The sequence below is a fragment of the Butyricimonas muris genome, assembly GCF_046365375.1.
Classification (GTDB): Bacteria; Bacteroidota; Bacteroidia; order Bacteroidales; family Marinifilaceae; genus Butyricimonas; species Butyricimonas muris.
The window spans coordinates 173,015-230,685 of the sequence record NZ_JBKEIT010000009.1; the positions used below are offsets into that span (position 1 = coordinate 173,015).

The 57,671-nt window shown below is 42.8% G+C and carries 43 protein-coding genes (2 of these 43 running past the window's edge); 11 read left to right on the top strand and 32 right to left on the bottom strand.

The window, feature by feature from the left end; genetic code table 11:
* The 19 genes from ACK8P8_RS15390 to ACK8P8_RS15480 form a co-directional block, all read right to left on the bottom strand.
* Positions 1 to 230: the beginning of a TlpA family protein disulfide reductase gene (locus ACK8P8_RS15390; RefSeq protein WP_099290114.1), read on the bottom strand. It extends 1,792 nt beyond the left edge of the window; the window shows 230 of its 2,022 coding nt (coding positions 1-230); it begins with the start codon at positions 228 to 230; the stop codon falls past the left edge of the window.
* 62 nt (positions 231 to 292) lie between these two features.
* A complete protein-coding gene (locus ACK8P8_RS15395; RefSeq protein WP_099290113.1) occupies positions 293 to 1,210 on the bottom strand; it encodes a hypothetical protein in 918 nt (305 codons plus the stop codon).
* A gap of 19 nt (positions 1,211 to 1,229) precedes the next feature.
* Positions 1,230 to 2,681 (bottom strand): RagB/SusD family nutrient uptake outer membrane protein, encoded by a 1,452-nt coding sequence (locus ACK8P8_RS15400; protein ID WP_099290112.1) that lies wholly within the window; start codon positions 2,679 to 2,681, stop codon positions 1,230 to 1,232.
* A 21-nt stretch (positions 2,682 to 2,702) separates the two neighbouring features.
* Complete coding sequence (locus ACK8P8_RS15405) at positions 2,703 to 6,257, bottom strand: SusC/RagA family TonB-linked outer membrane protein (RefSeq protein WP_369860807.1); 3,555 nt, start codon at positions 6,255 to 6,257, stop codon at positions 2,703 to 2,705.
* A gap of 183 nt (positions 6,258 to 6,440) precedes the next feature.
* Positions 6,441 to 7,571: a FecR family protein gene (locus tag ACK8P8_RS15410; RefSeq protein WP_099290110.1), complete on the bottom strand. Its 1,131-nt coding sequence runs from the start codon at positions 7,569 to 7,571 to the stop codon at positions 6,441 to 6,443.
* A 42-nt stretch (positions 7,572 to 7,613) separates the two neighbouring features.
* A complete protein-coding gene (locus ACK8P8_RS15415; protein WP_227215418.1) occupies positions 7,614 to 8,201 on the bottom strand; it encodes a sigma-70 family RNA polymerase sigma factor in 588 nt (195 codons plus the stop codon).
* 145 nt (positions 8,202 to 8,346) lie between these two features.
* Complete coding sequence (locus ACK8P8_RS15420; RefSeq protein ID WP_369860808.1) at positions 8,347 to 10,911, bottom strand: zinc-dependent metalloprotease; 2,565 nt, start codon at positions 10,909 to 10,911, stop codon at positions 8,347 to 8,349.
* 32 nt (positions 10,912 to 10,943) lie between these two features.
* On the bottom strand, positions 10,944 to 13,571 hold the full coding sequence (locus tag ACK8P8_RS15425) for a zinc-dependent metalloprotease (RefSeq protein ID WP_410026026.1): 2,628 nt from the start codon (positions 13,569 to 13,571) through the stop codon (positions 10,944 to 10,946).
* A gap of 202 nt (positions 13,572 to 13,773) precedes the next feature.
* Positions 13,774 to 15,405, bottom strand: coding sequence for a PKD-like family lipoprotein (locus ACK8P8_RS15430; RefSeq protein WP_369860810.1), 1,632 nt, complete (start codon positions 15,403 to 15,405; stop codon positions 13,774 to 13,776).
* A 12-nt stretch (positions 15,406 to 15,417) separates the two neighbouring features.
* Positions 15,418 to 16,104: a DUF4843 domain-containing protein gene (locus ACK8P8_RS15435; RefSeq protein ID WP_186977880.1), complete on the bottom strand. Its 687-nt coding sequence runs from the start codon at positions 16,102 to 16,104 to the stop codon at positions 15,418 to 15,420.
* Between the two features lie 10 nt (positions 16,105 to 16,114).
* On the bottom strand, positions 16,115 to 17,587 hold the full coding sequence (locus tag ACK8P8_RS15440) for a RagB/SusD family nutrient uptake outer membrane protein (RefSeq protein WP_369860811.1): 1,473 nt from the start codon (positions 17,585 to 17,587) through the stop codon (positions 16,115 to 16,117).
* A 12-nt stretch (positions 17,588 to 17,599) separates the two neighbouring features.
* On the bottom strand, positions 17,600 to 21,037 hold the full coding sequence (locus ACK8P8_RS15445) for a SusC/RagA family TonB-linked outer membrane protein (RefSeq protein ID WP_369860812.1): 3,438 nt from the start codon (positions 21,035 to 21,037) through the stop codon (positions 17,600 to 17,602).
* Between the two features lie 72 nt (positions 21,038 to 21,109).
* Positions 21,110 to 22,249 (bottom strand): FecR family protein, encoded by a 1,140-nt coding sequence (locus ACK8P8_RS15450; RefSeq protein ID WP_186977886.1) that lies wholly within the window; start codon positions 22,247 to 22,249, stop codon positions 21,110 to 21,112.
* 315 nt (positions 22,250 to 22,564) lie between these two features.
* A complete protein-coding gene (locus tag ACK8P8_RS15455) occupies positions 22,565 to 22,996 on the bottom strand; it encodes an immunoglobulin domain-containing protein (RefSeq protein ID WP_369860813.1) in 432 nt (143 codons plus the stop codon).
* 99 nt (positions 22,997 to 23,095) lie between these two features.
* Positions 23,096 to 26,413, bottom strand: a complete 3,318-nt coding sequence (locus ACK8P8_RS15460) for a hypothetical protein (protein ID WP_369860814.1) — start codon at positions 26,411 to 26,413, stop codon at positions 23,096 to 23,098.
* A 278-nt stretch (positions 26,414 to 26,691) separates the two neighbouring features.
* The gene (locus tag ACK8P8_RS15465) at positions 26,692 to 27,117 is read right to left on the bottom strand and encodes an immunoglobulin domain-containing protein (RefSeq protein ID WP_186977892.1); all 426 of its coding nucleotides are present in this window, start codon (positions 27,115 to 27,117) and stop codon (positions 26,692 to 26,694) included.
* A gap of 94 nt (positions 27,118 to 27,211) precedes the next feature.
* Positions 27,212 to 27,778 carry an RNA polymerase sigma-70 factor gene (locus tag ACK8P8_RS15470; RefSeq protein ID WP_186977894.1) on the bottom strand — a complete coding sequence of 189 codons (567 nt, stop codon included), beginning with the start codon at positions 27,776 to 27,778 and terminating at the stop codon, positions 27,212 to 27,214.
* Positions 27,779 to 27,839: 61 nt separating this feature from the next.
* Positions 27,840 to 28,988: a serine hydrolase domain-containing protein gene (locus tag ACK8P8_RS15475; protein ID WP_369860816.1), complete on the bottom strand. Its 1,149-nt coding sequence runs from the start codon at positions 28,986 to 28,988 to the stop codon at positions 27,840 to 27,842.
* 65 nt (positions 28,989 to 29,053) lie between these two features.
* Positions 29,054 to 29,503: a NanQ anomerase/TabA/YiaL family protein gene (locus ACK8P8_RS15480; RefSeq protein ID WP_099290108.1), complete on the bottom strand. Its 450-nt coding sequence runs from the start codon at positions 29,501 to 29,503 to the stop codon at positions 29,054 to 29,056.
* A 290-nt stretch (positions 29,504 to 29,793) separates the two neighbouring features.
* On the opposite strand from ACK8P8_RS15480, the gene ACK8P8_RS15485 reads away from it, so the two are divergent.
* The 10 genes from ACK8P8_RS15485 to rsxA all read left to right on the top strand — a co-directional run bounded on the left by ACK8P8_RS15485 (position 29,794) and on the right by rsxA (position 39,940).
* Positions 29,794 to 31,533 carry a hypothetical protein gene (locus tag ACK8P8_RS15485; protein WP_369860817.1) on the top strand — a complete coding sequence of 580 codons (1,740 nt, stop codon included), beginning with the start codon at positions 29,794 to 29,796 and terminating at the stop codon, positions 31,531 to 31,533.
* 271 nt (positions 31,534 to 31,804) lie between these two features.
* Positions 31,805 to 32,689 carry a GTPase Era gene (gene era / locus ACK8P8_RS15490; RefSeq protein ID WP_099290106.1) on the top strand — a complete coding sequence of 295 codons (885 nt, stop codon included), beginning with the start codon at positions 31,805 to 31,807 and terminating at the stop codon, positions 32,687 to 32,689.
* A gap of 70 nt (positions 32,690 to 32,759) precedes the next feature.
* The gene (gene der, locus ACK8P8_RS15495; protein WP_099290105.1) at positions 32,760 to 34,067 is read left to right on the top strand and encodes a ribosome biogenesis GTPase Der; all 1,308 of its coding nucleotides are present in this window, start codon (positions 32,760 to 32,762) and stop codon (positions 34,065 to 34,067) included.
* Between the two features lie 137 nt (positions 34,068 to 34,204).
* On the top strand, positions 34,205 to 34,624 hold the full coding sequence (locus ACK8P8_RS15500; protein WP_186977904.1) for a SoxR reducing system RseC family protein: 420 nt from the start codon (positions 34,205 to 34,207) through the stop codon (positions 34,622 to 34,624).
* A 66-nt stretch (positions 34,625 to 34,690) separates the two neighbouring features.
* A complete protein-coding gene (locus ACK8P8_RS15505) occupies positions 34,691 to 35,566 on the top strand; it encodes a Fe-S cluster domain-containing protein (protein WP_186977906.1) in 876 nt (291 codons plus the stop codon).
* Positions 35,567 to 35,616: 50 nt separating this feature from the next.
* Positions 35,617 to 36,948 carry an electron transport complex subunit RsxC gene (rsxC, locus tag ACK8P8_RS15510; protein ID WP_186977908.1) on the top strand — a complete coding sequence of 444 codons (1,332 nt, stop codon included), beginning with the start codon at positions 35,617 to 35,619 and terminating at the stop codon, positions 36,946 to 36,948.
* Between the two features lie 84 nt (positions 36,949 to 37,032).
* Positions 37,033 to 38,007, top strand: a complete 975-nt coding sequence (locus tag ACK8P8_RS15515) for an RnfABCDGE type electron transport complex subunit D (protein WP_186977910.1) — start codon at positions 37,033 to 37,035, stop codon at positions 38,005 to 38,007.
* 76 nt (positions 38,008 to 38,083) lie between these two features.
* Entirely contained in the window at positions 38,084 to 38,677 is a 594-nt protein-coding gene (locus tag ACK8P8_RS15520; RefSeq protein WP_176554870.1) for an RnfABCDGE type electron transport complex subunit G, read from the top strand.
* Between the two features lie 21 nt (positions 38,678 to 38,698).
* A complete protein-coding gene (locus ACK8P8_RS15525; protein WP_099290100.1) occupies positions 38,699 to 39,286 on the top strand; it encodes an RnfABCDGE type electron transport complex subunit E in 588 nt (195 codons plus the stop codon).
* A gap of 78 nt (positions 39,287 to 39,364) precedes the next feature.
* The gene (gene rsxA / locus ACK8P8_RS15530; protein ID WP_186977912.1) at positions 39,365 to 39,940 is read left to right on the top strand and encodes an electron transport complex subunit RsxA; all 576 of its coding nucleotides are present in this window, start codon (positions 39,365 to 39,367) and stop codon (positions 39,938 to 39,940) included.
* 25 nt (positions 39,941 to 39,965) lie between these two features.
* Here rsxA and ACK8P8_RS15535 read toward each other — a convergent pair whose 3' ends face one another.
* Positions 39,966 to 40,646, bottom strand: coding sequence for an HAD family hydrolase (locus ACK8P8_RS15535; protein ID WP_410026048.1), 681 nt, complete (start codon positions 40,644 to 40,646; stop codon positions 39,966 to 39,968).
* A gap of 138 nt (positions 40,647 to 40,784) precedes the next feature.
* On the opposite strand from ACK8P8_RS15535, the gene ACK8P8_RS15540 reads away from it, so the two are divergent.
* Complete coding sequence (locus ACK8P8_RS15540; RefSeq protein WP_410026028.1) at positions 40,785 to 42,185, top strand: CCA tRNA nucleotidyltransferase; 1,401 nt, start codon at positions 40,785 to 40,787, stop codon at positions 42,183 to 42,185.
* A 95-nt stretch (positions 42,186 to 42,280) separates the two neighbouring features.
* On the opposite strand, the gene ACK8P8_RS15545 is transcribed toward ACK8P8_RS15540, so the two are convergent.
* The 12 genes from ACK8P8_RS15545 to ACK8P8_RS15600 all read right to left on the bottom strand — a co-directional run.
* Positions 42,281 to 42,811 carry a hypothetical protein gene (locus ACK8P8_RS15545; protein ID WP_099290095.1) on the bottom strand — a complete coding sequence of 177 codons (531 nt, stop codon included), beginning with the start codon at positions 42,809 to 42,811 and terminating at the stop codon, positions 42,281 to 42,283.
* Positions 42,812 to 42,916: 105 nt separating this feature from the next.
* A complete protein-coding gene (locus tag ACK8P8_RS15550; RefSeq protein ID WP_099290094.1) occupies positions 42,917 to 43,297 on the bottom strand; it encodes a hypothetical protein in 381 nt (126 codons plus the stop codon).
* A gap of 508 nt (positions 43,298 to 43,805) precedes the next feature.
* On the bottom strand, positions 43,806 to 45,293 hold the full coding sequence (locus ACK8P8_RS15555) for a DUF4998 domain-containing protein (protein ID WP_410026029.1): 1,488 nt from the start codon (positions 45,291 to 45,293) through the stop codon (positions 43,806 to 43,808).
* A gap of 9 nt (positions 45,294 to 45,302) precedes the next feature.
* A complete protein-coding gene (locus tag ACK8P8_RS15560; RefSeq protein ID WP_410026030.1) occupies positions 45,303 to 46,655 on the bottom strand; it encodes a DUF4959 domain-containing protein in 1,353 nt (450 codons plus the stop codon).
* Positions 46,656 to 46,677: 22 nt separating this feature from the next.
* Positions 46,678 to 48,630 (bottom strand): RagB/SusD family nutrient uptake outer membrane protein, encoded by a 1,953-nt coding sequence (locus tag ACK8P8_RS15565; protein WP_410026031.1) that lies wholly within the window; start codon positions 48,628 to 48,630, stop codon positions 46,678 to 46,680.
* 18 nt (positions 48,631 to 48,648) lie between these two features.
* Positions 48,649 to 52,050, bottom strand: a complete 3,402-nt coding sequence (locus tag ACK8P8_RS15570) for a TonB-dependent receptor (RefSeq protein WP_410026032.1) — start codon at positions 52,048 to 52,050, stop codon at positions 48,649 to 48,651.
* 143 nt (positions 52,051 to 52,193) lie between these two features.
* Entirely contained in the window at positions 52,194 to 53,363 is a 1,170-nt protein-coding gene (locus tag ACK8P8_RS15575; protein ID WP_410026033.1) for a FecR domain-containing protein, read from the bottom strand.
* A gap of 93 nt (positions 53,364 to 53,456) precedes the next feature.
* Entirely contained in the window at positions 53,457 to 53,996 is a 540-nt protein-coding gene (locus ACK8P8_RS15580) for an RNA polymerase sigma factor (protein ID WP_099290087.1), read from the bottom strand.
* Between the two features lie 85 nt (positions 53,997 to 54,081).
* On the bottom strand, positions 54,082 to 54,702 hold the full coding sequence (locus tag ACK8P8_RS15585; protein WP_410026034.1) for a S1 family peptidase: 621 nt from the start codon (positions 54,700 to 54,702) through the stop codon (positions 54,082 to 54,084).
* Positions 54,696 to 54,992, bottom strand: coding sequence for a hypothetical protein (locus ACK8P8_RS15590; protein WP_410026035.1), 297 nt, complete (start codon positions 54,990 to 54,992; stop codon positions 54,696 to 54,698). Before ACK8P8_RS15590 ends, ACK8P8_RS15585 begins: the two co-directional genes overlap by 7 nt.
* A 148-nt stretch (positions 54,993 to 55,140) precedes the next feature.
* Entirely contained in the window at positions 55,141 to 56,550 is a 1,410-nt protein-coding gene (locus ACK8P8_RS15595) for a thioredoxin family protein (protein ID WP_186977934.1), read from the bottom strand.
* 45 nt (positions 56,551 to 56,595) lie between these two features.
* Positions 56,596 to 57,671 carry the final stretch of a GH92 family glycosyl hydrolase gene (locus tag ACK8P8_RS15600; RefSeq protein WP_410026049.1) on the bottom strand. 1,810 nt of this gene lie beyond the right edge of the window, so the window shows 1,076 of its 2,886 coding nt (coding positions 1,811-2,886); its start codon lies beyond the right edge, outside the window — the gene reads right to left on this strand; its stop codon occupies positions 56,596 to 56,598.

The window sequence follows — 57,671 nt, forward strand, 5'->3', positions numbered from 1 at the left end:
CGATAGAAATTATACATATACACTATCCCGACCAAGTCTGTCTTCCCCTCTAGCGGACCGCCTGCCGGGTCATAAACCAATTCTAAAGGCTGACCGGTAATCGGAACCTCCGGATTTAATGTTAATCGAGAGTTCTCTTGCGGGTCTTGAGCGACGTTTTCCTCTTGCCCGAATACTCTGCCAGCAAGGCTACATAACAGCATTACAATAATTACGAACTTACTTTTCATAGTGATTATCTATATTTTATCTATTCTGTGATTGATTAATCGATAATCAATCACAGAATTATTTAATTAGCTTGATTTCCTATCGCGTGAAGATTTATATTAAACTGAGTTTTAAAATATTGCAACACAATCTCATACTTGTTTTTAATCGCATGGGTACGCTTGTACGTGCCGGACGCCTGATCCCAATCTTGACTCGAGTCTACCTCATCCGATAACGCCCATGCCTTAAAAGCCTCCTCGCTCATCGTGGTCAAGTATTTCACGTAAAGTCCGAAGTCATAGGCGGCATCCATATCCTTGTAGTATTCAAGGAAACCACAACCGTACTCACCTCCATCCCAAACATTGTTTCTGTATTTATCGTACCATTCTACAAACTCTGCCGGTATTTCAATTTTATTCCGGGAAGCAGCATAACCGATCAAAGACTTGTTCAACTCTCCCACCGTGTTCAATTGTTCCTCGGGAGTCAACTCATCCAACTTCTCGCTCGTGTAACCAAACGCAATATGATTCAGACCGTAAGCGGAAGCATGATTAGTCGTATCATTATAGCTTTTATACTCCCACTGTTGCGTTCCTTCATCCCAAACAGAACCATATTTTTGCTCCACGCTATAAATCCGCGATGCCAATAATATTCGCATCGGTAAAATATTTTTGTAAAAATTCTCACCCCACGGATTCAGGCACCGATCTTTGATAAAACGGTAAGCTTTCTCCACGTATGCCTCATCCGCGGGAACTGAATAAAAAGGAATGTAACTCGTCACGTTCCAACGGAAGTCACTTTCCTTGTATTTATACAAGAATTGGGTGTTGTATTTCTCGTAGAAAGCCACAAATTCCCTATCATAATCGGAATCTCCTTGTGGAAACTCGTAAAATTCCTGAGGAGCGGACGGAGTCAGCTTATCCTCATCACAAGCCACAATAACGCCCGCCATCAACAATAACAGAAACAATATATTTTTCATCTCTTTTATGTTTTATCAATTAATAACCTTGTCTATCCGGAGCCAATTCATTCTGAACCAAATTCTTGTTCCTATCCAACACGGCTTGAGGTATAGGCACCGTGTAACTCGGATCTTTCTCGCTCAACGTGTACGTGGTCGTTTTCCCCTCGTCGGCAATCCATTTGTGCTGAATCTGCGGCATCCCGTAACGACGTAAATCAAACCAACGGTGTCCCTCGAATATCAATTCCCGACGACGTTCCAATTTGCAAAGTTTCTCCAAATCCTCTGCCGTACTCAATTGATAATCCGAGTAATTCGTAATCCGATTACTCCGCAATTCATTCAAATCGTCCACAGCCAACTGTCCCGCGGACGATTCTCCTGCCTTGTATTTCTGCATATACGCTTCTGCCCGGTTCAAGTACAACTCGGCTGTACGCCATACATAACCCCGCTCCGCAATTCCGTGTTTCAACTCCATGTAAGGATAAATAAGATAACTTTCCGTTTTCTTGAAATATTTTCCATTCCGGCTATCTCCATTATCCGTGTAACTATTGACAACATCATCCGACAGACAAACGGGAGTTCCGGCAAACCTCATACTTCCGGGCATAGCCCCGTAAACGAATATCGTTTCCGGGAAATCGGATGAAACGACCGGATTCTTTGAATTTTCCGGACGGGCAGGAACATTATACACGTAATCCGGTAAATACACCAATTTCGGTGCTCCCGCCATAGCCTTCGTGGCATGGTCAATCACTTGATCCCATTCTTCCATGTAAAGATAAATCCGAGAAGCAATCAAGTGAGCTGCCACATAGTTCACCCGGAAACGTCCGTTATTCACTTTGTCTTTTTCCAACAAAACAATCGCCCGCTCGATATCTCCCGTGATCTGTTTGTACACTTCCGCCACCGTGTTACGGGCGTAGCCTTCATCCAATATCTCGGATTTTATAACCAACGGAACTCCTAATCTCCGGTCGGGAGTTGAGCGTGCATCATTGTACGGGGTAGCGAAAATATTTACCAGATGGAAATAATAATACGCCCGCAAAGTCAAAGCTTCACCCAAAACATTCGCGATTTCGGATTCTGTCCCTAAAGAGTTTTCTACATTATCAATCACCACGTTGCAAGCCATAATTTTGGCATAAAAATTTTCATACGTACTTTGATCTTGAGAATGTGCCTCTTTTAAAGACTGGTCCATATCATATTGCCACGTGAAAACATCTTTATAGGCCATCTGTTCTTTAGTCGGAGTATAAGATGTACACCCGTCTACATCGTCATCCATGTACCAAGTCAAGGCATCCAGCGTACTATAACTGTATCCTTCCCCGTTTAACAACTCCGTGTAAGCAGTTGTTGTCGAGGGTTCAAACTCATCCTGCGAAACTTCTTTCAAAAAATCTCCGCAAGATACACTCGCTAAAACGAGCACGGTCAATAAGATTATATTCAATTTAGAAATCATAGTTACACTCGTTTTGAAAGATTAAAAACTGATGTTTAAAGAAAACGTGTAGGTCTTGATTATCGGCAAAGCCGTGCCTCCCGTTCCTTCCTGTTCCGGATCCTGCCCACGGAATTTGCTACTGCAAATCGTCAACGGGTTTGTCACGTTAAACGTGCAGGACGCCGTGGATAATCCCAAGTTCTGTACAAATTTCGGTGGCACCACGTAAGATACCGACAAATTACGGCATCTCAGGAAATCTCCTTTTACCACCCGAATATCCGAGTAATTGTACATATCATAAGAGTTCAACGTCACGGTTGACGGGATAGGTACATACAAATTATACTCGCTCGTTCCGTCAAGCACGAATCCCGGGATATTGGTCTTTGCCTCGTCACCCGGTTTCTTCCAGCGCTTCAACAAATCGGAATGCAAATTATCTTGCGGCGACGGCATCATAAACTTGCCCTCGTACAAGAAGTTCAAACGCTTCACGTTCCCGAAACTATAAGCGAAATTAGCATTCAAGGTCAAATTCTTGTAACGCAGACTGGTGGTGAAACCTCCACTGATTTTCGGGTCTTTCTGACCGGAATAAACCAAGTATTGTTTCGGGTCATCCATTTTTTCCACGTCACCTTGTACTCGTGAAGTATGCGCGAAGGTCGCGTAACCGTATTGCGGGTCCAATCCCGTGAATTTCCATGAATAAATAGCATTCACCGGTTTACCGCTCTCGAAAGCGTTTCCTACCAAGTAATCCGTGTACGTGTACTCGCTCTTCCCGGTATTCTCCACGTTGTTGCTATTCTTCGAATAAATCGGAGATATCGTCCACGTGAAATCCTTTGTCCGCACGGGCACGAAGGTCAAAGCCAACTCGAAACCGGTATTCTTTATGTCCGCCCCGTTTTTGTAAGTTTTGGCAACACCGAACTCGGCAGGTACATCCAGACTAAAGATAATATCGTTTCCTTTCTTGTAGTAGTAATCCATCGTACCGCTGATACGTCCTTTCAAGAATGAAAAATCCAACCCGAGATTAATCGTGGTCGTCTTTTCCCAACGCAAATTCGGGTAAGGCAAACGACTAATATTCAACACGTACTCTCCCGACCAGCGATTAATTACCGTTTGCGGGTATTTCACCACCAAGTTCGGTCCCACGGATGTAGGAACGTTTCCCTGCCGACCGTAAGAAGCACGCAAACTCAATTCAGCCTGTTCACCCAAACGGCGGAACCAAGGTTCCTCCGACACACTCCAACGTCCTGCCACACTCCACACGGGCAGAGCCTTGTTGTTCGTGTATTGCCCGAAACGATTGGAAGCATCCATACGAATATTAGCATTCAACACGTAACGGTTTTTAAAAGCATATACCAAGGTAGCGTATCCCGAAACCGTGTTGGATATCGTATTGGTTAGTTTCGCGGTATGTTTATCCAACGAGGAATTACCATTCAGGGATGTGCTTCCGGAAGTTCCCGTGTCGTACTCGTAGCTGATACCCAGTCCCCTATCCGGGAAATACCCCCATTCCGTCGTGTTGAAACCGTCGTACTTGATGGAACGAATCTCGTACCCCAGCATGGCATTCACCACGTGATTCTCTGCAAATACCTTATTATAATTCATGGACGCACGAGCCGTGAATGTCGTGTTATTCTTATTCTCGTAAATCAAAATTCCCCCTTTAGGCAAACGGGAAGCTTTCTCCTCCGCGCTATTCGGTGCCACACTCCCGTAATCATATCCCCGGATTTCGGCAATATAAAATGAACGCTCGCCCGCCCACTTCTGGTTCAACGTGTTGGCATAAGTCACCCCGAAAAGCGTATTCAGTGTCAACTCGGGTAAAATCTTGGCATTAACACCCACGCTGGCGTTTGTCTGGCGAACCTTTGCCTCATTGCCTGTATGCTTAAGCTCGTTCAAGATATTATATGTCAACGGATAATTAGATGATAAACCCGCAACCGTCGTCAACCGAGTCGTGTAAAATTCATCCTTCCCGATAGCCCGTGACGCTTTCAACGCGTAATCCAAAGGATTTACCATGTAGAAACCGTCGGATTTCCGGTCTGAAAAACTTAACTTACCCTCGACATCCACGAAACGACCGATTTTCGTGTTCACGTTCATGTTCACGTTATACCGCCGTAAATTATCGCCCTTGGTACTTCCCTTGCTGTCATTAAATCCCACGGAAAGATAATAGCGGGTGTTTTCCGTTCCGCCGGATACGCTCAAAGCGTAGTCCTGATTGAAAGCGTTCCGGAACAGGATTTTAAACCAATCCGTGTTCATCGTTTCCAAAGAGGCCACACGTGCATCAAATTCATTTTTATTTATCTTTCCGTCATAGTAATCAAACAAAGCTCCCTCGTAACCGGTAGAAAATGGCATTATCGAATACAGATAACCGCTCTCTGCCACCTCTCTCGACACCCCAACACGTTCTTTTGAATTCATCAAATGATAATCCTCGTATCTCGGACGAGCCGTGAACCCGAAAGAAGAAGAAAAATTGACAGAAGGTTTACCGACTTGACCTTTCTTAGTCGTAACCACTATCACACCATTAGCCGCACGGGTTCCGTAGATTGCCGTGGCTGACGCATCTTTCAGAAAGGTAATGGTTTCAATATCACTCGGATTTAACCCGGAAATAGCGTTACCCAACAAACTGAAACTGGCGTTATCATTCAATTGTCCCCGCAACGTGGCATCCGTACCGGCAATCACGTTATTAATCTCGTCATTTGATAAGTCCACCGGGTCTTCCTGAATTATCCCGTCCACAACCCATACCGGAGCCGCGTTACCATGAATCGTGGAAGAACCGCGGATTCTCATTCGAGGGGTTGCGTTCGGACTACCGGAACTTGTCATCACCATCAATCCCGGTACCCGTCCCTGCAACATGGCATCCACCGAAGCCACGTTCGGGATGCGGATATCATCCATCTTTATCGACGTGGTCGCACTGGCGGACAATCGCTTATCTACTTTCCCGTAACCCGTGATCACTACTTCCGCAATCTCGGTCACATCAAGTTTTAATTGAATATCCAATTCCTTATTGTTTTTTCCCACATAAACTGTTTCCGTTTGATACCCGATAAATGATACCAGTAAAACAACCGAATCTCTTTGTGGCATATGCAGGGTAAACTTTCCGTTCACGTCTGTCGCTACACCCAGCGTCGTACCTTTAACCAAAATAGTAACCCCCGGCAGAACCTCCCCTTTTTCATCTTTCACTATACCTTTTACCGATAAAATAGAATCTTGTGCCACTTTCGGGGAAGTTTGATGAACAATAAAAATGACATCATTTTCAAAATACCATTTCAAATCACTTTTTGCAAATACATTATCCAAAACTTCTTTTACCGTTTTATTTTTTACAACTACATCAAAACGGTCCACTTTCATAATATGTTCCTCGTTAAACACGAATCGCAAACCCGTTTGTTTACGAATTTCCTTCAACAATGTACCTACATCACATTGATGCATATTCAACGTTACAATTTGTTGTTGAGAAAAACTGCTAGCAGCTGTCCCAAAGACAAATACAAACATAAAAACCGAAAATAATTTCATAATTCTGAACATTCTTGTTTTTTTTCGCCTCAATAAGGCAAAAATCAATTTACATTTCATAGATTTGTAATTAATAATTAAACGATTGAACAAGGACGCTTCCCAATGTACTTGTTCATGATTTTAGTCAGATGATGGAGATGGTTGCACATCTTCATCATTTTATTTATAACTTACTGTTACAGTCCTATTTTTAATTAAAAATTTAACATCCGATATCTTCTCAAAAAAATACAATAGTTCTTGGATATCTTTATATCGCATCATATCACCTGTCAATTTCACATTTTTGACTTCTTCATTCGCGTAAAAAACATCGACATCATACCACGAGGATAATTTATTCATAATACGCTCTAACGATTCATTATTGAAAACAAAATTACCATCTTTCCACGCTACATAAGGAGAAACATCCACCTCTTCAACAACCCACTCATCACCACCATGGTATTCAGCTTTTTGATTAGGTACCATTAAAACTTCTCCCCTTGGGGATTTTAGTTTAACACTTCCTTCAACCAACACGGTTTGCACGACGCCTGCCTCTCGATTATTCACATTGAATTTAGTCCCCAATACATTGACCGACATCTGATCTATTTTCACGACAAAAGGTTTACCCTCCATTTTCGCCACCTCAAAATAAGCCTCTCCTTTTAAATAGACTACCCTGTTTTGAGCATCAAAATTAGTCGGGTAGCGCAACTCGGTTTCCGCATCCAACCAAACTTTCGTTCCATCTTCCAACGTGATCATAAATTCCCCTCCCCTAGGCACAACCAAACGATTGAACAAAGAACGAGCCGCCCCGTCTTTCTCTTCAACATTATAGTGCACTTTCCCCTCAGCACTCACCGAAATGGAAACCCCGTTATCTTCACGTAATTCTCGATTTTCCCGAGAAAGTAAAACACTTTTCCCGTTGGAAAGATAAAGGTACGCTTGATTTTTTCCCGGAGTTATCTGATGCTCTTGAGCAAATTCTTCAACCCTAGAATCGGATAGCATCCAAAGAATACCCACACCTAATAGCAATACAAAGACAGCAGCCACACGCATACCCACCTTTATCAATCGCCGACGTTTAATCAACCGTTTCACTCGATGAACGTCGCCTTTCACTAATTTCCCCCGGGCACCCCATCGCATACCCAAATGTTTTGAACGAACTTGAATAAATATTTTCCGAAATTCCTCATCAATTTCTACTTGATGCAAAATTTCTTTCTCTTCTTCTTTATCAAGTTCGCCAAGAAAAAAATCCATTAACCTTGATTCTATATCTTCCATATTATAGTCATCTTACTTTTCTAACTATAATACAGAAAGAATTTAAAAACGGTTGAATCTTATCGCTGATTTTTTCAAGAAAAAGTGTAAAAGAATAGAATCTACTCCCGTCGAATTCGCCCTCAGTTTCTTCAATGCATTCACTAATAAAGTTTTAACCGTGGCGACAGAAATATTAAATTTATCCGCTACCTCCTTGTATCGCAACCCTTCCATATAAATCGCTTTCACGATATCTCTACTCCGAGGAGGCAATTTCTCGATCTCACTCTCCACCCGACATAACAATTCCTCGGTCAAATCATCGTATTCAATCTGGGGAGTATCAATCAAATTTACATCATATGCTTTTTTTAAAGGATCCACTTTCTCGAGTGCATTCAAAGCTAAATTTTTTACAGAAGTAAAAAGATAATATTTTAAAGTATCCGGACGCAAATCAGCTATCAAATGCCTTTCCCATAATTTGACAAAAAATTCCTGCACGATATCTTCCGACTTCACGATATCATTCAAAAAGGTATCAGCCCAAAGCACTAAGCTTTTGTAATATTTCACAAAAAGCAAGTCGATCCCTTCTTCCTTACCGTTTTGCAATAGTAAACATATCTTGTCATCACTCCCTTGCATCTGTAAAACTCTTTATTATAACCCATTTGTAAAACAAAAATAAGCATTATCCGTTGAATTTACAAATAGGATATATGACAAAGTCGAATCCGATACTTTTAAAGCAGGATTCGACTTTGTTCTGTTTTACACAAACATTTAACAACTATTTCTTCTTCTCCAAAGACTGTTTAATTTTAAACAAGAGATATTCGTAATGTTGTCTTGTGTCACCGGTGCTGGAAGGTAATGCCTCCCGCAACATATCCCGGGTTCTCAACAACAAATCGTAATAACGTGCAGAAGTGGAGTAACTGGAAACACGTATGGGCTGCACCGGGACAAAGAAGCTCACCTGAGCCTCGTCAGAAGATTTCCCAATTTGGATAGCCGGCGTTCTCCAGTAAGACTTATTTCTAAATCTGATAGCATTAGAAGCATCGAATTTAGCGGCAGGCGCAGTCACAGTAGAGGTTGTGATGATACTTCCCAAAAATACTAGCTGTAACTCCCTTTCGGTTTTTGACAAGGAACGCTTTTTCAAAGTTCCTTCCCATACAACACGGTACAGATCGTTCACGTAATCCTCCGGGGAATAGTTCCCGCCTTTCTCCGCGCTCAATTCCACCACGGAAATCCGTTCCAATAATGTCCCCAGAATTCTCATTTGTACTTTCTCTGCCTGCAAGTCCTTGATCTCGAACTCTTGCTGGCGTTTCACATCGTCAACCCACGCGACATCTTTTGCCAATGCCAATAAATAATTCATAGCCTCTTTCTGCTTGCTCTTGGGAATAAACTCGTAACTGGGTACAGCATCACCGGCATACACCTCGTTCACTTGTATTCCCCCTATATAAGAAGCGACATTATCTACCCCACGCGTGAACAAATCCACTAACTCCTCACGCACACGCCTCCTGTAATCCAATGTTTTATCCCGCTCGGTAAACCAATCGAAATAATTCGCCATCCCTATTTTTATATTCTTAAGCGTGTATTCCAACGCTTTAATATGGTCGTTTCCCAAAGTTTTCATTTTCGCTGTCGGGTCACCACCTAAATTAGGTTGCTGATAAGCAAAACGATAAGCCGGATTTCCTTGTTTCTCGCGAATCCATCCGTCCAACACCTCTTTTTCTGACTCCGGGGTCTTTGCTTCCGGTATCGGTTTATAGAGCCAGTGGATAGCATACATGTCATATTCGCCCAATCCGGCAGGAGTCAAACGAGCCCCTTTTTCCACGTCTTCGGGTTGCGCAATATAATTACAATACACGTCATTCAAGACAGAGGCAGCCAATCCATACTTCCGCGTAAATGATGCCGAACGCAACGAATCCACCGGATAAGCATACGCCCCGGCAGGATTGAGCGACAATCCCAAACATCTTCCGGTCAATTGCATCATCTCCACCCGAATCATTTCTCCCATCACATCCTCCGGCAACTCGTAAGCCCGCACCCGGGGATCGGTGGCCATCGTTTGCACGGCACGCGTGAAATACAATCTCGAAATAAAGTTATTGAAAATATACATGGATGAATTCAATATCTCGCCCGTCCGGCTATCAATATGCATAGACATGTCGGGAGTACTCATCCACAAGGGAGCGTAACGAATCGTGGAATACTTGATATTATTGGCATCGAACCGCGGGTCATCTTTGGGAAATTCCATCACCCGTATCACGTTTTTCAAGCCAATTTTCTCAAACGCCGTGTTCCACTCCTCGACTCCTGCCTTGATATAAGGTTTCCATTCTTGAGGGAAAATCGTATCCATGTAAAAAACTATCGGCTTCTTCACATCGACCAATTCCCCGGCGGCATACTTTTTCTCGTCCACCGGTTCCAATCTCCACCGACGGGTATAATTGAGACGTTTCAATTTTCCTTTCCCGTTCCACACGGATTGGTTCACGGGGCGTACCCCGATACGGGCATCGGCAATCCGGGGATGCATCGGTTCTTCCGGCAGCAACATCAAAAATTTATCTACAGACATCGTCACCGGTATTCCCTGATACATCAACATGCCCATACCATAGTGATTCACGGAATACGAATAATTTCCCTTCACCACGATATTATCATCGTAAGCAGCGATACCAGTGAAGCAAGATTTATCCTTCTCCAATTCCGCTCTACGGTCTATCATTCTGAAGAAAGAATTTGCGGCATAAGCAGCAAACGGATTGGTATAAAAAGAGTGCTCCATGAAAATAGGAGTCATATCGACAACTACCGCCGTGCTATCCGGGGTATAAGCTTTAATCTTGAAAGTTTTGAATATTCCCCCGATATTAGCTTGGTCCAAGGCTTTGGACAACCCCTCTTCCCGACCGTCATACAACATCTTTTTCGTGAAAATCACTCGCATTTGCAAAGTGGAATCCCCTTTCGAGAATCGCACGGGAAGTACCCTCCCGGCAAACTGACCGACAATTCCCTCCCCGTTATCACTGGTTTCTGTGATAGATGAAGCCAACGCCATATCTTTACCGAGCAAATTCAACGGGAACTCTACCCATGTTTTCCCATCCACCAAATGAATTTTCATTAACCCATCGGCGGAAATCATTTTTTTCCCGTCAAATAATTTCTGATACGGAGTCTTTTGTTCCTTTTTCTCTTTCTCCTCTCCCTTTTTCTTACGCTTGGCAGACACGGGTTCACAAACACCAGCAAAGAGCAAAAGAACAACTAAAGAATATAATATTTTTTTCATGCACTTCTTTTTTGTTTTATAACCCAAGACCATTATTTCAATACCTGTTCAATCTTGTAAATCAACAGGCGATAGTGTTGTTTCGTTTCCGTCAAGCCGGTATTTGCTTTATTCTTCAACAACTCTAACGAACTTTTCAACGTCTTGAAATACAAATCCTTCAATGGCTCGGACGAAGGTTCCACTCTAACTTCGAAACTAAACCTGTATGTTTCTTGCGGGGCAAAATGATGTTTCCCGTTCAAATGATTACCGCCACACAGGCAAATCCCCTTTTCCGGTTGCATCCCGAAATATTCCATCCTTTTAGCCGTGATGTACTCAGGTACTTCTATCCCTTCATTTTTGAATGCCAATGCACTACCGCTCAATCCCCGTTCCGTGGCTCCGGAACCTTCCATCAAAAATGTCAGGAACTGCATCTGGAAATTTTTCTCCATTCCCGTCAACGCGGCCCCTTTTCTTGTCGGTGCCCACACGCAGTCATAGATATCCTTCATGTACTCTTCTTGCGAATAAGCATCTTTCACGGCTTTTTCCGAACACAAAGCTACCGCACCGAAACGATGCAAGATTCCGTCAATAATAGCACTCTCGAAATCTTTGCCGATATTATTACGAATAGGATACCCTTTCTGCAACTCTTCATCATCCAACCAAGAGAAATCTTTCAATTGCTCGAACAAGAACTCCAATGATTCTCGTTGTTTCTCTCTCGTCACCGTTTCGTAGCTCGGGAACTTATCCCCGTCATATCTTTCGTACAAATAGATTCCCCCGATATTACAAAGAGCCAACTTCAAATAATGTAAATACTGGTAAACCGTTTCGTTATATATCATTTGCCGGAAACTGTAATCTTTATCATCCGCAGCAGGAATCCACTCATTCAAGTGAGCCAATACATATTTCAAATTCTTGATCCCGTAACGTCCGGCTTTTATCGGGTCGTCACTCAAATCCTCCTCGAAAGAACTCGGGTCTAAACGGGAACGAATTTGTTGTTTCCCGTAACGGTAAATCGGGTTACCGGACTTCTCGCCGATCCATTTATCCAACGTGGGAACTTCCTCGTTTGAAGTACGGGCTTCCGGAAGAGGCGTGTACAACCATTTTATGGAAAAATAATCATAAACACCCAACTCGGGAGGAGTCATACGTACACCCCGTTCTTTATCCCCGGGTTGAGCCACGTAATTGTTACGCGCGTAATCCATGATAGAATAAGTTGTTCCGTATTTTTGCGTGAACGACGGCGAACGCAAAGAATCTGTCGGTATCGCGGCAGACGAAGCCATATTATGCATCAACGCCAGACAGTGTCCCACCTCGTGCGACACCACGTAGCGCAAACAATCTCCCAAAATATCCTCCCGCATCACCCGGGTTCTCACCTCATCATCGGCAGGTGCCGTTTGGATAAATCGCCAAGCCTGCACAACGTTCAATATATTATGGTAAACCGACACGTTCGCATTCAATATTTCCCCGGTTCTCGGGTCTACCCAAGAGGGTCCCATGGCATTTTCCACCCAAGACGGACAATAACGCACGCATGAATATTTAAAATTCTCGGGATCAAACTCCGGGTCATCCTTGGGGAAATCTTTCGCAATAATAGCGTTCTTGAACCCGATAGCCTCAAAAGGCTTCTGCCACACTTCCACCGCCTGCCGGATATAAGGTTTCCAACTTTCCGGGAAAGCATCGTCGATATAGAACACTATCGGTTTCACCGGTTCCACCAATTCTCCCCGCTTGTAAGCCTCCATGTCTTTCGGCTCCAAACGCCAGCGATTGGCGTAAAACGTGTTTTGTATCCCTCGTCCATAATTAGCGAAAGTAGCCATCTCCGTGAAAAATATATTGATACGGGGATCAGCCATCCTCGGACGCATCGGTTCTTCCGGCAACAAGATAAAACTACGTGTCATCACCGCGCTGAAAGGCATATTATACACGTAATAGCCTCGTGAATTGCTCACGCTCACCGTGTAGGATAAGGTTGTCTGTACACTCACGTTATCGGAGAAAGCCTTCACCTTCTCGAATTGTGAATTATCTTTCTTGAAATCCCGGCTCAAATTACCGTCATATCCCAAAATAGGTGCATACGGGGAAAAAGGATCTATCGTGCGGTCGTCGCTCAACAGATAATCCGTCATATCGATAACCACGGCGGTACTATCCTCGTTGTACGTCTTGACCTCGAAATTACGCAAAATAGCCGGTACGAAACTCACGTCCAGACGGTCTTGAATGTTCTTGTCTTCCGTAATATAACCGATACTCACGTAACGCAAGCTTACCACCGAATCTTTTTTCGTGAATTGGATATGTAACGGCGTGTGCGGTTTTTCTCCCACGCAACCGAAACTATTATCTGAAATCTCCGCAATCGTCGAGCCTAATAACATATCCCTTCCCATAAGACTCAACGGCAACTCGAAATACACTTTGTTATCCATTTTATGAACGGTAAACAATCCTCTCTCCGTTTCACATTTTTTCCCCTTGAAGAATTTCTCGTAAGCCGATTCTTTCTTCACTTCAACTTTTTCTCCCTTCTTGTTCTTTTTCCGGAAAAGCTCTCCCGCCTCCACAGACAAAGACATAACAAATAATACAAGTACCAGTGATACTACTCTTCTAAAATTCATTACAATACAGTTTAAATTAAAAAATACTTATCCCATTATAGATTAGATTAAAACCTATTTATTCTAGCATATCGAAAATTCATCTTTTCTTATCGTCGTCATTCCAAGTAAAGCAAAGAAACTCCCCGAACTCACCCTGTATTAGGGAGCTTCTTCACAATACTTTATTTGACAATGAAACTTTACTCAGACAATTAATCCATCACTCTATCGCCCAACCATTATTTCCCATTGTTTTATAACGAACATCCACAATTCGTCCCAAATTCTTGTCTTTAGGAGTAGAGTACAACAACTTATTCTTATCTTTTCGGGAGTCATAAGCCTCATCTCCAATATCATTCGTAGTACTCGACAGCACATGAAACTCTCCATTAGCCAATCCTATTCCAAGATAATTTCCATTATACCGTTCAGAATCTATCGCCGTAATATCTGCAGCGAAAGAAGTATAGAACTTATCCAATCGTCCGGTCACGCGATCATAGAACCATAACTCACTTCCTTGAGAAATCCACAAGTAATTAGTCCTCCGAGAATTATTAAATACCGTTTTTTCGTTAATATTCAAAGAACTAAAATTCAATTTCTCCTGTCCAACAATCCTAGACACCTTTGGAAGATTATTATCCCACAGGTATTCAACCCAAAAAGCATGAGAATAATATTCTCCTGTCTTTTCATCTTTCAAAATAGTATAATATTGTTGTTCACCATAACCACCTCCATTCACACTCGAACCACAGTAGACAATCTCATACCCACTTAAATCGTCTAAACGAGTAAAACTCGGGTAAGCATCATACATTTTTTCATCAATACGAATCAAACCAACCTCCCCGGCTCTCTTTTCTCCACTATCATTGATTGCTACAAAGCATTTATTCGTCAAGTCACACACGACTATTGCACACAAATCCGCCACAGGAGCAATAACCATTTTCCGACCGTCAAGTTCAACAACCTTTCCGTTTTTATCTTGAAAAGTCAAAGGCGTAGAAATAAAAAAACCAGAATGGTACAATCCAATATCTGCTTTTTTCCGACTATATGTCTTTCCATCCTCACCAACTGCAAGAGTCAACCAAAGCGATCCCGCCATCAAAACAGGCTTGAATCCTTCCGGATAAACACTACCAATAAATTGTTCCGCTAAAGTAGTTTCCTTCATAAATGTAGTTACCCCCACATCTACCGTACCGATACCTCCTTGCTGAATAACCCAAAAATTCCCAAATTTATTTACATAATCATAAGATGCAAAATGCTCTAACAATTTCACAGGAGTTCCTCCTAACGCCTCATGGTTTATCGTTTGATATACGCCAATATAATCTTTACAATCATACACCCTTTTCTCTTCCTTCTTACCATTCACAATCTCTTCAACCACTTTCGTCGTATTTCTAAAATAGGATAACACTGCACCTCCATTGTCTGAAAGTACCACCCAACCTTCTACACCAAATTCCGATGCAATCTCTGTTTGCGTTGATTGAATATAAACGACATCTGTACGTGTATCCGTCACTCGAAGGATCAAATCACCTTTTCCCAACATATCAGCAATATAAAACAAATTCCGTTCTGTAGACAATACCCGTTCTTGAAACTCCCACTCGTAAGTCAAATACTCCTCCACGCTATCCTTCTCAAATTCAAAATGGGGAGTAATTTGAATTGTATCCCCTACGGCAACTTTCCAATTCGACTCATTATCATCAAAAGTAATCTCCAATTGATTGATATTCTTATAAGAATAATTTCCCTTATCTCGATAACAAGAAGACAATCCTGCTATCACCAGTATACTAATAATAAATTGTTTCATCATATCCCAATCAGTTTAACAAGCCGGTACTACCATCGGAAATTCCTTTCCAGTGACATCGTTCACATCTATAATATCGTTCTCTTCAACATATGCTTTAAACTTCAAAGCGAGCATACGTACAACACTCATTTCTACATCCGTGAGATCCGATACTCCGGTACATTTCACGAACTCTTGGAATTTTTTCTTGGAAAACGTTCCAAGATACAAGGTCTGAATCTTACCTTTCCACCACAATGGCTGGCTGAATACATTATTAAACGTAATTTTCACCTGACGCTTTCCGAATAATCCCGGTTGAAAATAATCATTAGCCTCAAGTGCTAGCACCAAAGTCACGTCATTTTCCAAATCCTCCGTTTTCACACAAGTAATTACTAAAGTATCCTTTGTTTGATTCGCACGGAAAATCGAGGTAGATATTTTATACTGATCTTGTCCTGCTGTCGTCAAAGAATCAACCACACGCACCGCATATTCAATATCCGACTCCAATGGATCTCCAATCAAATTAATCTCAAATCGAACAGCATGTTCCTCTTCCAAAGGAAAATGTGTAAATGAAAACTTTGCAGTATCCACCCCATTCTTCGTCGTGAAAAATAAATAATGTCCTGTATCGTATTTCTTAAATTCATCCTCCGAACATGCAAAGAAAGAAAAGAAAATCGCTATCAATAAAATATATCGTATCATCATAATCCAAATATTAATGTATTAACTCATTATCGGGTAACGGGAAAGAATAAACTATTTTATCTATCGGTTTTTTATTGTATTTCTTATAATAGAAAAACAATTGTCCTTCTCCTATAAATTCCCGCCTTGCCTCGGTAATAATGGCATTCTCCATCTCATCCATATTAGTTACACTCGCCTCATTCCACTCGGTAATTTTCCGTCCGAAACGTACATCCCGCAACACACGAATAGCATCTTGATTAGCAATATTACCGCTATAATCCCTTATTTCAACTGTTTTTCCATTTCGATATAAGTAATCACTTACAATAAAATACATCTCACTCAAGCGAATCATCGGAATCAAATCATCTACCCTACTCGTTCCACTACTAAGAGCCTCATATTTCAACGAATAATTATCATTTGTTACCAAAGATGCCCTCACGTCTTCCTTCGAGTTTTCAAAAATCTTAATTTTATCTAATCTCAATCTACCACTCTTTGAACTTTTCGATGAATATGGTTCATAATCGTCTATTAATGTAGTACTTGACAAACCGAATATCACACCATCATGCAGTTTCGGAGTTTGCACTACAAGGGAAGTGGTCGTTTCTGTAAAATTAAAACACCAGTCAGAACCACTTCCATTATATCCCTTAGCATGAATCACCTCTAATGCTTGTTTACAAGCATCTTCTCCACGTCCGGCATAATCATACACACGGGCAAGAGTTGCCGTTATGACATAATAATTCATTCGGTAACCACGATTTAAAAAGAAAAGATCCTCGCTTCCATGTAATGTAAACTCCCCTTCTAACCGCGGCCCCTTCATTATCCCTTCACTATTTGTTCCTACCGTATCATAGGTAGCAAGCAAATTCTTCGCTCGCAATAAATCCCGTTCCACTCTTCCTATCACGGAATCCACACTCAAATAGGGTTCTGACAACGACCCGTGTTTTTCGAAATAAGGAATATATCCTTTGTTATCAGCAACAATCGGAGCCGGGGCAAATAAACGCAATATATCAAAATGCAAAAATGCCCGTAAAGCGTATGCTTCCCCCATAATCAAGTTACGCTCCGTTTCCCCATACGCAAACAAGTCGGGCTCCGCTTTCTCTACTTCTGCCAATAAATTGTTACAATTTGAGATCGCCGTGTATGCATTAGACCAAATATCCGATATTATTGATTTTACGCCACTATGCGTGTATTGGAAATTCATTGCATAGTACCAAACATCATTCGTCGTGAAATTCTCGTACAATTGCGCAATAACATCCACCGTTCCCCATGTCATATGTTTCCCATACATCGTCACGTCTGCCATATTATTATAAATCCCGTTTAATGCATTACGATACCCTTGACCGGTTTCGAACAATACATTTGCATCTACCTCGTCATCCGGTTTCACGTCGAGCCAGTCATTACATGCACTTAATAACCCGACAATCAACCCCATTATAATCCATATTCTATTTCTCATACTCATTACTTTCTAAAAACTTGCTTTTAATGAAATATTCATCTTTCTCGCGTAAGGATAATCTATTCCTCGTTCAAACTTCACCGAAGACACTCGGAACAATTCATTTGCCCCAAGCTCTAAACGCAACACACCAAATCCGATTTTTTTCAATATCTTCTGTCCAAAATCATATCCTAAAGTCAAAGAATTCAATGTTAACACATTATTATCCTGCACAAAACGTTCCGTCGGGCGTGTTGTTTGAATCACTCCTTTCGTCTGCAGTTTTTTGTATTTCGCGTGATCGCCCGGCTGTTTCCAACGCTGGGAGAACACTCGTTTATCCACATTCTCTGAACTAATTCGTGCATTTTCCACTTTGTTCACTAACGTTGAATTATATTCTTGACCTCCCAACTTATACAGAAAGGTAGTGTACAAACTCCAATTCTTGTAACGCACGTTAAATCCAAATGCTCCTTGCACTTTAGGTTCCGTATCACCTAATATCACCTGTTCCGCAGCTTCCCACTCATAAGTCGTTGAGCCATCCCGACGTACCAGAACCTCCTCTCCATCACTCGGGTTTATTCCCAAGGATTTCATACCCCAAATCGAAGTAGTACTACCACCTTCTACATATTGTGTAAATGTCTTACTATATTTAGTATCACCCGCACTTGCACCTAAATAACCTGTACCATAATCGGCATATTGAGCCTGCACCTGATCATTATAAGCCTTCAAACTTTCGGATATTTTCAACAACTTGTTTTCATTATGAGACAAGTTCCCAAATACTGCAACCATCCAGTCTTTCGACTTGTACACATCACTTCGTACTTGTACATCAATTCCTTTATTCATAATCTCTCCTATGTTATCCACGTAAGTCGTAAAACCGGTAGAACTGGCAATCGTCACATCATTAATCAAATCCACCGTTTTTTTCCGGTAATACGAAGCATTCACATAAATCAACCCGTCCAACATCTGTATATCAAACCCGACATCCAAAGTATTCGTCGTTTCCCAAGTTAATCCTGAATTGCCTAGGGCCACCAATGAAGCTCCAATACCCGTCCTATACCATTTATCGTTTTGAATCTTATACATCGTTCTTGCCGCATACGCCGGGAAATTCACCTTACCGGTTGCCCCGTAAGAACCGCGTATTTTCAACATATTCACGTAACCCAAGTTTTTCATGAACTCATAATTGTGAATATTGATCCCCACCCCACCGGAAAAAAACGGGGCAAAACGCTTATCCACACCAAATTCAGACGATCCGTCCATACGAAGCGAAATATCCAACAAATAAATATTATCGTACGTGTAATTCACACTCGCCAACATACCGAACAGACGACTCTTATTCTGATTCACAGTCGGCTTCTCTACTATTTCATTGGCATAATTAATAGAGCTTAGCGAACCGTTCGGGAATCCCTTGTAGAAAGAAGAAAGCGACTTACTCTGCTCATCTTTAGCGTTAATACCGAATGTCAGGTTTATATAGTTTTTCCCGATACTCCGGTTATAAGCGGCAGTCGCCGTCAAATCCCACTTGAAGCCATTATTTTCTTCTGTACGTAACTCTCCCGAAATCGGATTATCTTTCCCTAAAAGGTCACCGTTCTTCTGCGACTCCGGATCAAGGAAACGTTCTCCCCTAGTCGTTGTCTTCGTCACACTAAACTGTCCTTTAATTTGCCAATAATCATTGATATACCAATTTATCGCTAAATTATTTATCAACTCATCGATCTGGTCTTCGTCATAATTTTTCAATGTAGCCTCATACAAAGGATTCTCTTCATCCCCACCAACGATCCACTCCTGAGTTTCCTTTAAATACTTACCATTTTCATCTTTATACTCATCATAAGGCATTTTTTTCGTATAATCTGAAAAAGAACCATAAGGCGACTCTTTGGATTTCGTCACATTATAAGAGATATAATTTTTAATTTGGAAATCTCCCAAACGATAATCAATCGAAAGTCCTACCCCGTAACGGTTACGAGCCGACTCCTTCATCACTCCGTTATCATTGTTATACAACACGTCTAAACCAAAACGCATATCCGTACTCCCCCCTTCGATATACAAACTATGCTGATGATTAAACACCGTCCGCAAAGGTTTTGACAACCAATAGGTATCCACACCTCGTTTTATATTAGCCAATTTTTTGTAATACTCCTCATCCAGCGTCAATTGATTATATGCCACCTCCTCATCCGAATCGTACGTGTACAATCCTGCCACCCGTTCCGTTTCCAACTTCTCTGCCGCATTCATCAAATTATAATCCGTTAGGTCAGGCATGCTTAGCGTACCCGTCAAACCGTATGATACGGACACCTCACCGGGTTTCGGAGCCACCGTTGTGATCACAACAACCCCATTTGCAGAACGAGAACCATACATGGCAGTCGCTGCCGCATCTTTCAATATCGTGATATTCTCTATACGATTCGGATCCATATCATATAACTTTTGCACCGTAATCTCAAACCCGTCCATGATAAACAACGGCAAGTTCGGATTTTCCTCCAAATTCGACTTCGACAAACTATTCGCATCCAACTGCTTCACCCCAATTCCGGAACGTCCGCGAATATACATCTCGGGCACGGCATTCGGGTCCGATCCCCACTGGTTGTTCTCCTGAATACGGAACGAGGGATCAAAAACTTGCAACGCCTGAATCACATTCGTCTTCGACACATTTAACAACTCCTCTCTTGATACAGAAATAGAGTTACCCGTGAAACTCTCCTTACGGATCTGAGCATATCCCGTCACCACGACTTCGTCCACCTCCGCCACCTCAAGTTTCATGCGAATCACCAGCTCCTTGGCATCGTTTTTCGGGTCTTTTTTCAACACCACCTCATGAGTCTGGTAACCGATAAACGAAATCAACAACACCGTCGTATCCATCTGCGGGACCTCCATCCTGAACTTACCGTCAGCATCCGTCACCACGCCGAGCGTCGTTCCCCGCAACAACACGGTTGCTCCCGGCAACGTCTCGCTTTTTTCATCCAACACCTTCCCCTGAATGACTCTTTTTTCCTGCTTTTTCTCTTTAGTGTCATCTTTTCCTTGTTTGATAACAATCAAAGAACCATCCTTCTCGTAAATCAAACGAGTATTTTTCAGACACAAAGCCAAAATCTCGTCAATACCGGCATTCGCAACCGAAAAAGTAATTCCAGTTACTCGAGCCACATCCTCCGACTTAAATAAAAAACGATACTCAGACTCCGTTTCAATCTTCTTAAAAACATCCTTCAACGCCAAGTTTTCCACCTTTAACGTAAAAGTCTGAGCTTGCGCATCACCGTAGGAATACATCACTCCCAACATCGTTAGTAACACGTAAAACTTCGTAAACCACAAAATCTTGCACCACTTTCTCGAATAAAGAAAGTTGTTTTTCCATTTTTTTGTCATAATTTTGTTCGTTAATAATTCAATGAATTTAAATTAAGGATGGGGAGTGTGGGGACACTCCTCTCCTTTTCTCTATTTACCTATCACAGTTATTACATTTCCTTTTATATCAAAATAAACTATTTCCAATTTTTCAATCTTTTCCAATAAAACGGAGAAATCTTTGTAGCGACTGATATTTCCATTAATCCGAATGTCCTTTACCTCTGGATTCCTGTAAAAAACCTTTATATCATACCAACGCGCCACCCTGTTCATCACGTCCTCCAGCCGCTCGTCATCAAACACAAACTGTCCGTCTTTCCATGCCGTGTAACGACGAACATCTACTTTCTGCTTACTCAATTCCCCCTCCTCCGTCAACACGGCTTGCTCCCCCGGTTCCAACAACAAAGTATGATCTTTCGTCTGCACCTGTACTCTTCCCTGCTCCAACGTCGTCTCGAATCGTGTTTCTTCCTGGTAAGCATGAATATTAAAACGAGTACCCAATACCTTCACCTCGAATCCATTCACCTCCACGACAAACGGTTTATCCGACTTTGTGACATCGAAATACGCCTCACCCGTGAGTTTCACTCTCCTCTCCTCTCCATAAAACTGTACTGGATAACTTAAATCCGTCTCCGCATTAAGATACACCATCGTGGCATCGCTCAATTTCATAGAAAACTCTCCCCCTCTTGGCACCCGTATCATGTGTGTCACGTCTATCAACTTCCCCTCGATCTTCATCGCGGCATAATTCAGCACGTTGCTATCCTGCCGCACTTGGAAACTATCGGCAACAACGATATTTCTCCGCACCTGTGATTCCAACACGATCTGCTCACCCGTCCCCGTGTACAATATAGCCTTCTCCACGCCGGGAGCGAAAGCAAATTGCTGCATATTCGTCTTTTGGGAATCAAAATTCATCCCCCGCCACAAAACAACACTACCCACGAGTACGACAAATACAGCGGCATATTTTAATATGCCAACAACCAAACGTCGCCGCTTACCAAATGTTTTCCGTTCAAACTCCCTGAAATTCTTCAATACATCGACCTCCCCGCCATGTCCAGCCCGGGTAAAGAATCCCTGCATCTTCCGATAATAACGCCTATTCTCTCCCGACTCTTCCAACCACCCCTGCAACTCGCTCTTCTCTTCATCGGTCATCCCACCCGTTATGGATTTTCTTAAAATATGCCAATCTATTTTCTGCATCTTAAATCTAAATATCTTTTCTTAAAATTTATCTTTATCCCCTACAACCTCACTCTCTTCATTGTATAGAAAATACCTTCATCATATTACCCGAAATTTTCAATAGAGATTAATACAGATTACAGCAAAAACGATTCAAAAAACAACATCCTCTTTTCAAATATTTGAATTTATATGAAATTTTGAATAAGATATAATTGCTGTTCAGACTATTATTCCAGGAATAATACGGCAACGAACTTATGCTTACTTATTGGATCAAAAGACTTCAAAATATATTGCAAATATTTTGAAGTCTTTCTATCATAATTAAAATTAAACTTCCTCTCCAAAAGCCAATCTTATCGTTGCAGTAGTCTCTCCCGCTTTATTTTTAAGCCTTATCTTATAGAATCCATCATCCTCCAATCCAGGATTTTCTATTTCTAACACTGTTGTTATTGTTCCATAATCATCCGCAAATACACGTATCGTATATCTATCACCAGCATTATCTATAATTTCCCTCAAATTGTGATACCAAGTAACAGAAGGAGCAGGATTCCCCTTAAATCGGACTTCCATCGTAATAAGATTGCCACTTTCGGATACTCGAACCTTGGGTTTCTCGACTATCTCAGGCGCCTCATAATCAACACTAAATCTTTCTTGTAAGTTCACTCCATTATGTTCTACGATTCTACTCTCTCCATCGAATCCGGCTAACATAAAAAATAATACTAAAACAAATAAAATTTTCTTCTTCATAATTATAGTTTTTTTAATCATATATATAAGACAACTTCACGTGAAAATACAGTGACAAAAAATTGAATAAATATCATTTCCTTACAACTAATCGACAACTTACCGCACCCGAACCCACTTCACGGCATCTGCGGCAATCACTTGCGGCTGCTCATTTTCCAAAAAAGAAGCATTCTCCCGGTCCCGGTCGCTTAAAGTCACGCTCCCTTTTCCCTGAAAATTGAAAACTCCCAAAGACATCCAATGCCAATCCTCCCTGTCCATCGTGAGCACGACCTCGTGTTCTTCCTGTCCGTCAAACACCGTGTAATGGTACTCTCGGTCAAAACAAAGCACCCCTGTACCTTTATGACTACTCTGCTCATTAAAAGGTATATGACAGAACACCTCGTAAGTACCCTCGGGTAGGTCGGTTTCCCACTGCACCTTCTGGTTTCCCTTGCCGCCTTCTTTAAAATACGCCCCCCTCACGGGAAAACCCAAGCATCCATCGGTAACCATCCATCCCCAGTGATCGCGGGGAACATTCCTGTAACATTTCGCACGGGTTTCTACCTGTCCGAAAAGGGAAGCAATGTTAAACTTCCGAGTTTCATGAATCGAGAATCCCGGGTCGTCGTTATCCACGATGATCTCGCCCTCGTTTTCTTGGGTAAAAGAGAACGTGGCGTCAAGGGGTAAAAACCACGAGGTTGTATCAATACCCGTGTCGACATCTCTATTTATTGTCTTAACCGACAACGACATCCCACCCGGTACATTTAAAGACAAGGGGAAATAAATCATTTTATTAGTAGCACTAGATGTTTGTACTCGTATAGCACGCCCCTCTCCCGCCGGGATGATCCATCCCGAGTGATTACCGCCTGGGTAAACAATTCCTGGTACTTTCCCCCGGTTAAACACCTTAAAATCGTATATATAACCACGCTTCCTTCCCCCGTTGACTATTATAAAATTTCCCTCTATCTCGAAAACGGGTAATTCTTTGCAACGATACCAGCTATCGATCATCGAGTCCAAACGAATATGATAACGGTCAAAAAACTCCCGGAAAAAATCTTCAAAAGAGGCTTCCTCGAAAACATGGCGCTTCAGGAAATCGTGATAAACCTCTTCAAACTCTTCTTTTCCAACTAGTATTGCCAGCAAAGTATTAAACCACTCGCATTTTTTCTGTATGATGTCGTTTAGCAGTTCCCGGGACAACGAGGGATCCACCAAAGCCTCCTCTAGACTATGGTCTTTCAGGTAATCGACGACATAAAATTCTCTATCCCTGTCTATTAACTCCATATTCAAATCACGACAAAAAGCTGTACGTAGTACATCATTAGCCAAAGGGATGTCGTCAGAATAGACAAAACTCGTGTTACCCTTGCAAAGTGCCCCGAAATCATAACTTCCTCTATAGAACAAGGCTAATTCCATCACCAGTCGCGATTCTGCATTATAATAAGAGGTACTGACTTTCTCCGAGTATTTCTTTTCCGGCAAGAATACCATTCCTTCCTGCACTCTCTCGCCCGTTCGCCATGTTTTTCCCGTGAAAGCGTGAAAATTACATGGCACCTCTATAAGCGTGCCCCAATTGTAAGGATACCGCACCGTGGGATCAAAACCTGTTTTCTTCGTGCGACGTTCCCAGTAATCATCGCCATCGAATTCCAGGTTAGATCTCGCAAGCCCGATCATATCCTTTAACTCTTCCTCGGGATACTGGTCGTAATCATCAAGCATAAACTCGTGCTCGGACAAGTAAAAAAGTTCAAACTTTACTGGAGGAACATTTACAGGTGGCGTTATCTTTATTGCTTTACCATCCTTGAACTCAAACATTGCCGGAGGCAAATAGCTATCAACCACGATCTCCCGCTTCTTGTAATTACCAATGCAAAGGCTGATCCCCTTCATGTTATGTTCGAAGATAAACGTTGTCTTTCCCGCCGTCTCTCTATTCGCCTCCCCCTGGCATATTGCTGTTAGCAACGGGTCATGCTCCACCTCCAAACTATAGTGAGTAAACATCGCTCGCCGGAATCCCAGCGAATCGTAAGGAGGCACGCTAACCGGGTACCAGCCACATTCCGGGGGTAGCAGTTTATACCCCTTCTCGCAAAATGCCGGGGAGTAACCGAAACGGTACATGTCTATCGTGTTCAGGTTCGACGCCCCGTACTTCTCTTCCGGGACATCGAGAAAACAAAAACGGTTATCGATCTTTCCATCGTAATGCACCACCACCTCTTTCTTCTCGCCGGGAGCGACTTCTCCCTCCACGAGAAGCGCTTGTTCCTCCCGACGGAAAGCAACCGCATCACCATCTACCGTGACCGACGACACCTCTAACCCGGGATTCAGGTATAACACCAGGGGAAGCGCCTCGTTATTCCTGTTTTCCACCCTCATCTCGCTTTTCACGGAAATTTCCCCATCCTCGGCTTCCTTCACCTGTAACCGGTTCGCCGCAATTTTCAACACTTCCGAGGAAACGTGTTTGGAATAAACCTCCCGGTAAGTCTCCCGTTTACCCGACACCGATTGCAAATCATAAATATAAACGCTTGCACCCCCGACGGCAACAAGCAAGGGAAGTAAAGCCGCCAGCGTCAACCGGTACCCGGCCCGCACGTTGTTATGAATCCGGGGATAAGGTATCACTGCCAACACCGCTAACCCCACCCCGAGAAACAAAATAAATACCCGTTGCAACAAGTACACGTCAAGATTCACGTGCCCCGTGAAATCGGAAAACAGGTTAGGTATCCTTGCCGCAAGCGGGTCAAGCAACCCGTCCAACCAAACCGAGCCCGGAAGTGCAAATACACCCAGGATCAAAATTAAAACAAAAATACTCAATCCATTATTTTTCACTAACCTCACCACGAGTGTTGACAACCCCAGGCAAAAAAACAGCGTCGGCAAGTTTAACGTCAACCAGTAAAACAAGTAATACCCAGCACCAAATACCTGGGGATAAAAAAGAAAATTCAGCAAGCCACAAAAAAGAAACACCACCACGTTCACCAGCGAGAAAGCAAGAACCTTCCCCGCCACACTTCCTATAGAACTCTCCGTGTTCCCTTGCGGGTGGACCTTTAAAGCCGCCAAGGCATCCACCCGGGACAACCTCGTGTCATTGATCACGAGTACCGTCACGAAAAAAAGTTGCAACACGTTGAACAAGTAAGCACACCTGAAAGGTATTGAGGAAGGCAACACCTGGGCTACCCACGTCATCGAAGCCCCCTTCACCAGTTGGTCGAGACTTTTAACTGAAAACAATATAGACAACGGCGTGAACATGTAAAGAGTTATCCCCAACACCCCCAACACGACAAACAACCAAAAGATTACATTCCGACGGGAACGCTTGAACTCGTATGAAGTTTCAATCAAAATGTGATTACTGTTCATGATTACTATTTTTTTATAATATGGCAAATAATCTATATATACTAACCGGATCAAAAGAGGCTGTCTCAGAAGTCCTTTTCCTATCGTTGTCCTTCTGAGCCCCCATCACGTTTAACGTGAAATAAACAGATGATGACGAACTACGCCCCCACTGTCATCCTGAGCATCGCGAAGGATCTCCTGCCACAGGGTACCTCTTGCCATGAGATCTTTCACTACGTTCAGGATGACAAACAAGACTTTTGGGACACCCTCTTTTTTTAGTTACTAATGTAAAATCAAATATTTTGCACTGGATCAAAATTTAATTTTATTATACCATTAAATTCTCCAAATTCATTTTTAACATTCCCTTTATACTCTCCAGTATCCCCCATTTCTATATCTCTTATTATTAACATTGCGGTGTATTCATCTGAAGATTTTGCATTTTCAATAATTTCGTGCCTATGGTCTTCTTCAACCACCTTTGTACCATGATACCAAATAACATTAGCCTTAGGCTTTGCCTTAAATCGAATCTCAAGAATAACAGTATTCCCATTGTCAGACCCATAAACACTAGGTTTACTAATTGGTGTAGGTGCAAAACCATCAACTTCTTCCTGTAAGTTTACACCACTTTGTTCTACGATTCTATCTCCTCCATAGAATCCGGTCAGCATTAAAAACAATGCAAAAACCATTAAAATCTTTGCCTTCATATTATCAATTTTTAACTTAATAAAAGAAAGACAACTTCATGAGAAAAGTCAGTGACAAAAAATCAAAAAAATGAATTAATTTCTCGAACAGACACTAAATAATAGCCAGAATCACCAAGAAAGAAACTCCCATTCGTTTCCTGATATACTTGTACGACCGAGTCATCTGCGTGTTGATCGTATTGACGGACACTCCCATCTCTTCTGCCACATCTTTATACTTCTTCCCTTCCAACACACAACGTTTAAATACCAGACGAGCTTGCTCGGGCAATTCCTCGATTACCTCGTACACCCGCTGCAACAACTCCGGATCGACCTCCACTTCCGGTATTTCCGCGTACGCCTGTGCTTCCGCCAACCATTGTTTATAATTATCCTCCACGTGCAGATGCTTCAATCGGTTGAAGCACCTGTTTCGAACCTGCACGAAAAGATAAGACTTCAAGTTCGAAATACCGGAAAGCATCGGTGCGTTATTCCACAAATCCACAAAAATCTCTTGAGCGATATCCTCCGCCTCATCCCTATCCAAAAGAAAATACTCGGCAAAAAGCGTCATCTTCTTGAAATAAGTTTCAAAAAGATGCTTAAAGACACTATGCTCCCTCCGCTTTATAGCTTCGAAAATTTCATCTGAACGCATTTCATCCATATCCATGTAAATCAACACTTGTTGACACTACAAAGATAGATTTTTCTTTTAAAATCTACAACTCCCCCTATTTTCTACCATCCAATATCTTCATCCCGATATCCATGTAGCGATACACGTCACGGGTAGTTTCCCGGATACGTTTTTCATCTTTCTTGTGTCCCAAACGGACAATAATGGCATTCCGTTCCGGTATAGCGATAATATACTGCCCCAGCATTCCCCGGAAATAAGGGTTCCGCTGACCGTGATAATTCATAATCCATATCTGGAAACCGTAATAATCCAACGAATCCTTACCCCACTCGTCTTTCAAGTAACTTGCCGGGCTCATGGCTTCATTGATATATTCTTCCGAGATCAATTGCTTCCCGTTCCAGTTGCCGTGATGAAGCATCAGACGGGCAAAACGTGCCACTTCCCTCGCCGTGGTATGGAAACAACAGAATGACTTCTCATCCCCGTCCTTTTTATCCAACAACCAATAGGCATCCTGTGCCGCCTGCATCGGTCGCCACAACTTCTCCTCCGCGTAATCGCTGATTGTTTTCCCGGTTGCCTTTTCCACGATAAACGCCAATATCTGCGTATCGCCGCTCCGGTAAGAAAATTGCTTCCCCGGTTCTTCAATCACGTCCAACCCGGTCACCAACTCGTATAAATCATTCCCGTAATACCCGTGCGTCGTCACGGAAAACAAAGAAGCGTAAGCCTCGTCCCAGTTCAACCCGCCACTCATCGTCAACAAATGGCGGAGCGTGATATTTTTCTTTTCCCCGACCTTGAATTCCGGAATATATTTCCACACGGGATCATCCAGACTCTCGATCTTCCCCTCGTCATAAGCCGCCCCGATCAATAACCCCACGATACTCTTCGTCGATGAAAAAATGTTCGATGTCTTCGTGTCATTCCAACCGGAACGATATTCCTCGTAAACGATACTGTCATTCTGAATCACCAGAAAAGATACCGTACGGAAATCATTCAGGTAAGCATCATCCTCCGGACTCATCTCGTAAGTGTTATAATCTTTCGCGTGTGCCCACGTCCATGACGAATCGGCCTTCTGCACCGTGTGTTTCTCGAACATCGACAAATCATCAATCGAAGGATACCAGTATATCAAAGCCTGCCGGGCGTAATAAGGCAGACAGAAATAAACGATTGTCAAAACAACCAGCACCGCTAAAACTATCTTATGCCATTTCTTCATACAACTGAATTTGTAATTTACCAAAAAGTTCACACGCAACAATCGTAAATCGTCAATCACTAAATCTACAATTGTTTAACTTTCGCCACCATCTTCCGGATTACCCCTTCACCGATACAAGGCGCATGAGCATCCTCCGGAAAAAAAATCACGAACTCACCGGGAGAAAGCGTGAACACACCTTCCACCTTATCTTTATAAAAAGTATAATCCCCTTCCTCGTTATAAGAAGCAGAAGCCTCCCCCAACCGACTTTTGGCTTTCCACCCGTAAGACTCCGACACGAGCAGCGGCATCTGAATATCTATATATTTATCATGTCGCTCATAAACGGCCTCTTCCACGCTTCGTCCCCGTGCATCCTCGATTTTAATAAAAGCATCCTCGCCGGCAATATCTACTCTGCCCACGGGCATACCTGCCAGATCGTGCGTCTTTATATAATCGAACACAGCCTTGAAATAAGGATTCAGACTCTCTATTCTCTCGCTATTACCTATTATATTTATAACCATAACATTTATTTATAATGCCTAACAAAGATAACATATACACCTCAAAATCCATCCATTCCTCATGATAAAATATATCGACATCATATGATCTCCCCCTCAATCTTCTCCTCTTATTACGCTTTCCAATACCAAAAAGATACCAAGTACCCAGTTCTACCTATAGAAGCCTATACCCATCGAAATCAACAATATAAGTAAACTTTATTCATAAAAAACACCAATAAAAATATTGTTCATATCAAACTTTATCCCTAATTTTACGTAGATACTACGCTAAATTTGAGAACGATATGAAAAAATTACTACCAACGATTATCATCTGTACCCTTTTCACGGGGATATTCAACACGAATCTCTTCGCGCAAAAGCAAAACAGGATTGAAAAACTTTACGAGCATATCGCGAGAGCCGAACGGGACAAATACGCGAGGGTAAAAGAGAGGATCGACCCCAAAAGTGCCGAAACGTATAAACATGAAATCGCTCTTGCTGATGCTTTGGAAACACTTCTTTTCGACCCGAATCTCGGGGCTGTAGAACCTTATCTGAAAACCAGTATGGAAGAAAACCGGCAAGATGACGGGGCTCGTGTTCGTTCCATCTGCCGGGATGCCGGCTTAAACTTCGAAACTTTCGTCTGGAAAGCCGATTCCACGATCTACGCTCTATTGACCTACTCCGACACACAATTACAAGATTCACGCGCCGTACTCGGATTATTGACAAAATACAAGTACATGATAACCCCGAAAATATTCGACTCGATCATCGCGCTAAAAGAAAAAGTACAGTTCGCCGATTTGAAAGCACAACCGACCTTGGGTAAATGTGAAACCTATTTCACCGATTTCGACACCTTGTATAACTATCCCGCCGTCGCTACCATCTATAATAAACTATTGTACGACAATGTTTGCACTTGCACGACCGACTCAACCATATTGTTATATTTCAACAACCCTATACTGAAAACATTCTACGCGGGAGCGAAAGAACCCCGTCCTTATAAAACCGACGTGGAAAAGATGTATGACATCCATTTATACGACATGGTCAAAAACGCCAAAAAACCGGAAGAGATGAAAACTGCCATCAACGCGTACATCAACTGCCCGTATCTTTCCGGCTATTCAAGAAACTTTCTCCCGGAAGTCGAATACACGAATGACAGCGTTGATCTGGTAATCCTCATAGCCCAAGTTGATTCATCCACGCAACTCCCGCTTGTAAAACAATATTTACAAGAACACAAGTATAAACAGTTCAGAGATAAAGCCATCCAATTAAGAGAACAATTCGTGGATTCCATGATTTGGACCACTCCGTCGTACACCAAATACTACACGGGCGACAAGATCATCCGAGAAATCCTTGTTTCGGGGGACACCACCACGAATATTTATTATAATTACAATGACCACGGCTACCTGCTGCAATCCGTGAAAAAAACACGTGCAAAAGATTCTTGTTTATCAAACATCACGACCACCTTTAAATACAACAACCTCGGCAAATGCTTCGAGGAAGAATCCGTGGATTCCCTATCCGGAAATATTCTGTGTCAAGTAAGTTGTCAATACAACATACAAGGGCATATCAGCATGAAAAACATCAAATGGAATAACGACAAGAGTCACACGGAAACCTATAACAATCAAGGACAACTCGTTCAAATACAAGAATACGACAACGGGCAAATATACGCCCAGACCGACTTGACATATGACAACAAGGGACGTTTAACACAAGAAATCAAAATAAACCTCAAACCGGACATCCACAACCCGATCACGAAACAAACATCACATTACGATTACAACCCATATGGTTACTTGACCGTTATATCATACGAGAAGGAAAATTTGCAAAACGAAAAAATCACGGGTAACATTACCATCCATTACGATGAATTCGGTAATCAAGTCGATCCGCGATATAAATACGAGTACGACAACACCGGGGCATGGATCGCTAAAACCGATCCTCAAAATCCCGCCAACACGGAAAAGATAGAATATACCTATAAATAAACACACGGTATTACTCGAGTAATCCTAGGGTAATCCTACTTCTACACGCTTACCGGGTCGATACACCTCACTTCTTTCGCCCTTACCTAACGGTGGAAGAAGTGATTTATAGCGAGCCCGTAAGCGAGTAGATATAGTATTACGGTAGAAATACCCGAGGTTTAAGGTTAATCAGACCTTACATTTTACTTCAGACCATCCAACTTAGAAGTACAAATTTCTCAATTCCAATTTTTAATTGTACTTTTGTGCCCAATAAATTTTTGAGTACATGGAGCATAAAGCAGGTTTTGTCAATATTTTAGGAAACCCCAACGTGGGGAAATCCACCTTGATGAATCGATTAGTCGGGGAAAAATTATCGATTATCACATCTAAATCCCAAACGACGCGCCACCGCATTAAAGGTATCGTGAACGGGGAGGATTTTCAAATCGTGTTTTCCGACACCCCGGGAGTCGTGAAACCAAGCTACAAGATGCAGGAATACATGCTGGACTTCTCGAAAACCGCCATTATTGATGCGGATATTATTCTCTACGTGACCGACGTGGTGGAAAATTTCGAGAAGAACGCCGACTTCATCGATAAAGTGAAGCAAAGCGAAGTACCCATCTTGTTGGTATTGAACAAAATCGATCTGACCACGCCGGATAAGCTGGATGCCCTGTTCGCGAAATGGAAGGAAATCATCCCGCAAGCGGAAATATTCCCCATCTCGGCAACCGAGAACTTCAACGTCGACAACCTGTACAAGCGGATACTGGAATTACTTCCCGTCGGAGAACCTTATTTCGATAAAGAAGAAATAACCGATATGCCCGCTCGTTTCTTCGTGACGGAAATCATACGGGAAAAAATCCTGTTGCACTACGACAAGGAAATTCCCTACTCCGTCGAGGTGGTCGTAGAAGAATTCAAAGAAGAAGCCAAAAGAATCAATATCATGGCGGTAATTAACGTCGAACGTGATTCACAGAAAGGCATTATCATCGGACACCAAGGTGCCGCCTTGAAAAAAGTAGGCACGGAAGCCCGAGTAGACATCGAAGCTTTCTTCGCCAAGAAAGTGTTCCTTAACCTTTACGTCAAAGTACTGAAAGACTGGCGGAACAAAGAAAACGATTTGAAACGCTTCGGTTACAAACAACTATAACATTAATAACTAAAATTGAGATTGCAAATCATCATTTTCAATTTTCAATTTTCAATTTTCAATTTATAAAATGAGTAATATTGTTGCCATAGTAGGACGCCCCAACGTGGGAAAATCAACACTTTTCAATCGCTTGGTCGGTGGACGAGTAGCCATCGTGAACGAGGAAAGCGGTGTGACCCGTGACCGGAATTACGGAAAATCAGTGTGGAACGGTAAAGATTTTTCCGTCATTGACACGGGTGGGTACGTTTCTAACAGCTCAGATATTTTCGAGGAAGAGATCAACAAACAGGTACTGCTGGCGATGGACGAAGCAGACGTGATTCTGTTCGTGTGTGACGTGGAATTAGGAATAACTGATTTGGATTACAGTTTCGCCCGTATGTTGCGAAAAGTCACGAAACCTGTTTACCTCATCGCCAACAAGGTGGATAATGGCGAACGTCTTTATGATGTTCACGAATTCTATAAACTGGGTGTCGGGGAAGAAATATTCCCGATCTCATCTATAAACGGTTCCGGAACCGGTGAATTACTTGATAAACTGGTATCTCATTTCACGAGCGACCCGTTGGAAGACGAGAATGAACTTCCCAAAATCGCTATCGTGGGACGCCCTAACGTGGGAAAATCTTCCACCATTAACGCCCTGATAGACAAGGAACGGAATATTGTTACGGACATCGCGGGGACTACTCGTGACACGCTGACCACCCGGTACAACCGCTTCGGGCATGATTTCTTGCTGGTGGACACTGCCGGACTACGTAAAAAAGCCAAAGTAAACGAGGACGTGGAGTTCTATTCCGTGATGCGTTCCGTGCGTGCCATAGAGGACAGTGACGTCTGTATGCTACTGATTGATGCCACCCGGGGTATGGAAGCCCAGGATTTGAATATATTCCACTTGATAGAGCGCAACCAAAAAGGTGTCGTGGTACTGGTAAACAAGTGGGACTTAATCGAAAAAGATAATAAAACAACGATTAACTTCGAGAAAGACCTGCGTGCTAAAATGGCGCCATTCAATGATGTAGAAATCATTTTCACTTCCGCGCTCACGAAACAACGTTTACTAAAAGCACTGGAAGCCGCCATTGAAACCTATCGCAACCGGGCTCAAAAACTGAAAACCTCGGAATTGAACCGCATCATGTTGGAGGAAATCGAGAACTACCCCCCACCAAGTTTAAAAGGAAAATACATCCGCATAAAATACGTGACTCAATTACCCACGAAAACGCCGACTTTCGCGTTTTATTGCAACTTACCGCAATACGTGAAAGAACCGTACAAACGTTTCTTGGAAAACAAAATCCGTGAACACTGGAATTTCACCGGGGTGCCGATTCAAATATTTATGCGGAAGAAATAAATGAGTTCATAAAGTTCATAAGGTTTGTAAAGTTTATAAGGTGAAAAACTCGTGAATACTTTATAATACGTGTATCGTGTAAACTTTAAACCCCGAAGGGGTAACTTTATGAACTTTATAAACCTTAAAAACTCATCATGGCAGCAAAGGACACAATAGAACACGACGGAATTGTTATAAAAGTAGAAAATAACGCCATTATCGTGCAGATACAAAATCAATCGGCGTGTGCTTCTTGTCATTCTAAGGGAGCGTGTGGCCTGTCGGAAGTAGCACAAAAGAATATCACGGCGGAAAAACCGAATGTTCCCGTGGCTGTCGGCGACAAAGTTATTGTTACCGCCAGTACCCGCAATGCCATGCTCTCGGTCGCATTTGCTTATATCATTCCGTCCGCGTTAATAATAGTACTTCTTGCCCTCTTGATCACGGCGGGGACAAGCGAAGTTATAGCTGCCGCAATTGTACTTCTAGCCGTTGCTGTTTACTTTGTTATCCTATATTTATGTAGGAATAGCTTCACCCGAAAAATAAAATTCAAGGTTAAAATAGCATAACCTAGAAAAAAAATAATAACTTTACGGGCGCTATAACAAACTAGAGGAGACAAAATAAACACCTTTATGATGACTACTACCATTATCTACACTATTATTTCTTTGTGTGCCATTGGTATTGCGGCTGCCGTAATCCTGTATTTCGTGGCACAAAAGTTTAAGGTCGAAGAAGATCCTAGAATCGATATCGTGGAAAGTATCCTTCCCGGCGCGAATTGCGGGGGATGCGGCAAACCCGGGTGTAGGGGTTTCGCGGAAGCCACGGTGAAAGCCACTTCATTGGATGGACTGTTTTGTCCGGTGGGAGGAGCGGATACGATGGCGAAAGTCGCTTCCGCTTTAGGCATGGAAGTAACAGCTCAGACACCACAGATTGCTGTCGTGAAATGCAACGGCACGTGTGACAATCGTCCACGCACGAGCACGTACGACGGGTACAAATCGTGTGCTATCGAACATTCTCTCTACCGGGGAGAAACCGATTGTACATACGGTTGTCTTGGTTGTGGCGACTGCGTCAACGTCTGCGCTTTCGATGCCATTCACATGGACGTCAACGGTCTGCCCGTTGTTTCCGAAGAAAATTGTGTTGCCTGCGGTGCTTGCGTTAAAGCCTGCCCGAGAAACATTATCGAATTGCGGAACAAGGGGCCCAAAGATCGCCGGGTTTTCGTGTGTTGCGTGAACAAAGACAAGGGAAACATCGCCCGCAAAGCTTGTACGGTTGCCTGCATCGGTTGTGGGAAATGCGTCAAAGAATGTCCTTTCGAGGCAATTACCTTGGAAAACAACTTGGCTTACATCGACTTCCGCAAGTGTAAACTTTGCCGGAAGTGCGTGAGCGCATGTCCGACACACGCGATCCACGAGGTAAACTTCCCTCCGAGAAAGATTACCGAACCAGCGACCACGGAAGTGAAAAACAACGAATCGATTCAATGATTGCCGATTCAAACTAAAATTTAAAATCGTAAATCTAAAATTAATACACCGTGCTTAAGACATTTAAAATTGGGGGTGTACACCCACCTGAAAATAAATTATCAGCACAAGGGGAAATCATCACGTTACCCCTTCCCGAACAAGTGATCATACCACTATCTCAACATATCGGGGCACCTGCCGTTCCCACGGTGAAAAAAGGTGATACAGTTAAAGTAGGACAACTTATCGGTCAAGCCGCCGGATTCATTTCCGCCAACATCCACAGTTCCGTATCGGGGACAGTCACGAGTATCGATCCCGTGGTGGATGCCAGCGGTTATCCCAGACCAGCCATCACGATAAAAGTCGAGGGTGACGAATGGGACGAGAATATATTGAAGGAACCGCTCGCGAAGCATCCCAATACTTTCACGAAAGAAGAAATCATCGCGGCTATCAGTGCCGCCGGTATCGTGGGTATGGGGGGAGCAACGTTTCCCACGCAAGTGAAATTATCCCCGCCTCCCGGAAACACGGCTGAAGTATTAATCATCAATGGTGTCGAATGTGAACCGTATTTAACGGCAGACCACCGTCTGATGCTGGAACACGGGAAAGAGCTTATCGCCGGGATTGAACTGCTAATGAAAGCTCTTAACGTGAAACGTGCTATCGTGGGCATCGAGAACAACAAAAAAGACGCTATCGAAGAACTTGGCAAACACGCCAGATTGAGCGACGGCATCGAGATATGCCCGTTAAAAATACAATACCCGCAAGGAGGAGAGAAACAATTGATACAAGCCACCACGGGTAAATTCGTTCCGTCCGGCGGACTACCTATCGCCGTGGGAGCCGTCGTTCAAAACGTCGGGACAGTATATGCCGTTTACGAGGCTGTCATGAAACACAAACCGTTATTCGAACGGGTGGTTACCGTTACCGGGAAATCGCTGAAAGAACCGGGTAACTATCTATGCCGTATCGGGACACCGCTCTCTCAACTCATCGAGGCAGCCGGAGGACTTCCCGAGGACACGGGAAAAGTGATCGGTGGCGGCCCGATGATGGGAAAAGCCTTGACGACAACCAACATTGCTATCACGAAAGGAACAAGTGGAGTATTACTCATGCGGCAGGAAGAATCCGTCCGGAAAGAGTATCGCAACTGTATCCGTTGTTCGAAATGCGTTACCGTATGCCCGATGGGATTGGAACCGTATTACCTGATGCAACTTAGCGAACACAACAAGCTGGATGCATTGGAAGCCGAAAAAATAATGGATTGCATCGAATGTGGTTCTTGTAGCTATACCTGCCCGGCAAACCGTCCGTTACTCGACGTGATTCGCTTGGGTAAAGCCAGAACAGGACAAATGATACGTTCACGTAAAAACTAATTTAATTGTAAATTTTAAATTGTAGATTGTAAATTTACTTGTCTTCAATTTAAAATTTAAAATCTAAAATTTAAAATTATTTGTATGAGTAATTTCACCATATCACCCTCCCCTCACATTCATGGCGGGGATTCGATAGAAAAAAACATGTACGGGGTACTGATTGCCTTAATCCCCGCATTTATCTTTTCTATCGTGTTTTTCGGGATAGGAGCCATTCTGGTAACCCTTACTTCCGTGGCAGCCTGTCTGATCTTTGAATTTATTATCCAGAAATACCTGATGAAACAACGCCCCACGATATGGGACGGCTCGGCTATCATCACGGGTGTATTATTAGCGTTCAACCTTCCCTCGTCCCTTCCTTTATGGATTGTGATAATCGGTGCTATCGTGGCAATCGGTATCGGCAAAATGAGTTTCGGGGGATTGGGAAACAATATTTTCAACCCGGCACTCGTGGGACGCGTATTCTTATTGATTTCGTTCCCGGTACAAATGACTTCTTGGCCTGTACCTCACGGATTTTCGACAGTAGATGCCGTAACAGGGGCTACACCTTTAGCTATCGTGAAAGAAGCAGTAAAGAACGGGCAATCCGTGGCTGATGCACTTGCGTCCAGCGGAATTTCGACAAGCAACATGATTATCGGTAACATAGGAGGTAGCTTGGGAGAAGTTGCCGCTATCGGTCTTCTGCTCGGTTTCGCCTATATGTTGATTCGTAAAATTATTACATGGCATATCCCCGTGACAATTTTCGCCACAGTAATCCTGTTTGCCGGAATATTGCACTTGGCAAATCCCGCACATTTTGCTGATCCCCTGTTCCATCTTTTCACGGGAGGTATGATGTTGGGAGCGATCTTTATGGCGACGGATTACGTAACATCCCCCATGACGCATAAAGGTATGATCATTTTCGGTATCGGTATCGGACTACTGACCGTGATAATCCGTACCTTCGGTGCTTATCCGGAAGGAATGTCATTTGCCATATTGATCATGAACGGCTTCACCCCGTTGATCAACAGATATTGTAAACCCGTTCGATTTTAAATTTTAAATTGTAGATTGTAAATTACTTACACTTGAAATTTAAAATTTAAAATCTAAAATTTAAAATCACAAGATGATGGGAAAGAAATTAGAATCGAGTTTTAAAAATATGGTATTGGTGTTATTCTTGGTAACACTCATATCCTCAGCCGCCGTGGGAGTTGTCAACTCATTCACGTCGGGATTAATCGAGAAGGTACAAATCGAAAAACAGACACAAGCAATACGTGCCGTGGTCCCGACTTTCGATAATGACCCCATGACAGAAAAATACACGGTAAAACCTTCGGAAAATGAAGAAGAAGTTGAGTTTTATCCTGCCAAACAGAACGGGGAATTAGTAGGAACAGCCATTAAAACTTACACGAACGACGGATTCGGGGGAAAAATAGAATTAATGGTAGGTTTTACTCCCGACGGAACAATTTACAATTATTCCGTGTTGAGCCACAAAGAAACCCCGGGGTTAGGTTCCAAAATGGATACATGGTTCGTGAAAGGTGCCAAAGGTGACATTACCGGTAAAACACCGGGAACGAAAGGACTGCAGGTTTCAAAAGACGGAGGGGACGTGGACGCTATCACGGCTGCCACTATTTCATCCCGTGCCTTTTTGGACGCAGTAAACCGGGCAGCCAAAGCGCTGGAAAAAGATACCAAACAAAAGTAGAACAATCGAAAAAATAAAGATATGAACAACTGGCAAAACTTTACCAAAGGGTTCTTTAAAGAAAATCCCACCTTTGTACTATTGCTCGGGATGTGCCCCACGCTGGGAGTCACCACGTCGGCAATCAACGGCTTGGGAATGGGATTGGCTACCGCCTTCGTGCTCGTGTTATCCAACCTTGCTATCTCGCTCGTGGCAAACTTGATTCCCGATAAAATCCGTATTCCCGGATTTATCGTTATCATCGCGGCATTCGTTACCGTCGTTGATATGTGTATGGCAGCCTATCTACCTAGCTTGCACGAATCACTCGGGTTATTCATCCCGTTGATCGTGGTAAACTGTATCGTGCTGGGACGTGCCGAATCTTTTGCTTCCAAGAACAAAGCCATTCCTTCCATGCTCGACGGATTAGGAATCGGTTTGGGATTCACGATGGCACTGACCTTGTTGGGATGCATCCGTGAAGTATTGGGTAGCGGAAAAATCTTCAACATCACCCTGTACAGTGAAAACTACGGAATGATCATCTTCGTGTTAGCCCCCGGAGCTTTCATCGCACTAGGTTACTTGATCGCGTTTATTAATAGAATAAGAAAAACCAATTAATTTTTGATTTATGATTTTAGATTCCAGATTCATATCTCATCTTACTCATAAATCATCAATCATAAATCGCAAATTATTATGGAATACATATTTATATTCATAGCCGCAGTATTTGTCAATAATATCGTATTGGCGCAATTCTTGGGTATCTGCCCGTTCCTTGGGGTTTCCAAGAGTGTTCCCACGGCTTTAGGTATGACCGGAGCCGTGACATTCGTGATGATTTTGGCCACGTTGGTTACTTTCATCGTGCAAAAAACGGTACTTGATCCGTTCCACATAGAGTTCATGCAAACTATCGTGTTTATCCTGATTATTGCAGCACTCGTGCAAATGGTGGAGATCATTCTGAAAAAAGTAAGCCCCTCGCTTTATCAGGCGTTAGGAGTATTTCTTCCCTTAATCACGACAAACTGTGCCGTACTGGGAGTTGCCATCATGGTTATCCAAAAAAACTACAACTTACTCGAGTCCGTGGTTTTCGCTGCCTCTACCGCTATCGGTTTCGGGCTCGCCTTAACCATCTTTGCCGGCATCCGCGAACAATTGGAACTTTCCTCTATCCCCAAAGGCATGAAAGGAACTCCAATCGCTCTAGTAACCGCGGGATTGTTAGCCTTAGCATTCATGGGCTTCTCCGGAATCGTCAAATAAAAGAGGGAGTGGTCGACCACTCCCTCTAGTCCATAAAGTCTAAAAGTCCATAAGGTCGTAAGGTCAAATCCACGAACCCGTCATACGAGTATCCCGTGAAATCCTCGATTACCCGATCCACCATTCCCTCGATCTTCTCTTTCGCGTTTGTTGTAGCCAACCCGACTACCTTCATGCGGGCATTACGTCCAGCCTCGATACCGGCAAAAGAATCCTCGAAAACGCAACAAACATCTGTTTCCATCTGCAGTTCTTTAGCCGCCAGTAGATAACATTCCGGAGCAGGCTTGGATTTCGTGATCTTATCGGCAGTAATTATTCGCTCGAAATACTCGGTAAATTCCGGGTGAGCCTTCAAGGCATACGACATTTTCACGTTATTGGAACTCGTCACCAAAGCAATCCTCACGCCATGATCTAACAATACTCGAATAAAATTTTCGACACCCGGCACGTAAGGATAATTCATTTTTTCCTCGAACTCTTCCAACTCTTGGGAAATCTGTTGCTGCAAATCCATATTACCCCCGAAATAATCCTCCAGAATCTTCTCCGTCGTCATCCCTTTAATCTTCTTGTAAAAATCAGGCATTCCGGGATGAAAACGCTTTCCCTGTTCTATCCAGAAAAGATCGTATTGTCCTTCCGTGTCGAGAACCACTCCATCCATATCAAACAATGCTGCAAATCTTCTTTCTCTATTCATCATATCCTTAAAAAACTGTTCGCGAATATATCGAAAAAGAATCTCCCTCCGCAAATCAGAATCAAATTATTTGGTCTGTAAGGGATAACTTGATAATTTTGTACGCGAATCAGTTTACTAAAGTTTATGCCTCAAAATATGCAATTAACTCATCCCATTTTTAAAATCTTATCCGGAATAGCAGCAGAAAAAGGTTTAGAGATATACGTGATCGGGGGATATGTCCGCGACTTGATTTTAAAACGCCCTTCCAAAGACATTGACATTGTAGTTTTAGGTAGCGGGATAGAATTGGCAGAAACCGCGGCAAAACAATTGGGCAATCTGACTGTTTCCGTGTTCAAAAACTTCGGGACAGCCATGTTTCGATACAAAGGAATGGAAATCGAATTTGTCGGGGCACGTAAGGAATCCTATCAAAGGAACTCCCGTAAACCGATCGTGGAAGAAGGAACCATTGACGATGATCAAAAACGCAGAGACTTCACGATAAACGCTTTGGCGATCTCTTTAAATCAAGATACCTACGGGCAACTGGTCGATCCGTTTGGAGGAATACAAGACTTGGAAGACGGGATATTACGAACCCCGCTCGACCCCGTGATTACCTTTTCGGATGATCCGTTACGCATGATGCGAGCCGTTCGTTTTGCCTCTCAATTGAATTTCACGATTGAAGCGATCACTTTCAAGGGCATTATCGCCAACAAAGAGCGTCTGAAAATCGTGTCGAAAGAACGTATCATTGATGAATTCAATAAAATCATGCTATCCCCCCGTCCTTCCGTGGGGCTGAAATTACTGGAACAATCCGGGCTACTGGAGGTATTCTTCCCGGAACTCACCGCACTCAAGGGAGTAGAGTCCGTGGACGGTATCGGGCATAAAGACAACTTCTATCACACGTTGACCGTGCTGGATTCCGTCAGCCGGGTGTCAGACAATCTATGGCTTCGCTGGGCAGCCTTGCTTCACGACATAGGCAAACCCGTTACCAAAAAATTCGTGCAGGGACAAGGCTGGACATTTCACGGGCATAACCACGTCGGCGAACGCATGGTCGGCAAATTATTCAACCGCCTCAAACTGCCCCAGAACGAAAAAATGAAATACGTGCAAAAACTCGTATTCCTGCACATGCGTCCAATTGTCCTTTCGGAAGAAATCGTAACCGACTCGGCTGTCCGCCGTCTTTTATTTGACGCCGGGGACGACATCGACGATTTAATGACCCTTGCCGAAGCGGATATAACTTCCAAGAACGAAGAGAAAGTGCGTCGCTTCATGCACAATTTCCGGATCGTTCGTCAAAAATTAAAAGAAGTCGAGGAAAAAGACGCCATCCGGAACTTCCAACCCCCGGTAAGCGGCGAGGAAATCATGGAAATCTTCAATTTACCCCCGTGCAAAGCTATCGGAGATATTAAAAATGCCATCAAGGAAGCTATCCTCGACGGCATCATAAGTAACGATCCCGCAGAAGCCCGAAAATACATGTTCAAGGTCGCTGCCGAATTGGGAATACAGAAGAGTTCATAAAGTTAGAAAGTTCATAAAGTTTATAAAGTAACTAATTCTAAATACTTTATGAACCTTACAAACTTTATAAACCAAAATAGAAAGGAAAACCCTTTCTATTTTAAGAAGTAAGCTATTTGTTTGGCAGGAGTTCCCTCGTAAACTTTTACCTCAGTTCTCGGCACATCGTTGTAAGGAACAAATTCCATCACCTGCAATAAAGCGTATTGTTCATCTTCACTACAAAATACTTCCAAACTCAAATTGGATTGATCAGAACGACTCAATGACTGAAGATTATCAAATTTATTCTGTTCAATGATATCATACAACTGTGAAGATTGATTGGCAGCCACGTACACTTTGTGCTTTTTCATGGCTTTTCCCGTCGGTTTGTACACGTACTTTTCTTTTTTAATGATAAATGCCATAATTCCCCAACCCACAACAGCCAACCCGAGCATAATAATGATAGAAGAAAGCGTATCGCTTTGTGCCGTGTTGATATGATTTGCACCCACCCAAAGAATAGCGGCTCCCACGATCAACAAGCCCAAGGGTTTCACGGGTGATTTTTTCTTTTTCTCTACTTTACCTTCATCTACTTTCAAGATTACGTCATCTATATAGTCAAATTTTGTTTCCATAATTATGATTTCTATGTATAATTTATAATGTTTAAATTTCAGCACACCAAAACACACTTCACCCGTTCACGAACAAGCAAAGTCTTCCCACGAAATAAACCTAAATCATACAATGATTTCACGCAAGGCAAAGACGTAGTATCCCCCGTCCTGTCTTAACGCGAAAAAGTCGAGATAATCATTTTCGACATACCTGAAGTAAGGTGTAAATACCCTTTTATACTCCTCGAACTGAATCGAGAAACTATTTCTTTGTAAATGACGGCAGGGAGGCTGTATGTTAGACACTTCATGCACCACGTTCACCGGTAGCGCATTCCCGTTCATCGCCGTCAACATTGCCAAACGTTCGAAAGCCTCCTTTTCATTGGAAACAAGCCTCTCTTGGCTCACTACCTTTTCCATGTAGCGAGTGGCATCTACCCGTTGTCCCAGATAGACTACCGCCAAAATAAGCAGCACACAATATTTCATGAAAGCTTTCATACCACTTTTCTACGATAAATTCAGAACAAAGATACAAAATCATTCGAGGAAATACACCATATCACATGATTTTTCGTGCCCGTTCATAAAATATAAACCTACTGCCAAATCTTCGATTTCTCAAAAGAAAACATTCCGAAACTTGCGATATAAAGACTTTTTTCGGGCTTCCCCGTTATGTAATGAGCAGAAAACGGGAAGAAATAAGGCATGGCTGTTTATTCACACATTCAACCATACTCAACTAACATTCGACATATCCGGTGTTAAACGGGTAGTCATCAAGTGTTGTACTGGAGTTGTAGCCCGTTCTCACCTTCTTCTCCTCCCGTTTTCTTCCCATTCTTAACGAAAAACACTTTCACTCCCCTAACCCATCCGAGAAGCTGCCTCTCAGGAGGGATTATACATGTTATATAAACCTTTCACTTTTCCTAAAAAACGAAGAGAGAAAAAGATGCAATTCTTTTTCTCTCCATTTATAGGTTAAATTATACACCTCACACAACTAAAATATTCTTATTTTACCCAATGATACCGTATAAAAAGTTTTGTTGTAGGCTTGATCACTTACAATAAATTTCAAATAACGACCATGCAAGGAAACAGGGAGTGTAATGATCGTGCTTTCTCCTACCGTATTTCCCAAAGTATTCTCTATTACATAAGTCGCATCTTTCCAAGTTTTATTATCCACAGATACCTTAATCTGGATTTTCTTAGCAATACATGGCTCGTATGCAGAAGTGACCGACAATTTCTGGGTAACCAAGATTCCATTTACAGTCTGAATTTCTTGCATATCCACTACCATCTCGTAAGTATAAAATTTAGAATGCCGTGTCGGTTGCCACCCTCTCGTGGAACTTTCATCAAATATAACATCAATTCCTTCCCCGTATTCTTCATTCGAACAAGAATACGTCCAATTTTGACTACTAAGGAAAGATAAATCTTCCGGAAGCTTTGGATTAGGCAGATCATCAATAAAAGAGAATTCCCCAATCGGGAAATAATGCTCGTTATAACGTTCCACCTTCAATCCATTTACTTTACAAGCAACATCCAGCGCAAACGTACTGATTTCAAGATCGGAAACCTTACTTGCATTCTTATTTTTACTCAAGTTTCCTTCACTCAAATAACGATTTTTCCCCAAGACCAACGTTTTCAAATTCGGGAAATTCAATATATCCTCAAACGAATTTATATCATAATCTATTTCCAATTCTGTTTGAGCATTCACGAATGCTTCCGTAATTTCCGACTGTCCATATTTTTCCCTGAGCCATTGTTTAAAATCGGGTGTATAAGTCCGGTTATCACGTGTCAATTCATAAGGATTAAAAACAATCAAATCCGAACATCCACTCAATCGCCCACTACGGTTAATCGTTACTTTTGTTCCCGCATCTATCTCATCCGGAACCAAACAATATTTATTATCGGTAACAAAAACACTATCTAATTCTAAAATTTTACGTTCTCCTCCCGAATAATAATTTAAACTGGCTGTTTCAACATCACTTTGCCACTCACTAAAAATAATCGCCAAATGATTCCCAACGAAGAAATATTTGTCAAACATTCGCGTGAACGACTTTATACTCTCGTGATCAAGCGTATAAGGTCGTTCGCTAGTTAAAGCAGGTAACGAACAATTCCCATCTTTATCCACGCTGCGCACGGCAACCTCATAAGTTGCATTTTCCAAATTCCGTATATTACATTCCGTAGTTCCTTTCTCTAACAAGGAATCTCTGGTAACCCCGTCTAACGTCCAACTGACTTTAACCTTATCTATTGCCGGATCTACATGATTCGTCCACGTTACGATTAATCTTTGCCAACCGGGCTTCACAGATAAACCATTGCACTTTCCCAGATAACGAATCGTACCTTCCCCGGCATAATCACTATACGTATCTTCCAAACTTTCACATCCCCCTAAAAATAATAGGGAAACGATAAACCATAAATATCTTTTCAATTTCATAACACGACCTTATTTTGCTGTATAAATTTCCAATTCGTGAATAGTTACATGTTTGTTATAATTAGAACCACTCGTGGCATTTTCAAAACCCGCAGGACTATAAAACACCTCATTTATCACGAATTTCACATAACGATATTTATTTCCGGTAGCCGGACAACTTAATCGCATATAACAAGGCTCTGCAAAAGAAAGAGCCTCCAAACTTGGAATTTCATATTCATCGTCCCCATTATTACAACGTTTACACCATCTCAATTCATTGTCAATCTCCCGATCTTGCTCGAAATGCACAATTTCTTCCCATGAAGCATCATCTGCCATATCATTAGAACCGTAAACGGTTACGCTACTTGGTAATTTAGATGCATAACAACTCGTCCAAATATCACCGTATTTTTCTAACCATCCGGGATACCAATCACTAGGTCCCATGGGAAAAGAATATCGCACAAACAACATAGCATAAAGCCTAAATTCAGCAGGAAGTTTCTGTTCTTTCATATCAATAATAAACAATGGTTTACCGAGACAATGCTCTTTTGACAGATAAGTACAGAAATTATCCCATCCCTCCCAACCAAAACAAGATTCTCCTTTTAAATCTCCATCAAACAAATATGATTTACCTAATCTGTACACTGGATCTTCTATTGAAAAGTTTTCCGGATCATAAAAATCAAAATCAACTGGATTCAATTTTTCAATTTGCAAAGGTTCTACATTTTGCCACACCTTCTCTTTCACCATGTACCCACGAAAATCTTCCGTGCGAACCACAACATCATAAGAAGGACGAACTTGTTGAGGGGTTATTTGTAAAGAACCAGCCCCTTGAGCCAAAACAAAACTATTAATCAATAGCGTGTCCGGCTGTTTACTCACGGGATCTTCTCCAACATAAAACACGTGCGCCATTCCCTTTGACTCTTCTTTAATATCATAGTTGAGGCAAATACTACCCCAAGCAGGATAAACTTCCAAATGCTCAAAAAAGGATACAGGTCCCGAATCTTTCGTGTCAAAAGTTACATCCACAGGTTCCGACTCCAAATCATCATTATTACAAAGAGTCACACGGGCTGGCACTCCTTTTTGCGATTCATTAAAACCCAATAAAACCAAGGAATCACACGCATAACTACCGGAGCAAATCATCGCTTTACCGAAAGCATCCTTGTAACGTACACGAATATAAAGAATGTCCCCATCGGAAGGTAACTTGTAATGCATAATAGCTCCTCCCGGGATAGGAGTAAAAGACAAATTTTCAGCCGGTATCGAGGTTTCAAAATAAGCATCGTCATCCTGACAACCGTAAAACGCCCAAAGTGCCAATAATATATATATTAACTTTTTCATACTTCTTTGATTTTTTATCTATTTACCAATTGGGATTCTGCTCACAACCCGAAATAAGAATCTCCTCACTACGGATCGGGAAAAGATAATCTCTCGGGGCAATAAATTGTCTTTTAGACCACACCACCACTGGCCCCTCGAAATTATTATAAAATTGTCTTTGAGTCTTCCCGGTAACAAGCCACCCGTAAAGTTTCGCGTTCAATTCTTCGGCAGCCGTCAACCAACGACGTAAATTCCAAAAACGCCTGCCTTCAAAAGCGAACTCCACGTTCCACTCCTGCCTAATAATCTGACGCATGCCAACCTTCGTTCTCACCTTTCCCGGATCCGTAGAGTAATTTTGCCATGCCTCCTCCACATCAGGAATTCCGGCCCTCTCACGCACCGCATTCAACGGATCATAGACGTGTTCCTTATCGGGAATCTCCAAATACTCGTTCCAAGCCTCCGCTTTCATCAAATAAAGGTCTGCCAAACGGATAAGCACACAAGCCTCTTCATTAGAGAACGTATTTTTGTAATCTAGATTGCTTTGAGAGGAACGAGAACCTTTTTTCATATAATATCCCGTCAAATTCTGCGCTTGAGAATTGGATATTCGCGTATATAACGTCCCGAATCGTTCACCTTGATAGGCTCTCACAAGATCATTCTCCGCATGAATAGTCTCTCCCCTCTGGAAATAACAGCGATCTGCCGCAATATGTGCATAAAAACGAGGTTCCCTGCGAAGATGCAAACGCAACACGCTATCAACGTCAAGCAAAACAACGTTTCTATATTTAGTATCTGTTTCTTTTCCTATTTGATAACGAGAAGAATAATCCCATGTACGATCTTCATCTATAGGCACGCCATGCTCGGTGTAATACATCTCGACCATTTTAATACTTGGGGCAATACACCCGATAAGATCCGCATTATAATCAGGCGTCCCACTTCTGAAATAGGGGCGTGTCCACCTTGTCCATGATGTGGTAGCACGATTTTCATACTGAATCATAAAAATGGCTTCGCTACTTTCAAAATTTCTTGCTAAAGATGACTCCTCAATATCCAACATAATATCACGTAACCCTCGATCATCTTCTACTGCCCCATCTGTCTTATTAGATATAAGTTTCTTACCATTTTCCAAACAAATCATCAAAGCCGTATCAACAGCCTCCGCTGCACGCTTCCACTTTTCCCGGTCAGGAGTTGGGTTGAAAAAGTTTTCCCCACTTTTACTGGTAAAGTTCGCCAAAGCCGGATTCCCGTTAAACAAAGGAGAAGCCGCATAAAACAAAGTCATAGCCTTAAGTGCCGCCGCTGATTCCAAACTGTGATAAGCCCTACGGCTTACTGATTTTTGATTCATCGGGGGCAAATCCTTCATCGCTTCATCCAACAAAGTAACGATTTCTTCGACACAAGTATCAAACGGAGCGCGAGGTTGTTTCATTTCCCCGATACTAGCATTTGTGGCAACATTCTTCGGAACCAAGATAATAGGCCCGTATCGACGAAGTAATTCAAAATAATAATGCGCCTTAAGAGCCTTTATTTCAGCAGACCACAATACTTTCTCTTGTTCTTCCATGTTATATACCCCACCGATCTTCTCCAAAAAAGTGTTACAATAACGGATTGCATTGTAAGCTGCATCCTTTCGCCAAATATTCCCGTAAGGATTCGCTGTCATTTGTAAACCATCTCCTATATAAAAACCCGCCCAATTATACGCAAATTGCTGCCGAATAAAATCACCGGCTACCACCTCGTCTGCCCCGGTGTAAGCCGGATTAGAGATAATGGAAGTTGTATAAGGCGACAAGAAGGTGTGACAGAATTTAAACCAATTTTCCGCCTGATCCCGTTTTTCAAAAATGGTTTCAATCGTTTCAATGTCATTATCCGGAACGACATCCAAGTAGTTACACCCGGGAAAAAGTATGGTTAATATCAACAATAACGAATAAAAATGCTTCATAATCATCGTGCATTAAAATTAGAAACTAAAATTCAAGCCTACCGTATAGGTTTTTTGAATCGGATAATTAAAACCGTTTTCACCTAATTCAACATCCCATATTTTAAAATTGGATATCAAGAACGGATTATTGGCACGTGCAAAAAATTTCACATTCTGCAATTTCCATCGCTCCATCAATTTCCGCGGCATATTGTACGCCACCTCCAAAGAAGTACAACGCAAGAATCGACATTCCCGCATAAAATATGTACTCTTACGGACTTCGGACGCCTTACTATCATACCAATTTTCCTCGGGATTATGTTGTATTAAATTATATGTCGACAACCGGGGCCAAAATGGCTTCTTCGTCATATTATCTTCCGACCAATGGTCTTTATAAATAGCTGTCAGCATAGCGTGGTCATCAACAAACGGCGATAATTTCTCTGGATTCATGAAAAACGAACGCTTGCCTGAGCCTTGAAATGCAAAACTGAATTCAAAGTTTTTATAATTGATAAATCCGTGGAAACCATATATCAACTGAGGGGTCTCCGGGAAACCGATAAACGTGGCATCGTTCACATCAATCATGCCGTCACCATTGATATCACGATAGCGAATATCCCCGGGCTTCACATCACCACTTTGCTTGGGTGAATTATCTATCTCCGCTTGGTCTTGAAATACTCCTTCTGCAATGTATCCTATCGCTTGAGAAATTTCTTTTCCTACCTTCTTTTGCCATACAGGTTTGTCACTGGCTTCTTCAATAGCTTTATACACCACTTTATTATAAGTAAGGGTTCCATTCAAAATAATCCAAAAATCAGGCGTGAAAGCATGTTGTATTTTACCGGAAAAATCAATTCCACGAGAACGGGATTTACCGATATTATCCAATTGAGAATACTCGATACCCATGTTTGCCGGTACATTCGTACGGTACCCTATAATATTATGCCTGATTTCTTGGTAAGCATCTAAAGTGAATTCTACAAGACCTTTGAACAACTTCGTTTCGATACCCAAATTTAACTGTTCCGCAATTTCCCATTTAATTTTCTCATTAGCATAATATAGTACTTTTTTAGCCACAAAAGCACTACCACCGGTACCGGATTCCGGATCCGTAAATCCCATTTGTCCCACTAAATTAGGCAAATAAACAAAGCGGGGAGAGGCCACGATACCGTCATTACCGACTTGCCCGTAGGATGCCCTGAACTTCAAAAAATCCAACCATTTAGACGTCGACGCCATAAACGGCTCGCTAGTTACAACCCATGCAATCCCACCAGCAGGGAAAAAGCCCATTTGGTTATTCTCGGCAAAACGTTCAGAACCGTTATATCCAAAACTACCTTCAACAAAATAACGGTCTTTATACCCGTAACTCCCACGCATAGAATACGTCAAGTTACGTTGTGGCATTCCGTCCAACACTTTTTGAATGGGTGTATAGGTATATTCCGAAGCTTGAAAAACTGCTGTTAACGAAGTTTGGTGTTCCTTCCAAGCCGCAGAATGCAACAGGCGTGCTTCATACGTAACCCTCGTGTTGGTTGTTGAAACCCTAGCATCAGAATCTATCGTTAAAGCCCTGTAAGACGTTACGGATAAATCTTGTAAAGTATGTTTACCCGTTTCAAAATCGTAATTAAGCAGTGAATATTTAGCCGGTATCGTCTTAAAACCGGTAGTATAATAGCCGGCTTGTGATACGGAAACACTTGCTCTCGCTTCCAAGCCTTTCACGAGACTGGAAAGATTATGAATATATTCTGCCCTATTCGTTGTAGAATAACGTGTCCTTTCCAGATACCCTCTATGCAATTGCATATAAGGATTAATTTGTTTTTCAGACTCTGTTGTCCCGAAACGAAGGTGAGGCCAATTGTATGTATCATCCCCGGGATAAAGTGGAGCGAAATCCACAGGAGAAGCATTAAACGCTAATGAATAAGCTTGAGTAACACTCTCTAGCGGACCATGGTATTTATCTATTGTCGTCGATGAATTAACCACTAATTTAATACCAGCTTTTAAATCTATATTCAAATTAGCCCTGAACGAAGTTTGATTATTCGTGATATTACAGTCAAAATCATTTAATTTGTCCGTTTTCAACATACCCATATCACGATTGTAATTCACGGAAGCATAGTACTGAAGCACTTTTCCTCCTCCGCGAATATTCACCCCTAAATGATGGTTTGTATTATAATCCTTAAACATGATTTTATACCAGTCGTTAGCCGGATACACCCAAGAAGGATACTTACCAGAGGCTGTACGATTTATCCGTTCTACGCTATATTTAGGAGTTGCCAATGGGTCGCGAGCAAGCAAAGCCTGATTATACATTTTCATGTAATCAATCGGATCCACCACATCAAGTTCTTTTGTCGGCATCGAAAATACAGCCTCGTAACGAGCCGTGGCATACACACTTCCCTCCTGTCCTTTCTTCGTGGTCACTAAAATCACACCATTCGCTCCACGGGCACCATACATAGCCGTGGCTGAGGCATCTTTCATCACGCTGAAAGACTCAATATCCTCCGGGGCAATGCGTGCCAAGTCCAACTTGGAAGATTCCACTCCGTCCAACAGGATCAACGGGTCTATATTCGCCCCGGTCTGAAATGACGTGATTCCACGGATATAAAATTTTGTATTCATCTCTTCCTCGGTCAAGGCGGCTGGAAGACCTCCCGTTTGCCAACCGATCATACCCGCAATTTTACCGGCAAAACTTGAAGTCAAGTCACTGTTTGAGGATTTCAAATCCATCGGACGTACCGTCGTGATAGCCGATACCACGCTCTCTTTTTTCTGCGTACCAAACGCCACAACCACTGTCTCATCCAGTTCCTGACTCTCCTCTTTCATGGTAACACGAAGTGTATCCTTTGCCGTTCTCTCGAAAAAGTCCAATGTTTCCCTTTTAAAACCGATAAAAGAAAATTCCAATGTCCCTTTCAGCATAGGTAAATCCAAGGCGAACCACCCGTCTGCATTCGTGGACGTTCCCAATGCTACTCCGGATACCTTCACCGTCACACCCGGAATCGGTTGCTTTTTCGTGTCGTACACGAATCCTTTCAAACGAATAGATTTCTTTTCCTCTTTCGTATCCCGCGGCTGAATCACTATCACCTCATCTTCAATTCGATAAATAAATCCCGTACCACGAAGTACCTCATCCAAAATTTGCTGAATTGTGGCATCCTTCACATTCAAGGATTTCACCCGCAAATTTCTCACGTCATCCACGTTATAAATAAACGTGAACGCAGTGTTTTTTCTAATCGCAGAAAATACTTCTGTCAAAGAAACATCTTCCAACGAAAGTGTCAATCTTGCCTCCTGCGAATAAGTCGTTGCCGACACAGACACGGATAACAAGAAAAAAAGCACAAAAAATTTCATAGTCAACAACTTTTTACGTAGCCTTATTTTCATAAGACCACTCGAGTTACACTTTTTTTTCATAACTTTGTTTCTGAATTTTACATTGAATTAATTTATTGAATGTATTCTGACAGGTAGCGTGGGGGCGTTACCTGTCTTTTTCATTCACACACGTTTATAGTCCTATCTTTTATATCAAATTTCACTCGTTTTGTCTGTTCTATTCTCCTTAATATTTGCTCTATATTTTCGTAGCGCTTAACTTCCACGGAAAACCTCATGGACTTCACCCCCGGGTTCACGTAAAAAATATTCACGTTATACCAGCGAGCCATGACATCCAAAATCGTTTCCAAATCCGTATCCTCGAAATAAAAAATTCCCTCACGCCACAACGAATAATTCCGAGCTTCAACCTGTTTCACCTCAAACCCAAGTTTCCCGTTCTGCCATATTCCTTGTTGATTAGGTATCAAGGTCACGCTATCTGCCCCTCTTTGCAATTGTACTTTCCCCTCGACCAACGTCGTGACCACCCTTTCGCTGTACGCCGAAACATTGAAACTTGTACCCAGCACCCTAACATTCACACCATTTACCGCCACGACAAAGGGTTTCCCGACATTCTTCGCCACCTCGAAATATCCCTCTCCCGTCATCTCCACTTTCCGCAGGTCCCCGGTAAAATGAACGGGATATTTTAAGGTTGACTCGGAATTTAACCAAACACGGGTTCCGTCCGCCAACTCCAAAGCAAACTCTCCACCGCGGGGTACTCTCAACGTGTTATACCTCTCGCCCGCTAACGGTATCTCCACGGAATCACTCCCCGTGTACTTTACCATTTTGTCCGATGTTTGAATTTCAGTTCCTCCCGCCTCTTCTATGCGCAATCGTGTCGTGTCGTTCAACTCGACCTTGCGCCCGTCAGCCAATTGCAATTGGGCCTTCACCACACCATGAGTAATGGCAACCATCTGCACGGGTACTTGCTCCCGTGATGTATCCCGGCTTATAAACCAAAAAGCCGCAATTGTCAATGGCAGTACAATCGCCGCCGCGTATCTGCTCCACACGATACGCCGTTGTTTCCTTATCCGTTGTTTCGTGAGTTCCCAACGGGCATCTGTCATCCGTCGTCCCGCGGCTTGTTCTTCCCACACTTTATCGTTTGTTTCCAACGATATTTTCAACCGCTCGTACTCCTCTTGATGTCGCCCGTCTTCCGCGAGCCAACGGGATAATTCCTCCCGTTCCCTCTCGTCCATTGTTCCCGTCAGTTCTTTCGCTATCAGCCGGGCAATCATCATTCGTCGTTCTAATAAATCCATATAATTATTGTTGTTTTACCCTAGAGATTACTTCAAAACCCAAGTGGGTGGGTAAAACAGCAAAAAAAATTCAAAGAAAGACGATTTTAACATTTAATCGCTCAAAAGGAACGTCAAAATAAGGAAATAATTTTTTGATAATAAACCTCTTAATGTCACGTAAGCCGATTTCTTCAAATCTTTCACCGTGTTCACGGAAATCTGTAACTCTTCGGCAACCTCCGTGTTGTTCATACCTTCCAAATTCAATCGAATAATCTCACGAGTCCGGGGTGGCAATTGCTCTATTGCCGCGTACAAAATCCGTATGGTTTCCTGACGTGTCGCCTCTTCCAGAAAATTATAATCATCCGCATCATCTTCATCCAACTGTGCGAAATAATGCTCCGCCGCACGTTGATGTTTACAATGATTCCAGTACAAATGCCTCGCCACCGTGTATAAAAAGGCCTTCCCGTACTCCACGGAAATAATCTCCTCCCGCCGCTCAAACACTCGCATGAATGCCTCCTGCGCCAAATCTGCCGCCAATTCATCGTCACCCGTGTAACGTCGCATAAACGCCTGCACGGCTGGAAAATTCTCCCGAAAGAATTTCTCAAACTCTTTATCTGACTTAATAACAACACCCATGATGTTGCAAAAGTAATGATTTATTCAATTAATCCAACACTGAAATTCCATTTGGAAATACATCAATATCTCATCCAAAATTTTTTCACTTTTGTTTTGGTGATTTTATCACCCGTCGCAACGAACTCACCGGAATGGTCAACTTCACGTTCATTTGCAAATGATAAGGCGGTTGATTGGAAAAGTATATCGCACGGATACTCGATACCATCGACACCATATTTCCCCGGTCATCCATGATCGGACCGCCACTTGAACCTTTCGCGAAATCAGCGGTCATCTCCATCCTGCGGGAAAAAGGATCACCCGGGTTCAAGGCAATCGTCCGTGACACCCTGCCGTGCGTGTACGCGTACGGGTAGCCTTCCGGGTTACTCAACAAATGCACGTTCGCCCCCGCCGGAAGATCATCGCCCAAGGGCATCGGGGTAAGCACATCCCCCCGGGTATCAATCTTGAAGAAAGCCATATCCGCCGCCTTGTTAAAACTGAGAATTTCCGTGATAGGGTAAGCCCGACCGTCCTCTGTCGCCACGAATATCACGCTATCCGCCGGGTTCAACTTCGCTGCCGGATCAAGTAATTCCCAAAACACGTGAAAGTTGGTCACGCAAACACCGTCCGCTGTCAACACGACGGCTGTTGCCCACCCGTAAACCATATCCGGACGTGTCGTCACTCCTTGGTATTTATTTACCGTCAACACGCTCGCCCGCCTTTCCTTGCCTTGATTATATTCTCCGGTGTCATCTCCCGTTTCCCCGCACGCCGGGGCTCGATATTCACCGGAGTACTCTCCTTCACCCCTTGCGCTTGCTGCCGCAACGCCCGCATTCCCTTGAATAAAGGCAACACCCCTTCCTTCTTCAACGAATCAAGCAAAGCGGCCTCCTGCCGGGTATAATCCCGGTAAACCACCTCTTGCGCCATGCCTCTCCCGTTCCCTACTAAAAAACAACACAACAAAATACACGATAACTTACTACAAAATTCCATAATCATCTTTTTAAATTTAATGTACACCCATATAACAATTCAGAAAGGCAAAAGAGGTATCCGCCGCGAAAAAAAATTCCGCCACTCCCGTTTTCATGTATTAATGAAACAGAAGTGGCGGTAACCACAAAAATGCATTATCTTCTACTTACAACTTCCTGTTATTCACATCCCTCAATTTCCATTCCAACTCTTTCATAAGTGCTTTATTGTCACTCCTAATATCTTTCTGGAAATAAATTGCTTGCTCCAGCACCGTCTTGGCATCCTCGAAATACCCGATTCGAGCCAAAAAATCAGCTACATAGAAAGCCGTTTCACCATACAAGCGATTCGCATTAAAAGCATAAAGAACCCACTCTCTACACGACTCCTTAGTCTTTTCATCCGAAGGTGAAAGTTTCCAGAAATAATCCGTCCACTCCACGATACGGGGTGTCGTGAGTTCCCCGCGCTTCAAAATACCTCTGGCAAACGATTTCAAAAACTCCGTCTGCCCTTCCTTACGAATCTCATCTATCACACGATCCTTCTCCGCCTTCATCAAAGTATCGAGGGGATATTCTTGCATCAACCGTTCCATAAAACGAGGAAATTCCACCTTGAACTCCTCTTCCCCAACACGATTTTCCGCCCAATAGCAAAGCTTAATATACTGAGGCGTAGCAAAAAACAAGCCACGCCCTCGAGAGATATCCAAATCTCCATCCAACACGTTACCGTTCGGGTATATCTTCCCTCCATAATCGGCGAACTTCGCTTTCAAAACCAACAATTCGTTCAACCATTCCCAGTTTGCCGTTTGAATACTCTGTTTCAAAAATCTCGAAATATGATACTGCACGGGAAATACCGTGTAATAAATAAAATCCCCGTAAAACTTCTCATCCAAAATCCGCCCGTCATTGCTAACCTTCATCGTTTCATCCACCAAACGAGTCATCAGTTCCTTGTCATACAAAGACATCTCTTCGAGTAACTTATTATTTTTGCTAATCAACTCCTCGGTCGGCATAGCTTTCAAACAAAGATTCACGGCCGCCGGCTTGTTACGCTCATTGGCAGATTGATAATATTCATACAGCATATCCCTATCGGCTGTTCCGTTTTTCACGGCTGCCACAAAATTATCTTTTCCCCCGTGACGCTCGTACAGGGCAATCATTCTCCCCTCGGAAATAAAATGCTCTGCATTCCCGGCTCCCGTCATTTTATGCACCACATCCCCTTTGCCATTGATAAAATAGAATGTCGGGTAAGCATCCGCCGGATATTTCTCCGTGAATTTCTTACCTTCCGGACTCTCGGCATCTATTTTATAATTGATAAAATTCGAGTTATAAAACGCACCCACCTTTTCTTGGGGGAAAACTTTAGTTGCCACTTGCTTACAGGGACCACACCAAGTGGTGTAAACATCCACGAAGACCACTTTATTTTTCTTCTTTGCTTGAGCCAAAACTTTATCCCAAGTACCCGACTCAAACTTCACACCTTGCGCCTCAACCGATAGAGAAGCAAACATCACGCAAACCAACAATAGTACTACTTTTTTCATATTCTAAAATATACTGTTAATAATTTATTTATCCATACACTCACTCTAGCGAGTTACTTTTTTCCATTTCCATTCCAAAAACTGCCCCTCGTAATCCTCGAAATAGAGAAGTCGAAAGGGGTGATACCCCTGTTGCAGGGCAATACGCCCGAATGCCGACACGGCTGCATGAGAACCGTCATTATCAACCACTTTCCGGTCACCGACGTAAAGTACGCTACCATCGTCAGACTTCAACTCGAACTCGTAAACACCCCGTGACGGCACCCGAATCCAGCCTTCCCAAATGTAACCATAGTGGTCCTCACGAGGAGCTTGGTCGATGCGAATCACGGGCATATAACCGGAATCCGCGGGCTGAATCTTTTCCATATCCTCCACGCCGGTAAATTTACCCTCGTAATAGCGATAGCGAAAACCTTTATTCAGGGCGTGCGGTCTTTCAGCAGGACGATAGACGGCTTTTACCGCCGGCAATTCCAGCAATCGACTGGGGAGATACCCCTCCTTGAAACCCCGCACACGAAGAATCGCGGAAGAATCCAAACGAATCGCCTCGTGATACAAGGGAGAAAACGAGGTAGGTTCACTACCGTCCAGCGTGTAATGCAATTCGGCACCGGAGGTCGTACATCCTATTTCAAAAACAACGGCATCCTCGAAAAGATAAAGGTCTCGCGAAACATAGGGAATGGCAACCTGCTTATCACGAGTCATGGAATAAGGTTGCCCCGAACCGTAACCGCCCCATTCCGTACAAGGCTCCGCCGAAAGTTCAAACGACAACTCACCTCCTTGCATCAATTCCTCGTAAGTAATAAAACAACGCTTCATTTCCCTACCATTCAGACACACCCGGCGGATGTAAGTATTAGAAGCGGGCTCATTAGCCGTAATGACCAATCGTTTGCCATTTGCCAAACAAATCGTCGCCTCGGGAAACAAAGGGGACGTGAGAATAAACTCGTTGGAACCGGGACACACGGGATAGAACCCCAGACTGCTCATAATGTACCAAGCTGACATCTGCCCACAATCCTCGTTACCGCAAATGCCGTCAGGAGTCGGTCGGTACATCTCTTTCAAGATGCGACGTACCATTTCCTGCGTTTTCCAAGGCT

Coding starts and splice junctions, on each gene's coding strand:
- ACK8P8_RS15395 (WP_099290113.1), bottom strand. CDS start 1,210: ATGAAAAATATATTGTTTCTGTTATTGTTGATGGCGGGCGTTATTGTG.
- ACK8P8_RS15400 (WP_099290112.1), bottom strand. CDS start 2,681: ATGATTTCTAAATTGAATATAATCTTATTGACCGTGCTCGTTTTAGCG.
- ACK8P8_RS15405 (WP_369860807.1), bottom strand. CDS start 6,257: ATGTTTGTATTTGTCTTTGGGACAGCTGCTAGCAGTTTTTCTCAACAA.
- ACK8P8_RS15410 (WP_099290110.1), bottom strand. CDS start 7,571: ATGGAAGATATAGAATCAAGGTTAATGGATTTTTTTCTTGGCGAACTT.
- ACK8P8_RS15415 (WP_227215418.1), bottom strand. CDS start 8,201: ATGCAAGGGAGTGATGACAAGATATGTTTACTATTGCAAAACGGTAAG.
- ACK8P8_RS15420 (WP_369860808.1), bottom strand. CDS start 10,911: ATGAAAAAAATATTATATTCTTTAGTTGTTCTTTTGCTCTTTGCTGGT.
- ACK8P8_RS15425 (WP_410026026.1), bottom strand. CDS start 13,571: ATGAATTTTAGAAGAGTAGTATCACTGGTACTTGTATTATTTGTTATG.
- ACK8P8_RS15430 (WP_369860810.1), bottom strand. CDS start 15,405: ATGATGAAACAATTTATTATTAGTATACTGGTGATAGCAGGATTGTCT.
- ACK8P8_RS15435 (WP_186977880.1), bottom strand. CDS start 16,104: ATGATGATACGATATATTTTATTGATAGCGATTTTCTTTTCTTTCTTT.
- ACK8P8_RS15440 (WP_369860811.1), bottom strand. CDS start 17,587: ATGAGAAATAGAATATGGATTATAATGGGGTTGATTGTCGGGTTATTA.
- ACK8P8_RS15445 (WP_369860812.1), bottom strand. CDS start 21,037: ATGACAAAAAAATGGAAAAACAACTTTCTTTATTCGAGAAAGTGGTGC.
- ACK8P8_RS15450 (WP_186977886.1), bottom strand. CDS start 22,249: ATGCAGAAAATAGATTGGCATATTTTAAGAAAATCCATAACGGGTGGG.
- ACK8P8_RS15455 (WP_369860813.1), bottom strand. CDS start 22,996: ATGAAGAAGAAAATTTTATTTGTTTTAGTATTATTTTTTATGTTAGCC.
- ACK8P8_RS15460 (WP_369860814.1), bottom strand. CDS start 26,413: ATGAACAGTAATCACATTTTGATTGAAACTTCATACGAGTTCAAGCGT.
- ACK8P8_RS15465 (WP_186977892.1), bottom strand. CDS start 27,117: ATGAAGGCAAAGATTTTAATGGTTTTTGCATTGTTTTTAATGCTGACC.
- ACK8P8_RS15470 (WP_186977894.1), bottom strand. CDS start 27,778: ATGGATATGGATGAAATGCGTTCAGATGAAATTTTCGAAGCTATAAAG.
- ACK8P8_RS15475 (WP_369860816.1), bottom strand. CDS start 28,988: ATGAAGAAATGGCATAAGATAGTTTTAGCGGTGCTGGTTGTTTTGACA.
- ACK8P8_RS15480 (WP_099290108.1), bottom strand. CDS start 29,503: ATGGTTATAAATATAATAGGTAATAGCGAGAGAATAGAGAGTCTGAAT.
- ACK8P8_RS15485 (WP_369860817.1), top strand. CDS start 29,794: ATGAAAAAATTACTACCAACGATTATCATCTGTACCCTTTTCACGGGG.
- era (WP_099290106.1), top strand. CDS start 31,805: ATGGAGCATAAAGCAGGTTTTGTCAATATTTTAGGAAACCCCAACGTG.
- der (WP_099290105.1), top strand. CDS start 32,760: ATGAGTAATATTGTTGCCATAGTAGGACGCCCCAACGTGGGAAAATCA.
- ACK8P8_RS15500 (WP_186977904.1), top strand. CDS start 34,205: ATGGCAGCAAAGGACACAATAGAACACGACGGAATTGTTATAAAAGTA.
- ACK8P8_RS15505 (WP_186977906.1), top strand. CDS start 34,691: ATGATGACTACTACCATTATCTACACTATTATTTCTTTGTGTGCCATT.
- ACK8P8_RS15515 (WP_186977910.1), top strand. CDS start 37,033: ATGAGTAATTTCACCATATCACCCTCCCCTCACATTCATGGCGGGGAT.
- ACK8P8_RS15520 (WP_176554870.1), top strand. CDS start 38,084: ATGGGAAAGAAATTAGAATCGAGTTTTAAAAATATGGTATTGGTGTTA.
- ACK8P8_RS15525 (WP_099290100.1), top strand. CDS start 38,699: ATGAACAACTGGCAAAACTTTACCAAAGGGTTCTTTAAAGAAAATCCC.
- rsxA (WP_186977912.1), top strand. CDS start 39,365: ATGGAATACATATTTATATTCATAGCCGCAGTATTTGTCAATAATATC.
- ACK8P8_RS15535 (WP_410026048.1), bottom strand. CDS start 40,646: ATGAATAGAGAAAGAAGATTTGCAGCATTGTTTGATATGGATGGAGTG.
- ACK8P8_RS15540 (WP_410026028.1), top strand. CDS start 40,785: ATGCAATTAACTCATCCCATTTTTAAAATCTTATCCGGAATAGCAGCA.
- ACK8P8_RS15545 (WP_099290095.1), bottom strand. CDS start 42,811: ATGGAAACAAAATTTGACTATATAGATGACGTAATCTTGAAAGTAGAT.
- ACK8P8_RS15550 (WP_099290094.1), bottom strand. CDS start 43,297: ATGAAAGCTTTCATGAAATATTGTGTGCTGCTTATTTTGGCGGTAGTC.
- ACK8P8_RS15555 (WP_410026029.1), bottom strand. CDS start 45,293: ATGAAATTGAAAAGATATTTATGGTTTATCGTTTCCCTATTATTTTTA.
- ACK8P8_RS15560 (WP_410026030.1), bottom strand. CDS start 46,655: ATGAAAAAGTTAATATATATATTATTGGCACTTTGGGCGTTTTACGGT.
- ACK8P8_RS15565 (WP_410026031.1), bottom strand. CDS start 48,630: ATGAAGCATTTTTATTCGTTATTGTTGATATTAACCATACTTTTTCCC.
- ACK8P8_RS15570 (WP_410026032.1), bottom strand. CDS start 52,050: ATGAAATTTTTTGTGCTTTTTTTCTTGTTATCCGTGTCTGTGTCGGCA.
- ACK8P8_RS15575 (WP_410026033.1), bottom strand. CDS start 53,363: ATGGATTTATTAGAACGACGAATGATGATTGCCCGGCTGATAGCGAAA.
- ACK8P8_RS15580 (WP_099290087.1), bottom strand. CDS start 53,996: ATGGGTGTTGTTATTAAGTCAGATAAAGAGTTTGAGAAATTCTTTCGG.
- ACK8P8_RS15590 (WP_410026035.1), bottom strand. CDS start 54,992: ATGGAATTTTGTAGTAAGTTATCGTGTATTTTGTTGTGTTGTTTTTTA.
- ACK8P8_RS15595 (WP_186977934.1), bottom strand. CDS start 56,550: ATGAAAAAAGTAGTACTATTGTTGGTTTGCGTGATGTTTGCTTCTCTA.